Source organism: Alkalilacustris brevis (genome assembly GCF_003350345.1).
Taxonomy (GTDB): domain Bacteria; phylum Pseudomonadota; class Alphaproteobacteria; order Rhodobacterales; family Rhodobacteraceae; genus Alkalilacustris; species Alkalilacustris brevis.
Genome location: NZ_QNVJ01000029.1, coordinates 1 through 50199 on the forward strand (window position 1 = coordinate 1; position 50199 = coordinate 50199).

Here is a 50199-nt window from a genome sequence, read left to right on the forward strand (position 1 = left end):
TTTTCGGCGCGGCTGCGCCGCACCGAAGCCTCCGGCGGGGATATTTTGCCACAGTGAATTTGCGGGCGCGCCATTGCCCTTCACTGTGAAAAAAATATCCTCGCCGAAGGCATCCGTCACCGGCAAAAGGGCGCGCGGCGGATATTGTGGCGGTGGGGGATGTGCGGGGCCGGACGGGGGGCACCTGATATCCCGCCGGCTTTTGAGAGAAATCCGTTTCAATCCTCCAGTGCCAGCAGATAGGCGGCGATGGCGTCAAGTTCGCTGCGCGGCAGTTGTGCGAGGCTTTCCACGACCGGCGCCATGGCGCCGCCGGCCACGTCGAAATCGGGGGTGAAGCCGCTGGCCAGATAGCCGGCGATATCCTGTTGCGTCCAGCCCAGTTCACCGGGGGTGATCGGCGGGATGCGCCCTTCGCCCGACGGGTTCGGCGCCCCTTGCATCCAGCGGTCCGTGTCCAGGCCGCCCAGGCGGTCGCGCGGGGTGTGGCATTCGGCGCAATGGCCCAGCGCCTCGACCAGGTAGCGCCCGCGCTGTACCTCGTCGCTCAGCGCGCCTTCGAGCACCCAGCCGTCATCAAGGTAAAGGGCCTTCCACAGTCCGAGGTTGCGGCGGATCGAGAAGGGAAATGGAAGCTCGTGCGGGGCATCCGGTGTGTTGCTGGCGGGCAGCGTTTGCAGGAAGGCCCAGAGGTCGGCCACATCCTGCGGGTCGGCGCAAATATAGGCGGTGTAGGGAAAGGCGGGGTAGTAATGCCGCCCATCGGGCGAGACGCCGCGCAGCATCGCGTTGCCGAATTCCGCCAGCGTCCAGCCGCCGATGCCGTGTTCCGGATCGGGCGAGATATTGGGGGCGACGAAGGTGCCGAAGGGGCTTTCGAAGCGCTGCCCGCCCGCCAGCAGGAGGCGCGCGTCGCCGCTGGCGTCATCCGTGGCGTGGCACGAGGCGCAGCCCGCCGCCCAGAAGATGGCCTCGCCGGCCCGGGCCTCGCCGGCAAGCCCGGCGAAGGCCTGGTCGGGCAGCGGGGCGGGGCGGGTCAACCACCAGTATCCCGCGCCGCCCAGCGCGATCAGCGTGACCAGAGCAATTGCAGATTTTCTCATCGCAAGCATGGTGCCCGGCCCGGAACGGAGGCGTTTGTCGGCGCGGGCGCGGCCTCAGTCGGCGCGATTGACATCATGGCAGGCGCGGCAGGCCTGTGCCACCGGGCCAAGCGCGCCGCGCAGCGCATCGAGGTCGTCGCCCGCGGCGGCTTCCATTGCGCGGGTCGCGCTGCGCAGGGCGTCAAGCTTTTCGGCAAAGCCGTCAGGGTCGTCCCAGACATTGGGCAGGGCGCGGGTGCCGTCATGGGCGACATTGTCCGAGCCTTCGGGCCAGAGGCCACGCTGATCAAGGCTGGCCACGCGGGCCATGTTCGCGGCCGCGGCGGCCGCGGTCTCGGCGTCATAGGGGATGTCGCCGCGCGTCATCCCGACCAGCGGGCCGAGATTGAAGGCGAGCAGCCTGAACTGCCCCTGCCGGGCTTCGATCGGGGTTTCGTGCGGCCCCTCTGCCTGCGCGGCGCCGAGGCCGAGAATGAGTGCAAGGCCGGTTGCGGCGAATAGTTTTACGGTTTTCATGACTGTTCCTGAACCTGTTGAACGAATGCAGCGCGATGCTAACAACAGGCTTCGCCACAGGGCAAACGCGCGGGCCATGTGCGCCTGTCACATCAGCGTGACCGGCACAATCGGGCAGGGGCGCCTCAGGGCGCGCGCAGGCGCATCCCGCGGCCATCGACGGTGAGCGCCTCGGGCCAGCCGAAGAAATGCTCGACCGCGGCAAGCCCCAGCGCCACGGCGATGATGCCCGCGATCAGCATCATCATGCGCTTGGAGGGCGGATGCTGCGCCCAGCGACGCAGCCGCACAAGCCAGAACAGGTTCATTCCACGAACCGCACCTTGCCGATATGCGGCAGGTTGCGGTTGCGCTGCGCATAGTCGATGCCATAGCCCACGACGAATTCATCGGGGATCTCGAAACCCGTCCAGGTGGCGCGGATATCGACCTCGCGCCGCGAGGGCTTGTCGAGCAGCGCGCAGACCTCGAGCCGTTTTGGCGCGCGGCTGAGCAGCAGGTTGCGCACATGATGCAGGGTGAAGCCGGTATCGACGATATCCTCGACCACCAGCACGTCGCGCCCGGCGATCTCGCCGCGCAGGTCCTTGAGGATGCGCACCTCACGCGAGGATTTTGTCGAATTGCCGTAGCTCGACGCCTCCATGAAATCCACCTCGACAGGCAGGTCGATCTCGCGCACCAGGTCGGCGATGAACACGAACGAGCCGCGCAGGAGGCCGACCACGATCAGCTTGTCGGTATCATGAAAATGGCGGGTGATTTCGCGCGCCAGCGCCTCGACCCGCGCGGCGATGGATTTGGCCGAGATCATCTCGTCGATCACGTAGTTTTGCTGCGACATGGGCGCCCCTTGATTTTGTCGGCGCATTCTAGGACATGTCGCGCCACTGTCACCCGATAATGAACGAAGGCCAGATGCCCCGACATCAGGAGAAACGTCAACTGCCCTATACCGCCCGCCAGATGTACGATCTGGTGGCCGATGTTGCGGCCTATCCGAAATTCCTGCCCTGGACGGCGGCCGCGCGCATCCGCTCGCGCACGCCCTTCGACGAGGGCGAGGTGATGGAGGCCGACCTGGTGATCTCGTTCAAGGTGTTTCGCGAACGTTTCGGCAGCCGGGTGACGCTCTGGCCGGAAAAACTGTGCATCGACACCGAGTATATCGACGGCCCCTTCAAGCACATGCGGGCGCATTGGCAGTTCCGCGATCTGGACACGGGCGGCTGCGAGGTCGATTTCCAGGTCGATTTCGAGTTTCGCAACGCCATCCTGCGGCGGCTGATCGGGGTGGTGTTCAACGAGGCGATGCAGCGCATCGTCGGCGCGTTCGAGCGTCGCGCGGCCGAGTTGCACGGGCCGGGCGCGGCGCGGTCGGGCGGGTAGGCGGCCCCCCCCCCACACAGACCGGCCATGCAAACGCTTGGGAGTGGAGCCGCGCCATCGGCAGGCCGCGGGCTGCCGGACCGGCGGCGAAACGGGGCACTTTATGGCAGCCAAACTCGTATGACCTTCGGGCGATGCGCCTGTAATCGACAAATCGGCAGGCCGAGGGGGCGGCCTGCCGATGGCGCGGCGGGCTCACGCCCATGATGCCGCGCCAGCCCGCGGCCTGCCGCTGCCGCGCCGCGCGCGCGGCGCCCTAGCCGGGCTGCTCCAGCGCGCCCAGCATCATCGCCAGCGCATGATCGACCGTGGCGCTGCGCACCTTCGCCCGCCCCAGCGCCCCGAAATCGCGCGTTTCGGTATGTGTTGGCCGCCCGCGCCGGGCCAGGCCGAAGCACACGCGCCCCTCTGGCTTGTGCTCCGACCCGCCCGGCCCGGCAATGCCGGTGACGGAAATCGCCATGTCGGCGGGGCTGTGGGCCAGCGCGCCTTTGGCCATCTCGCGCGCGACCTCTTCCGACACGGCGCCAAAGTGTTCCAGCGTGTCGGGGCGCACGCCCAGCATCTCGGCCTTGGCGGCGTTGGAATAGGTCACAAACCCGCGCTCGAACACATCCGACGACCCGGCGATATCGGTCAGCGCGGCGGCGATCATCCCGCCGGTGCAGCTTTCGGCGCAGGCGATGCGCTGCCCGGCCGCGCGGGCGGCGTGCAGCAGCTGTTCGCCTGCCGCCCGGCTCATACGCCCAGAATCCCGTGCGAGATGCCGGCGGCAAAGACCACCGCCACCGCGGCGAACACCCCGGCGATCACATCGTCAAGCATCACGCCCAGCGGGTCATGGCGCCGGTCGGCCCAGCCGATGGGGCCGGGCTTCCAGATGTCGAACAGGCGGAAGGCCAGGAACGCCACCACCCAGCCCGGCCAGAGCGCCAGCATGCCGACGCCCTGCATGGTGGCCCCCAGTGAAACCGGCCACAGCGCGATCCACATGCCGGCCACCTCGTCGATGACGATCTCGGAAGGGTCCGGGTCATCGGTGTCGGCGGTCTCGACCATCGTCACCCACCAGCCCAGCAGGAACACCGCGATGCTGGCCACCGCGAGCGCGGGAAACCCGCCCAGAACATGAATGACCCAGGCAGCGGGCAGCGCGGCGAGCGAGCCCCAGGTGCCGGGGCCGGGGCGCATCAGCCCCGCGCCGAAGAAGGTTGCGATCAGTCGGCTTGTTGTCATGGGGATACCAGTGTTGCTGTGGCGAGCGCGGCAATCCCTTCGCGCCGGCCGGTGAAACCCAGCTGCTCGCTGGTGGTGGCCTTGACGCTGACGCGGCCGGGATCGACGGTCATGATTGCGGCCAGCGCGGCGCGCATGGCCTCGGCATGGGGGCCTATCTTCGGCGCCTCGCAGATCAGGGTGACATCTGCGCTGGAGATGCGAAAGCCCCGCGCGGCCACGCGGGCGGCGGCATGTTCCAGAAAGATCCGGCTGTCGGCGCCTTTCCATTGCGGGTCGGAGGGCGGGAAATGCCGGCCGATATCGCCCTCGGCCAGCGCGCCATAGATCGCGTCGGTCAGGGCGTGCATCCCGACATCGGCGTCGGAATGCCCCTCGAGCCGCTGCGCGAACGGCAGCGTGACGCCGCACAGCGTGACCGCATCGCCCGGCGCGAAGCGATGCACGTCGAATCCGGTGCCGGTGCGTATATCCATCGGCAATTCTCCGAGAAGGCGCTCGGCGCGGGCGATATCGCCGGGCCAGGTAATCTTGATGTTGGTCTCATCCCCTTCCACGATCTCCACGTCAAGCCCGGCGGCGCGGGCGATTTCGACATCATCGGCGGCGCTCTCGCTGCCATGGGTCCGGTGGGCGGCGTGGATGGCGACATAGTCGAAGGCCTGCGGGGTCTGCGCACGGAACAGCTCCGCGCGCGGCACGGCTTCAATCACGCGGCCCGCCGCGCCGCGCCAGAGCGCATCGCTGACCGGCAGGGCCGGCGCGGCGGCCACGCCGCGATCCAGCGCCGCAAGCAGCCGCGCGATCAGCCTGGGGCTGACAAGCGGGCGCGCGCCGTCATGGATCAGCACGCGGCGCATCCCGCGCCCCTCGAGCGCGTCCAGCGCGTTGCGCACAGACGCGGCGCGCGTGCTGCCGCCTGAAACCACCTCGGTTCCGTCCTCCATAAGCTGGCGGGCGCGGATCATGTCATCGGGGTGAACGACCAGCAGAATCAGCCCGACCCCGGCACGCCGGAAGGCATCGCACGCATGTGCCACCACCGGACGCCCGGCAAGAAGCTGCCATTGCTTTGGCAGATCGCCCCCCAGCCGGGTGCCTCGCCCGGCGGCAACGATGATGGCGGCTGTGGTCATGAATTCTCCGGCCTGAATTCGACTGGTCTATGGGATGACCCGGCAACTGACAATGCTTTGGCAGATCGCGCCAGAAATGCACAAAAAATAGGCAAATGGCCACGGCGTCAGCAATTTCGGCAGCATTCAATTGCAAGCAGAGGGGCGGGCGATTAGCTAGGCAGGGCAAACCGCACAAGGAATAGGCATTTGTCCATCTCGCTGGCAGGCATACCGATCGATCCGCCCGTGGCGCTGGCGCCGCTGGCCGGAATCACCGATCTGCCCTTTCGCCGGCTGGTGGCGGGGTTCGGTGCGGGCTGGGTGGTCTCCGAGATGGTCGCCAGCCAGGAGGTGGTGCAGGGTCGCCCGCTGGCCCGTGCACGGGCCGAACTGGGGCTGGGCGAGGGACGCACCGCCGTCCAGCTTGCCGGGCGCGATGCCCGCTGGATGGCCGAGGCCGCTCGCTGGGCCGAGGCAAACGGCACACGGATCATCGACATCAACATGGGCTGCCCCGCGCGCAAGGTGACGGGGGGCATGTCCGGCTCGGCGCTTATGCGCGACCTCGACCATGCCTTGCGGCTGATCGAGGCGGTGGTGGGCGCGGTGCGTGTGCCGGTCACGCTCAAGACGCGGCTGGGCTGGGATGACGATTGCCTGAACGCGCCCGATCTGGCCCGGCGGGCCGAGGCCGCCGGGGTGGCGATGGTCACGATCCACGGGCGCACGCGCTGCCAGTTCTACAAGGGCCGCGCCGACTGGGCGGCGATTGCGCGCATCAAGCAGGCAGTGTCGATCCCGGTTATCGCCAATGGCGACATCACCGACGGCGAAAGCGCGCGCGCGGCGCGCGCGGCCTCGGGCGCCGATGGCGTGATGGTGGGGCGCGGCGCGCAGGGGCGGCCCTGGCTGCTGGCGCAGATCGCCGCGGCGTTGGCCTGCAAGCCGGTGCCAGAAGCACCTGCGCAAAACGAGTTTTCTGACATTGTATCAGGGCATTACGAGGCAATGCTCAGCTTTTACGGTAACGATCTTGGCCTGCGTGTGGCGCGCAAACATCTGGGTTGGTACATGGATGTCGCGGGCACGTTGCCGGCCTTGCGCAAGGCCGTGCTGACAGCAGACCAACCCGCCGAGGTGCTGCGCCTGATCCCGCGCGCGCTGGAGCGGGCTAATGTGCGGGCCGATACGCGGAGGGCCGCGGCATGAACCCGCCCGAAGCCACGCGGCTCTGGACGTCGCTGCCCATTCCGGCCTTTATCATCGGCGATGACGATACGATCATCGAGGTGAACCCGGCGGGCGAGGCGTTCGTGAACGTCTCGGCGCGCGTGCTGCGGGCGGCGCCGGCCTTCGACCGGCTGGTGATAGACGCCGACATGCCTGATGCCTGCACGCGGGTGCGGCGCAACCAGGCGCCGCTGTTTCTCAACGACGCCCAGGTCGGCACGGGCGAGCGTGCGCCGGTGATGTGCAATATCCAGGTCGCGCCGCTGGCCGATGATCCGGGGCGGCTGCTGATGCTGATCACCCCGCGCGAGATTGCCGGGCGGCTGGGGCAGGCCAACAGCGTGGCCTCGGCGGCCAAGGCGGCCATCGGCATGTCGGCGATGCTGGCGCATGAGATCAAGAATCCGCTGGCGGGGATCACCGGCGCGGCGCAACTGCTTTCCATGAGCCTGGACAAGGACGGCCGCGAGCTGACCGATCTGATCGTCGAGGAATCGCGGCGCGTGGTGAAGCTGCTTGAGCAGGTCGAACAGTTCGGCAACCTGCGCCCGCCCGACCTGAAGCCGGTGAATATCCACGATGTGCTTGATCGCGCGCGGCGTTCGGCCGTGGTGGGCTTTGCCGCGCACATGACCATCCTCGAGGATTACGACCCCTCGCTGCCGCCCGCGCTGGTCGATCGCGACCAGCTGTTGCAGGTGGTGCAGAACCTGCTGAAGAACGCGTCCGAGGCGGCAGGCGATGCGGGCGGCACCATTCGCCTGCGCAGCTTTTACGACCTTTCGCTGCGGATGCGCGGGCGGGCGCTGCCGCTTCAGATCGAGATCATCGACGACGGGCCGGGCCTGCCGTCGGCCATCGCCGGCGACGTGTTCGAACCTTTCGTTTCGGGGCGCGAGAACGGCACCGGCCTGGGTCTGGCGCTCGTGTCCAAGATCATATCGGAGCATGACGGCTGGGTTGCCGTCGATTCCGTGCCGGGCCGGACGGCATTCCGCATTTCGCTGCCGGTTGCGACGACGCTCAAGGAGGCACCCTGATGGACGGCACGATACTGGTGGCCGATGACGACCGCACGATCCGCACGGTGCTTACCCAGGCGCTGACGCGGGCGGGCTGCAAGGTTCATGCGACATCGTCGCTTACCACGCTGATGCGCTGGGTCGACGAGGGCAAGGGCGACCTTGTCGTCACCGATGTGATGATGCCCGATGGCAACGGGCTCGAGATGATCCCGAGGATTGCCGAGTTGCGCCCTGGCCTTCCGGTGATCGTGATCTCGGCGCAGAACACTATCATGACGGCGATCCAGGCCGCCGAGGCCGAGGCCTTCGATTACCTGCCCAAGCCCTTCGACTTGCCCGACCTGATGAAACGCGCGGGCCGCGCGCTGGAAACCCGCCGCCATGCCCGGCGCGCGCCCGAAGCGCCGCCAAGACCGGCCGAGATTGCTGGCGAGGATCTGCCGCTGGTGGGGCGCACCGGCGCGATGCAGGCGCTTTACCGGCTGGTCGCACGAGTGATGAACAGCGATGTGCCGGTTCTTGTCACCGGCGAATCCGGCACCGGCAAATCGCTGATCGCGCGGGCGATTCATGATTTCTCGGATCGCCGCGGCCTGCCTTTCGTAGTGGCCCGACCCAGTGATCTGGAAAGCCTCGATGGCCCCGAGACGCTGCTGTCGCGAGCGCGGGGCGGCACGCTGGTATTCGACGAGATCGCCGATTACGACGACGCCGCGCAGGCGCGCATCGTGCGGATGCTCGACAATCTCGCCGATAACGCGCCGCGCATCATTGCCACCAGCCAGCAGGACCTTTCCGGGCAGATGGAGGCCGGCACCTTCCGGCAGGATCTGTTCTATCGTATCAATGGGGTCACGATCGCGGTGCCCAGCCTGCGCGAGCGGGTCGATGACATCGCGCTCCTGGCCGAGCATTTCCTGGCGCGTGCCGCGCGTGATGGCGGCCCCGTGCGACAGCTCGGCGATGACGCACTCGAGGTGATCCGCGCCTACACATGGCCGGGCAATGTGCGGCAACTGGAAAATACCCTGCGCCGGCTGATCATGACCGGTATCGAGCCGGAGATCAGCCGCGCCGAGGTCGAGCAGGTGCTGGGCAACCAGCCCGCGACCGAACCGCTGCGCAGCGTGAACTCGGGCGACAAGCTGTCGGAATCGGTAGCGCGGCACCTGCGGCGCTATTTCGATCTGCATGGCAACAGCCTGCCGCCGCCGGGGCTCTACACCCGCATCCTGCGCGAGGTGGAGCTGCCGTTGCTCGAGATCGCTCTCGATGCCACGGGGGGCAATCAGGCGAAATGCGCCGAGCTACTCGGGATCAACCGGAACACCCTGCGCAAGAAGATCACCGATCTTGATATTCGCGTGACACGCCGCCGCAAATTGATGTAAATTGGTCACATAAGCGTGGCCCGGAGGCGTCAGTGCAGCGCCACTCCTGAACGAGGCTGCAAACGGCGGCAGGCCGCCCGGGCGCGGCCAAATGGGCGGGGGGACCCGGTTGCAACGGGTATCGACAAGCGCGACCTGGAACAAGCTGGTGCGGCTGCGCCGCCGGCGCAGGGTGCAGAACTTTGCCACCCTGGGGCTGGTGCTGCTGGGGCCTGCGCTCGTGCTGGCGACGTTTCTTGCGGTCGGGCCGCTTAACCAGGAACTGGATTCGACGACTCTGCGGCTGATCCTGCTGGCCGACATGGTTTATGTGCTGGTGGTCGCGGCGCTGATCATCGCGCGCGTGGCCCGGATGGTGGCGGCGCGGCGCGAAAAATCGGCCGGCTCGCAGTTGCACCTGCGGTTGACCGGGGTTTTCGGCCTTGTCGCGCTGGTGCCGACCGTATCGGTGGCGGTTTTCGCGGGCATGACGATCAATATCGGGCTTGAGGGCTGGTTTTCCGACAGGGTGCGGCAGGTGGTGGGCAATTCGCTGGCCGCCGCGCAGGCCTACGAGGCCGAGCACGAGCGCGACCTGATCGAGGATGCCGAGGTGCTGGCCGAGTATATCAACGTGGCCCAGCAGGCGGTTTTCTTTCTGTCGGATGGCGAGTTGCGGCAGATCCTGACCCAGGGCCAGACGCAGATCCAGCGCGGGCTGCGCGAGGCCTTCGTCATCGATGGCAGCGGCGAGATCCGCGCCCGCGGCGAACGCTCCTATCTCTTCGATTTCGAACGCCCCGGCGAAGAGGACCTGGCGCGCGCCCTGGCCGGCGAAACGGTGGTCATCAAGGACTGGACGAATGATGAATTCCGCGCGCTCGTGCCGCTCGAGGCCTTTGCCGACCGGCTGCTTTACGTGTCGCGCAATGTCGATGGGGCGATTCTGAACCTGCTGGACGAAACCCGCGAGACAATCGTTCTGTATCAGCAGCTTGAACGCGAGCGCGGGCGCATCCTGTTCGAGTTCAGCCTGCTTTACCTTGGGTTTGCGCTGATTCTCATCCTGGCGGCGATCTGGCTGGGGTTGTGGTTTGCCGAACGGCTGTCGCGCCCGGTGGGGCGGCTGGCCGGCGCGGCCGAGCGCGTGGGCCAGGGCGATCTCGACGTGCAGGTGTTGGAAGACCGCGGCAATGACGAATTCGCGACTCTCGGGCGGGTGTTCAACCAGATGACCCGGCAGCTTAAACGGCAGCGCGAAACCCTGCTCGAGAACAACCGCCAGATCGAGGCGCGGCGGCGGCTGTTCGATTCGGTTCTTTCCTCGGTCTCGCCGGGGGTGATCGGGCTGGACGATACGGGCCGGGTCGATTTCGTGAACCGTTCGGCCGAGACGCTGTTGCAGATCGACCCGGCCAGGGCGATCGGCCACCCGCTGGGCGAGGCAGTGCCCGAGTTCGCCGCGCCTTTCGATGCGCTGCGCGACAGCGGGCGCAGCCATGCACAGGAAGAGCTGCGCATCAGCCGGGGCGGGCGGCTTGAGACCTTGCTGGTGCGGCTGGCCACCCGGCGCAGCGATGGCGGCGCGCTCGAAGGGTATGTGGTTGCCTTCGACGATGTGACCGACCTGGTCAGCGCCCAGCGGCTGGCGGCCTGGGGCGATGTGGCCCGCCGCATCGCGCATGAGATCAAGAACCCGCTCACCCCGATCCAGCTTGCGGCCGAACGCATCAAGCGCAAGTTCCGCCCGCTGGTTGGTGACGAAGCCGAGGCGCTGGACTCTCATGCCGATGTAATCATACGGCAAACCAATGACTTGCGGCGCATAGTTGATGAGTTTTCGCGCTTTGCCCGGATGCCCGAGCCCGATCGCCGCAGCCAGGACATCGTGCGGCTGGTGCGCGATGCGGTTCTGCTGCAGGAGGCGGGGCTGCCGGACGTGAAGATCACCGCCGACCTGCCCGATGAATCGCTGGTGCTGGAAATCGACGCCACGATGCTTTCGCAGGCTTTCACGAACCTTATCAAGAACAGCGGAGAAGCAATTGAAAGCCTTGTAAAAAGTGGCATCCCCGAGGGTTATTCTCCGGAAATCCGCGTTGCGCTGGAACACGACGAGGCATCGGTGCGCATCACCATCTGCGACAACGGCATCGGCCTGCCGGAAGACAGCGCGCGCCTGTTCGAGCCCTACGTCACCACCCGCGACGAGGGCACCGGGCTGGGCCTTCCAATTGTCAAGAAGATCATCGAAGAACATGGCGGCACGCTGCGCCTGGGCGATGCGCCGGTATTCGGCGGCGCCGCACGGCCCGGAGCACAGGCCGAGATCCGCCTGCCGCTGCTGACCGAGGCGGCATCCAACCTTAAGCGAGTGCGATAAGAAATTGCAGGAGTTATAAAATTGGGCGACATCCTGATAGTTGACGATGAACGCGATATTCGCGAACTGATTGCGGATATCCTGCGCGATGAGGGCTACGGGATCAGGCTGGCCCCGGATTCCGACACCGCCATGGCCGAGATCAACGCCGACCCGCCGGCGCTGATAATCCTCGACATCTGGCTCAAGGGCAGCGCGATGGACGGGATCGACATTCTGATGACCGTCAAGCGCTCGAATCCCGACATTCCGGTGGTGATCATCTCGGGCCACGGCAATATCGAGATCGCCGTCGCCGCGATCAAGCAAGGCGCCTATGACTTCATCGAAAAGCCGTTCAACATCGACCAGCTTCTCGTGGTGATCGGCCGCGCGATGGAGGCCTCGCGGCTGCGGCGCGAGAACGTGGAACTGCGGCGCCGCGATGTCGTCGAGACCGACATGATCGGCAACTCGCCCGCCTTCCGCACGCTGAAGAGCCAGCTTGAGAAAGTCACCAAATCCAATGGCCGGGTGATGCTCTGGGGGCCTTCGGGCGCGGGCAAGGAGATGGCCGCGCGCTTCATCCATGCCAATTCCGGCCGCGCCGAAGGGCCGTTCGTGACCGTCAGCGCCGCCTCGATCGAACCTGCGCGCATGGAAGAGGTGCTGTTCGGCCGCGAATCCGCCGGCCGCGGAATCGAGCAGGGGCTGCTCGAACAGGCGCATGGCGGGGTGATCTACCTGGATGAGGTGGCCGACATGCCGCCCGGCACGCAATCGAAGATCCTGCGCGTTCTGGTCGAGCAGCAATTCATGCGCGTGGGCGGCTCCGACAAGGTGCGGGTGGATCTGCGGGTGATTTCCTCAACCACGCGCGACCTGAAGGCCGAGATTGCCGCCGGAAACTTCCGGCAGGAACTCTACGACAGGCTGAACGTGGTGCCCATCACCGTGCCTTCGCTGGAAGAGCGGCGCGAGGACATCCCCGAACTGGCGCGGCACTTTATCGTCCAACTCAACCGCAGCCAGGGCCTGCCCGCGCGCGAGCTCTCGGAGGAGGCCAAGGCGCTCTTGCAGACGACGGCCTGGCCCGGCAACGTCCTGCAATTGCGCAACGTGATCGAACGTGTGCTGATCCTGGGCGACAGCAACGGCGCGATCCGCGCGCAGGAATTGCAGGGCGAGGGCGGCAACAGCGACGAGCCGGGGCGGATCGTCATGTCGGGGGGGCTGGCCACGCTGCCGCTGCGCGAGGCGCGCGAGCTGTTCGAACGCGAATACCTACTGACCCAGATCAACCGCTTCGGCGGCAATATCAGCCGCACCGCCAATTTCGTCGGCATGGAACGCTCGGCGCTGCACCGCAAGCTCAAGTCGCTGGGGGTCGTGACAGGCAACGCGAATGGCCCCAACCGCAAGCCGGATGCCGCCGAGGAAAGCGAGGCCTGACAGCCCGCGGGGCCGGCGCGATTGACGCCCTGTTGGCGCTCTGTCATGCAAGGCTGCGAGCAGGGCTACGGGCCGCGAGAAGGAAGCGACGATGAAGATCATCATCTGCGGGGCCGGGCAGGTTGGCTGGCAGATCGCGCGGCGGCTGTCGAACGACACCAACGATGTCACGCTGGTCGATAACAATCCCGCACTGGTGCGCCGGGCAACCGAGGTGCTTGATGTGCAGGGGGTGACGGGGTTTGCCTGCCATCCCGAGGTGCTCGATGCCGCGGGCGCGCGCGACGCCGACATGATCATCGCCGCCACCTATTCCGACGAGGTCAACATGGTGACCTGTCAGGTGGCGCATTCGGTGTTCAACGTCACCCGCAAGATCGCGCGGCTGCGGGCGCAGAGCTATCTCGACCCGCGCTATTCCGATCTCTACCGCCGCGAACATCTGCCCATCGACGTCATCATCAGCCCCGAGCGCGAGGTTGCCGGCGCCGCCTTGCGCCGCCTTCGCGCGCCCGCGGCCTTTGACATTGCCGAGTTTCTCGACGGGCAGGGGCAGCTCATGGGAATCGCGCTGGACGAGGACTGCCCGGTGCTCAACACTCCGCTGCAGCAGTTGACCGATCTCTTTTCGACCCTGCGCGCGATGGTCGTCGGCGTGCGGCGCGACAAGACGCTCTTTGCCCCCGAACCCGAGGACCAGCTTTTCGCGGGCGACCAGATCTATCTGTTCACCCATTCCGATGACGTGGACCGCTCGCTCGAGGTCTTCGGCAAACCCGTGCTGCGGCAGGAACGCGCACTGATCATCGGCGGCGGCAATGTCGGGCTGACCGTGGCGCGCGCGCTGGAGGCCGGGCCGCGCCGGATGCGTGTGCGGGTGATCGAGGCGGACCGCGCCCGCGCCGAGAAGGCCGCCGACGCGCTTGAGCGCACGATCGTGCTGCATGGCGATGGGCTGGACCCCGAGCTGCTGCAGGAAGCCGGCGTTGCGACCGCCGATGCCGTGCTGACCGTCAGCAATGACGACAAGACCAACATGCTGGCTGCGGTGCGGGCCAAGACGATGGGCTGCTCGCTCTCGATCGCGCTGATCAACGACCCCTCGCTTGCGCCGCTGATGGAGCCGCTGAACATCGACGCCCATATCGTGCCGCGCGCGACCACGGTTTCGTCGATCCTGCGGCATGTGCGCCTGGGGCGGGTGCGGCAGATCTATTCGGTCGGTGATAACGAGGCCGAGGTGATCGAGGCGCAGGTGCTGGCCGCCTCGCCGATGGCCGGGCAGCGCATCCGTGACATCGATTTCCCCGAGGGGGTGCTGGTGGGCGCCGTCCAGAAGGGGGGCGCGTTGCAGCGCCCGCGCGGCAGCACCGTTCTGGAAGATGGCGATGTGGTCGTCATCTTCGCGCTGGCGGCGGATGTGCCGGCGGTGGAGCGGCTCGTGCAGGTCTCCGTGGACTATTTCTGATCCGATGCGCCGGCTGGTCGATCTGCCGCTTCTTGTGCTGCTTCTCGGGGCAGCGGGGCTGGCGATGCTGGTGCCTGCCGGTTATGCGCTGATCGAGGGCGAAAGCGCGGCGGCCGAGAACTTTGCCCTGAGCGCGCTCATCGTGCTGGTGTTCGGCGCGCTGCTGGGGGTCGCGACGCAGCGCTACGATCCGCGCGATCAGGTGCGCAGCCAGATGATTTCGCTTGTCGGGGCCTATCTGCTGCTGCCGCCGGTGCTGGCCCTGCCGATGGCAGGGGCGGTGCCGGGGCTGGGCTTTGCCGGGGCCTGGTTCGAGATGGTTTCGGCCTTCACCACCACCGGCGCGACGGTGATCGAGGCGCCCGAGACAGTCGCGCGCGCGGTGCATCTGTGGCGTTCGCTGGTGGGCTGGCTGGGCGGCTTTTTCGTGCTTCTGGTCGCCATTGCGCTTCTCGCGCCGCTCAATCTGGGCGGGCTTGAGGTGGAAACCGGCCGCGCCGTGGGTCGCGCCGAGCCGGGGCTGCTGGGGCCGCGCATGGACGGGTCGGCGCGGCTGCTGATCTATCTGCGGCTGCTGGCGCCGCTCTATGGTGGGCTGACGCTGGCGCTCTGGCTGGGGCTGGTGGTGGCGGGGGACGAGGTTTTCACCGCGCTCTGCCATGCGATGGCGATCCTTTCGACCTCAGGCATAACCCCGCTGGCCGAGCCGGCCGCCTCCGGGTCGGGGCGGCTGGGCGAGGCGCTGATGTTGGGCTTTCTGATCTTTGCGATCACCCGGCGCAGCCTGCCGGGCCGGGTTCAGCCCGACCAGCGGCGCCGGCTGCGGCGCGATCCCGAACTGCACCTTGCGGCACTGGTAGTGGGGGTGCTGTCGCTGGCGATGTTCCTGCGGCACTGGCTGGGCGCCGCGCCGGGCGAGGATGACAGCCTTGCCGGCGCGCTGCGTGCGATCTGGGGAAGCCTGTTCACGCTCACCTCGTTCCTGACTACCACGGGTTTCATTTCGGGCGACTGGGAGCACAGCCGTGCCTGGGCCGGGCTGACCGCGCCGGGGCTGTTGCTGGCGGGCGTGGCGCTGATCGGCGGCGGTGTGGCCACCACCAGCGGCGGGATCAAGCTCTTGCGTCTTTACGCGCTGTACCGGCAAGGCTGGCACGAGATGGAGAAACTCGTGCATCCGAACGTGGTGGCCGGCGGCGGCGGGCGGGCGCGCAAGCTGCGGCGCGAGGGGGCCTATGCCGCCTGGATCGCCTTCATGCTGTTTCTGCTCACGCTGGCGCTCACGGTGGCCGCGCTTTCGATTTCGGGGGCCGGGTTTGAGGTGGCGCTGATCTATTCGGTGGCCTCGGTCACCACGACCGGGCCGCTTGTCGCGATCATGGGCGAGGCCGGGCCGGGCTTTGCCGGGCTGAATGACGGGCAGCGCGCGCTCCTGGCGCTGGCCATGACATTGGGGCGGCTCGAGATGCTGGCGATCGTGGCGCTTCTGGTGCCCGAGTCGTGGCGCCGCTGAGCGCGCCGCAGGCGGACTTTGCGGTTTTGGGGTGGAAACTCCGCCTTTCCCGCACCATACTTCCTGCAAATGGCCGAAGCTGCGAAGGGGCGCCCCTTCGCGACAAAACAAAAGGGTGGAACCCAATGGCTTCAGATAAACAACAGAATTTGCAGGACGCCTTTCTCAACCATGTTCGCAAGAACAAGACGCCCGTCACCGTATTTCTCATAAACGGGGTCAAGCTGCAGGGAGTGATAACCTGGTTCGACAATTTCTGCGTGCTGCTGCGCCGCGACGGGCAATCGCAACTTGTCTACAAACACGCGATCTCGACGATCATGCCGGGGCAGCCGATCAGCCTTTATGAAGGTGAAGAGTAAGCCGGCCGTGCCATCGGCCCGGTCAGGGGCCGTGCACCACCCGCGGCCCGGGCGCGCCGGGGTGCCTGCCGCGTGGTGATCGAGGTGAGCCAGCTCGGCGGGCAGGGCGGCGCACGCAAGACGCGGGCGCTGGTGCTGCACCCCGATATCCGCAGTCAGGAGCGGCGGCGCAGTGCCGAATCGGCGCTGGAAGAGGCCGTGGCGCTGGCCCTCGCCCTGCCTGGGATCGAGATTGTCGGCGCGGCCATCGTCACGCTGCCCAAGGCGCAGCCGGGACGGTTGTTCGGCAAGGGCAAGCTGCAGGAACTCAAGGCGCGGATCGAGGAAGACGAGGTCGAGCTTGTGCTGGTCGATGGCCCGGTCACGCCGGTGCAGCAGCGCAATCTCGAACGCGACTGGAACGTCAAGCTGCTGGACCGCACCGGGCTGATCCTGGAGATTTTTGCGGACCGTGCGCGCACGCGCGAGGGGGTGCTGCAGGTCGAGCTGGCCGCACTGTCCTATCAGCGCACGCGGCTGGTGCGCGCCTGGACCCACCTCGAGCGTCAGCGCGGCGGCCTCGGCTTTGTCGGCGGCCCCGGCGAGACCCAGATCGAGGCTGACCGCCGCGCCATCGACGAGCAGATGACGCGCCTGCGCCGCCAGCTTGAGAAAGTGACCCGCACGCGCGAATTGCATCGTGCCGCAAGGCGGCGGGTGCCGTTCCCGATCGTGGCGCTGGTGGGCTACACCAACGCCGGGAAATCCACGCTGTTCAACCGCCTGACCGGTGCCGAGGTGATGGCCAAGGACATGCTTTTTGCCACGCTCGACCCGACGATGCGGGCGGTTCGGCTCTCGACCGGGGCGCAGGTGATCCTGTCGGATACGGTGGGCTTCATCTCGGACCTGCCGACGCAGCTTGTCGCGGCCTTTCGCGCCACGCTGGAAGAGGTGCTCGAGGCCGATCTGATCTGCCATGTGCGCGACATCTCGCACCCCGAGACCGAGGAACAGGCCGAGGATGTCGAGGCGATCCTCACCAGCCTGGGCGTGGCCGAGGAGACCCCGTTGATCGAGGTCTGGAACAAGTTCGACAGGCTCGATCCGGAGGCGCGCGCGACCCTTCAGGCCCAGGCAGAGCGGCGCGAGAATGTGCTGGCGCTTTCGGCCCTGACGGGCGAGGGGATGGAAGGGCTGGTCGCGCGGATCGGCGCGGTGCTCGATGCCGACCGCCAGCGTCGCGAGATCGTTCTGGGCTTTGATGAAGGCCGCCGCCGCGCCTGGCTCTATGAGCAGGGCGTGGTCGAATCCGAGCGCGAGGCCGAGAACGGCTATCGCCTTGCCGTGAACTGGACCCCTCGCCAGGCCCAGCTTTTTCGCGACATCTGACCGTCTGCCCCGCTGCCCCACGCCGAAAGCGGCTTAGCCACAGACTGCCCGCGACATGTGCGCCCGGCGCGCCGTTCGGCGGAATGTTGCGCACTAGCCCGGTGGAAGCCCGTGCAAGCGGTCTTGTGATTTGACCTGAATCATGGAGTGCGGCTGTGGTTGACGTTAGGGCAGGGCTTCGGCGCCCGAAACATCTCTCAGGAGGACACGCCATGAACGCACCGATCCGTAAAACCCATATCCTGCCCCAGCCCGAGATGCCCGGGGTGGAGGCATGGCAGGCCATGGCTGCGCCCCTGGCAGCGATGCCCTGTATCGGCCCGGTGATCGCGCGCGGCGCCGAGGCTCAGTATGCCATCCTGGGCGAGGTGAGCGCATTCTGGGCGCATTGGCTTGAGCGCCGCCAGCAGGCGCTGGATACGGCTACCAAGGCCGCACAGGAGGTCATGCACGCAGGCGAGACGGGCGCGGGCATCTCTGCCCCGCCGCAGGCGATCGCGGCGTGGTGCGGCGGCTCGGTCGAGCGCATTGCCGAAGACGGGCGCGAGGCACAGCAGGTCGCCGCGCGCTGCATGACGCATCTTGCCGATGCGAATCTCGCCATGCTGCAGGTCTGCATGGCTTTCGCGCCCGGCCGGAAACCGGAGAAAGAACACGCAACCCCGCTTTGATCCGTCAGGGTATTGGGGCAGCCACCGGGGTGCTTGCGGCAGGCGCCCGGCATACACATCTGTAGCCGAGAGAGAATTTTGGGGGCAGGGGCGATGTGGCCCCGCTTGCCCCGTTTGAACACGCCCCGGAAAGAAGGGAGCAATGCCAGATCATGGCCAAGCGATCCGACACGACCACCCCGTCCCGCCGCCAGTCAGCCAGTGGCCGCCGTGCCCGTCCGGCCGCGCGCAAGAGTGTGAAGAAGGCCGCTGTCGCGTCGGCCAGCCCGCCGAAGCCGCAGGCCAAGGCAACCCCGCCAAAACAGGGCCGGACTGCCCGCAGCGCAAAGGCCGAGGCCGCCGGCGCGGGCCGCGCTACCCGGCAGACAGTGCTGGCCGCAGAGGCGCCCGTGCCCCCTAACGGCACGGCCGAGGCCGAGCGCCGGCGCGGGCTGAGTGCCGACCCGCCCGAATTCTGCGCCATGCCGGGCGATGAAATGCCCGATGCCTACGGCACCCGCAGCATGGACAGGGCGTATCAGGCGCATCTGGCCCGCTTCACCGCGGGGATCACGCCCTTCGGGCTGGGGGCGACCTTTGCGGCATGGTGGATCCACCTGATGGGCGCGCCGGGCAAGCAGCTTCAGCTTGTCGAGAAGGCCGGGCGCAAAACGGCGCGGCTGAGCGCCTTTGCCGGTCAGGCCTGGCGCAACGAGGCCTGCACACCCTGCATCGCGCCGCTGTCGCATGACCGGCGTTTTGATGACAAGGGCTGGCGGCAATGGCCTTATAACCTGATCTACCAGAATTTCCTGATGACCCAGCAATGGTGGTACAATGCCACGAACGACGTGCCGGGCCTGACCCCGGCGCAGGAGAAGACGGTTTCCTTCGTCTCGCGGCAGATGCTCGACATGGTGTCGCCGGCGAATTTCATCGCCACCAATCCCGAGGTTCTGCGCACCACGATCGAGCAGGGCGGCGCCAATCTCATGCGCGGCGCGATGAACATGATCGAGGATTGGGACCGCGCGATTTCGCGCAAGCCGCCGCTGGGCGCAGAAGATTACCTGCCCGGCCGCGATGTCGCTGTGACCGAGGGGCAGGTGGTGTATCGCAGCCATCTGTTCGAACTGATCCAGTATGCCCCGAAAACCGGCAAGGTCCGGCCCGAGCCGGTGTTGATCGTGCCCGCCTGGATCATGAAATACTATATCCTCGATCTGTCGCCACAGAATTCGCTGATCGGCTATCTGGTCGAGCAGGGCTATACCGTCTTTGCCATGTCCTGGCGCAACCCCACAGCCGAGGACCGCGAGCTGGGCATGGCGGATTACCTGGGCGGCCTTGGCAAGGCGATGGATGCGGCCTGCGCGATCACTGGCGCCGGGAAACTTCATGCGATGGGCTACTGCCTGGGCGGCACATTGCTGGCGGCGCAGGCGGCCGCCATGGGACGCGATGGTGATGACCGCCTGGCCAGCCTGACATTGCTGGCCACGCAGACCGATTTCAGCGATCCGGGCGAGTTGCAGCTTTTTGTCAGCGAAAGCGAAGTCACGTTCCTGGAAAACATGATGTGGGATCAGGGCTATCTGGACACGCGGCAGATGGCCGGGGCGTTCCAGTTGCTGCGCTCGAACGATCTGATCTGGTCACGCTATGTGCATGAATACCTGATGGGCCGCCGGCAGGAGATGTTCGACCTCATGGCCTGGAACGCCGACGCCACGCGGATGCCCTACCGGATGCACAGCGAGTATCTGCGCCGCTTCTACCTCGATAACGAACTGGCGCGCGGCAAGTACGAGCTGGGCGCCGCGCCTGTGGCGCTGTCGGATATTCAGGCGCCGATCTTCTGCGTCTCGACGCTGTCGGACCATGTGGCGCCCTGGCAATCGGTCTACAAGCTGCACCTGCTGACCGACGCCGACCTGACCTTCGTGCTGACCAAGGGCGGGCACAATGCCGGCATCATCAGCGAGCCGGGGCGCAAGGGGCGCGACTATCGCATCCATTCGCGCGGGCGCGACGATCGCTATCTTTCGCCCGAGGCGTGGCTCGATACGGCGGCACGGCATGATGGCTCGTGGTGGCCGGCCCTTGTGGAGTGGCTGGACGAACGCTCTGGCGCCCCCGTCGCCCCTCCTGCGATGGGGCAGGAAAGCGGCCCCTTTCACGCGCGCGAACCCGCGCCGGGGCATTACGTGATGCAGCGCTGACGGGACGGGACGTGAAGCATTACTTCTCTTCGCTGGTCACGGTCGAATGAAAGCGCGATTTTGAGCGCTCCACATGGCGGAAAAAAGCCTCATGCGCGCGCTCGCGCTGGCCCGAGGCCACGGCATCGACCATTTCGCGATGCTCGCGGTTCGACACCAGCAGCCCGCCCGCCTGCACCAGCCCGCGGGTGCGGCACAGATGCAGCTTGTGCACGAAACTGTGGTATTCGCGCTCAAGCGTCTTGTTGCCGGTCGATTTGATGAGAAAATCGTGAAACGCCAGATTGATCGGGTAATACTGATCGAAATCGCGCGCCTCGACAGCCGCGTCCATGCGGGTGATGAAGCCTTCGAGCTGGTCGAGCAGCGCATCGGTGGCAAGGTCGCTCAAGAGCCGCCCGGCCAGCCCGAAAAGCGCCGCGCGAAGGTCGTAGATTTCCAGCGCTTCCTCGATCGAGATTTCCGCGACGAACACGCCGCGGTTGCGGATGAAGAACACCAATCCCTTGGCCTGAAGGCTGCGCATCGCCTCGCGCAACGGGCCGCGGCTGGTGCCGAAACGGTTGGAAAGCTGGATCTCGTTCAGCCGCTCGCCCGGCTTGAGCTTGCCCGAGAGGATCATCTGCTCAAGCTCGCGCTCGACCACGCCGGTCAGCGAGGTTGTGCGCAACAGGTTCAGGGCCTTGACGGGTTCATCTGGCTCGAGCATGGCTGTTCTTGCGTTTTCGTTTCAGCGGGCGCAGGCCGGCCGGGCAGGCCTGCGCGGGGTGTGTCATGCCTCCAACTGGGCCAGAACGGCCTCGGTCACGGCGGCAGTGTTGGCCTGTCCACCCATGTCGGGGGTGAAGGGGCCGGCGGCGGTCACGCCCTCAATGGCGCGCATCAGCCGCGCGGCGGCCTCGGGCTGGCCCAGGTGATCAAGCATCAGGCTGCCTGTCCAGAAAGCACCGATCGGGTTTGCCACGCCCTTCCCCGTTATGTCAAATGCCGATCCGTGAATCGGCTCGAACATTGACGGCGCGTTGCCTGAAGGGTCGATATTTCCGGTCGCACCATTGCCCAGGCTGCCGGTCAGCGCCGAGGCCAGGTCAGACAGAATGTCGGCGTGCAGATTGGTGGCGAGGATCGTGTCGAAATCGCCCGGCCGCGTGACCATCAGTGCCGCCATGGCATCGACAAGCTTCCAGTCCACCTCGAGCGCGGGATACTCGGCAATGACTTCGCGGCAGACCTGATCCCAAAGCACCAGCCCATGCCGCTGCGCGTTCGACTTGGTGACGATGGTGAGCCGCTTGCGCGGGCGCTGCATGGCGGCCTCGCAGGCGAAACGCGCGATGCGTTCGATTCCGGCGCGGGTGAAGATGGCCACGTCCATGCCCAGCTCGATCGGCAGGCCCGCATGGGCGCGCCCGCCGACGCCGGCATATTCGCCCTCGGAATTTTCGCGCACGATCAGCCAGTCGATGGCCTCGCCCAGTTCGGGGCGCAGCGGGCCTTTCATGCCGGGCATCAGCCGGGTAGGGCGGACATTGGCATATTGATCCAGCCCCTGGCAGATCGCCAGCCGCAACTCCCACAGGGTGATGTGGTCGGGGATGACCGGGTCGCCCACCGCGCCGAAATAGATGGCGTCAAAGCCGCGCAGGGTCTCGACCCCGTCCTCGGGCATCATCTGTCCGGTGCGGCGGTAGCGGTCCGAGCCCCAGTCGAACCGCGTGGCCTCGACGCGAAAGCCGCCATCGGTTGCGGCCAGGCGCTCCAGCACCGAAACCCCCGCTTCGATCACCTCGGGGCCGACGCCATCTCCGCCGATCACTGCAAGCCGATATGTCTTCATGCCTTCATGCCCTCGAGAATGCCGTTCACCATGTCGCTCTGGCTGCCGGTGCCGTTGATGTCGGGCGTGCGGGTGGCGGGGTTGGCCAGCGCCGCGTCGATCCCCTTGCGCATCAGCGCGGCCATCTTGCTGGCGGCCTCCAGCTTGTGCTGCTGGCCCAGCCAGTCGAACAGCATCCGGGTGGATTCGATCATCGCGTAGGGATTGGCCAGGTTCTTCCCGGCAATGTCGGGGGCCGAGCCATGCGTGGCCTGCGCCATCGCCACCGAACCGCGCCCGATGCAAAGCCCCGGCGCCATGCCCAGCCCGCCGACAAGCCCTGCGGCCTCGTCGGTCAGGATGTCGCCGAACATGTTGGTGGTGACAATGGTGTCGAAGCTTTGCGGATCGCGCACCAGCCGCATCGCCATGGTGTCGACGATCACCTCGTCGACCGTCACATCCGGGTAGTCCTTGGCGACCTCGTAGCAGCTGTCGACGAACATGCCGCAGCCCAGCTTGTAGACGGTGTTCTTGTGCACCAGCGTCAGCCGCTTGCGCCGCCCGCGCGCGATCTCGAAGGCGGCGCGCGCGACCTTCTTCGACCCTTCGACCGAGATCACCCGCACCGAGATGGTCACGTCATGGTTGGGGCGGAACTCACCGCAGCCGGCGACCACGTTGCGATCGGGCTGGAAGCCCTCGTTGTTCTCGCGCACGATCACCAGGTCGATATCGTCATGCAGGCAGCCGATATCGGGAAAAGAGCGTGTGGGCCGCACATTGCCGAACAGGTCGAAATGCTTGCGCAGGATCGGGTGTGGGTTCACTGCCTCGGGCACCTTGGGGTAGTCGCGGTGCCCGATGGGGCCGAGGATCCAGCCATCCAGCGTGCCCAGGGTCTCAAGCGTTCCCTCGGGCATGGTGTGGCCATGGGTCTTCAGCGCGCGCTGGCCGATCGGCACATCGACCCAGTCGATGGCCTGGCCGGTCATTTCCGCCGCCGCGCGCGCGATCTGCACCGAGGCGGGCACGATCTCGTGCCCGATCTCGTCGCCCTCCAGGATGCCGATGCGCAAACTCTTGCTGTCTTTACTCATACCCCTACCTTTCAGGCCGGAACCGAAGCGCGCGCCACGTCACCGGCGTCGGCCAGCGACTCGAGCGCCCAGGATTTTTCCAGAAGCTGGCCGGTGATGGCTGCGCCCACGACAAGCTCCGATTGTTTGGTGAACTTGGTGTTGATCTGTTCGTCGGTCAGCGGCACCTCGGCCGAGCCGATGGCGCGCTCCACATGCAGGCGGCTGGTGGAGCCGTCGGTCAGCGTGACCTCGATTTCCACTTCGGCCTCGTGGCAGTTCGGGTTGCTCTCGGCCTCGATCTTGCTGCGCAGGGCGACGACTTGCGCATCATTGACGATCTCGTCGGTAAAGGCCGTGGGCGCCCCGTCACCATGCAGCAGCGCGACCGAGGCGCAGTGATAGACGCTGAACTTGCCTTCCAGCTCGGTCCTGGGCGATTTGCGGCCCGTCAGTTCCAGCACCAGCGGATGCGTGCGCAGCTTCACGGCGGCGATCTGGCCCACCTTGTCACCCAGTTGCTCGCGCAGCTGGATGCAGCCGTCGATGGTGGGGTGGATGACAATGCCGCAGGCAAAGGGCTTGTAGCTGTTGGTCGCCGATTCCCAACGCGTGCCCAGCCCTTCGATGATCTCGTCCCAGTCCTGCTTGTCCGACATCACCTGGGCAAAGCCGCGCGGGGCCTCGATGGCACGTTCCGAGCTGTCATAGCCCGACTCTGCCAGGAGCGCCGACATCATGCCGTTGCGCGCGGCAATGCCGGGGTGGAAGCTTTTGGTCATGGTGCCGAACTGCTCGCGCAGCCCCGAGGCCTGCGAGGCCGCAATCCCGAAAGCCCAGCGCATCTGCTGTGCATTGAGCCCGATCATCTTGCCCACGGCGGCCGCGCCGCCAAAGACGCCGGCAGTGCCGGTGATGTGCCAGCCGCGGTCATAGTGGTGCGGGTAGACGCAATTGGCGATGCGGCTTTCGGCCTCCACCCCGGCGATCAGCGCGGTCAGGAAGTCACGCCCCGAGATCGGCCGCATCTCGGCCAGCGCCAGGATCGCCGAAACCACCGGCCCCGCCGGATGCAGGATGGTTTTCAGATGCGTGTCGTCATAATCGAGCACATGGCTGGTGATGCCATTGACCAGCGCCGCATGCGCCGGGTCCAGCTTGTCCTTGCGGCCCAGCACGCTGGAGGTTTTCGGCCCCGAGAACGGCGTGAAGGCGCGCAGCGCGGCCTCGGTGGTTTCATGGTCGGCCCCGCCGACGGCGCAGCCCACCCAGTTGACGAAAGTGCGCAGCCCCTCGCGGCGCACCGGGTCGGGTATATCGCTGTCTTTCAGCCCGACAACCCAGTCGGCCAGAATCTCTGTAACCTTGGGGATGCCCAGGTCGGCTTCCTGATGATGTGCGTTCATATCTGTTCTCCTTAAAGCAGACCGCGGGCGATGCCGCCGTCAACGTTGATGGCCTGGCCGGTGACATAGCTGGCCTTGGGGCTTGCCAGCCAGACGACCATGGCGGCGATCTCCTCGGGCTGGCCGAAGCGGCCAAGCGGGATGTCCTTTGAAAACTCGGCAAGGATTTCCTCGCGCGGGCGGCCCTCGTCGGCCGACATCTTGTCGGCGCGGTTGGTCCAGAGCGGGGTGAGCGTGCGCCCCGGCGCGACCAGATTGACGCGGATACCGCTGGCTGCGAATTCGGCCGCAAGCGTCTTGTTCAGCCCCAGCAGCCCGGCCTTGTGCACGTTCGACGCGATCTGGTGCTGATAGGGCATCTTGGAGGCCGCCGCGCCCAGCGTGACGATGGCCGGCGCGCTCCCCTTTGCCAGCGCAGGCTCCAGCGCGCGGATGGCGCGCACGGTCGAGAGCACGTTGAAGGTATAGTTATTGATCCAGTCCTCATCGCTGAGATCGGCAAAGGCCGAGCGGATCGAGCCGCCCACCGCCGTGACCAGCACATCGAGCGCACCACCCCAGCGGCGGGCAACCTCATCGGCCAGCACCTCGCCGGCGTCGGGCTGCGTCACATCGCAGACCAGATGCGCGGGGGGCTTGCCGCTGGTGGCGGTTGCGATCTCGGTGGCGGCTTCCTCCAGGTTCTGCGCCGAGCGCGAGGCGATGACCACATCGGCGCCCTCGGCCACGAATATCTGCGCCGCGGCCTTGCCGATCCCGTAACTGCCGCCCACGATCAGAACGCGGCGGCCTGCAAATTCAAGGTTCAAGGCGAACTCCTCTCAGTTTTCCGTAAAGTCTGAACACCAGCAGCACCGTCGAGGCGACGATGGCGATGCGCAGAACGTGAAAGGCGGTGACGATCTCGGCTTCCAGGTCCATGAACTTGGCCACCAGCACCATCTCGGTCACGGCCGCCGGGGCAAAGCCGAGAAACGCCGTGGTAAAGGCCACGCCGGTGGCAGCGGAAAAGACCCAGGCGCCAAGTGCCGCGCCAACCACAAGGTATAGCGAAATGGCCAGCCCGGCAGCCGTGACGCGGGGCAGGGCGCCCAGTTGCTCGCGCCGGAACTGCGCGCCCAGCCAGGTGCCCAGCGCGATCTGCGCCACCACGATCACTACGCCCGGCACATGCACATGAAAGACACCCGAGATGCCCAGCGCCATGCCCACAAAGATCGGGCCGACCAGCCAGGGGTTGGGAATCGGGGTGGGCTTGAGCGCGCGCGCGCCCAGATACCCCAGCAGCAGCGCCACGGGCACCAGCCAGACGGTGCCGGTGACCTCGTCCGCGATCAGGGGCGGGGTGCCGCGCTCGCCCAGAAAGACCACGATGAAGGGCACCAGCCCCACCACGCAGGCCACCCGCAGCGCATGAACCACCGCGACCGATTGCGTCACACCGCCGAATTTCTGCGCCACGCGGGCCATGTCGGCCACCCCGCCGGCGGCAGTGGCGAAAAACGCCGTCACATGATCAACCCGCGCCAGCCAGCCGAACAGCACCGCCGCCGACATGGTCAGCAAGATCACATAGATCGTGCCGAGAAACATCGCGGGCAAAAGGCTCATGGTGGCCAGCAGCAACGGCAGCGTGAAGCGCATTCCCACTACCACGCCGATGGCGACCTGACCCAGCTCGCGCCCCATGGGCATCAGCGTGGGCCGCAACCCCATGAGCGACATCGCCGCCCAGGCGAAGAACGGCCCCAGCATCCAGGGCAGGGGAATACCCGCCCAGACCGCGATCGCCCCGGCAATGACCGACAGCGCATAGGTGCGGCCAAGCTGCCGCCAGAGCGTCACATCGCGCAGCAGCGGTGGAAGGCGGCGGCCGCCACCCCCCTTGCCATTCTCTGGTTGCGCGCGCCCGCTCATGCTCAGCCCTTGCGCAGAAGCGCCATAAGTCCGCGCACATCCGAAAGCTTGTCGAACTCGGCCACGCGGGCCACGACCTCATCGGCCTTGGCCTTGTCCCAGCCGGCGAACTCGGCGCATTCGTGGAACTTCTCGGCGACTTCGTCATAGCTCATCGGGATTGCGGGGCTGCCGCGGCCGAAATCGGCCTTGCCCGAGATCACCTTGCCGTCGTTGAGCGTGATGTCGATATAGGTGGTCATCAGGTGATAGCCTGCGGACTCGGCACGCTCGTCGATGACGAAATCGACCTTCTTGATGAACTCCTGCACATCGGGGCGCATCACCACCTCGTCGGTGAATTCGTTGAGGCCCGCGCGCCCTTCGATCAGCAGGATGGCCATGCAGAACTCCATCGAGAACTTGGCCTGCAGCTCGTTGGTGGGGCGGTGGTGAATCAGTGCGTTGGGCATGTTGGAGTTGGTGCCCACGCGCACATGCTTCACATCCGCCGCCTTGATGTCGTTCTCGCGGATCAGGCGCAGCATCTCGGTCATGCCCGGATGTGTGAGCGAGCCCGACGGGTGCGGCTTGATCGACACGCCGGGGCTGTCGAAGGTCCAGGGGTTGCCCAGCTTGCCGTGGATGGAGTCGTGGTCATACCCGCCGCCCGCGGCCGAGAAGAAGCCGCGCGGCGCCTCGAGGATCGTGGGGGCCGCCGTCCAGCCATAGGAGGCAAACTGCGCCGCGACGATCCCGCTTTCGGATGAGCGCCCAGCATGGAAGGGCTTGGTCATGGTGCCGAAGTTCTCGCGCAGGCCGGCCGACTGGCTGCCGGCGATGGAGAGTGCGCGCAGCATCGCATCCTCGTCCAGCCCCATGAGCCGCCCGGCGGCCGAGGCCGACGCATAGGTGCCGCAGGTCGCGGTGGCGTGGAAACCGGTCTGGTAATGGCGGGGGTTGATCGCCTCGGCGATCTTGCACTCGACCTCGACGCCCAGGTGATAGGCCAGCATCACATCCGCGCCCGAGCTTCCCAGCACCTCGCCCATCGCCAGCGCCGAGGGTAGCGCGGGGGCCGTGGGGTGCGTGAGCAGGCCATAGACGCGGTCCTTGCCGACCGCCAGCTGGGTGTCGTCGTAATCGTCGGCATGGATGCCCACGCCATTGGCAAAGGCGGCAAAACGCGCCGGCACGATCTTGTCCGAGCCGATCACCGTGGCGCCATTGCCGTTGCCCGCGCCGATATCGGCAAGGTGCTGGCGCACGTATTCGCCCGATTGCGCAACCGAGCCCGACAGCGCCAGCCCGAGGCCGTCGAGGATCGATTTCTTGCCGTTTTCCACGACAACCGCCGGCAGATCCGACAGATTCGTTGTCCGGACAAACGCGCCAACCTCGCGGGTGAGGCCCGAATCATGGTTTGCCTGGGCTGCGGTCTTGCTCATGTTTTGACTCCTTAGATAAACCTGTGATTGTCTGAACCCTTACAGGGTATTTGGGGGGCCGTGTCGCAAGGTCGCGTGGCCGCTGCTGCCCCGTAGAAAGCTTGCCAGTCGAGAATTGTCAACATTTCTGGCGGGCAATTCCGGTGCAGGGGAAGGTGGCCGAATCCGCCGGGTGTGCCTGCTGTGCCCTGAAATAAACATATAAAACAATGATTTGATTAGGGTTTCCCCGCGGCGAAGACCTCTTGCCGGTCTAGGGGTTTTGCGTCTGATTGTTTGAAGTTCTACGCTAACATATTGGTATCAAATGTTTTATGTGGAGGTGCATCAAAATTGTTGACAGTATGTGCAAATCTCATAGGTTCGGGGTGTGGGCATGCTGGGCGCCCGGCGGCCGGCCAGAGCAGGTACGGCCGTTAAAAAGTTCCCATGACAGTTGGAGGAGCAAATGAACAACAACTTCACTCGCCGCGACATGCTGCGGATCGCCTCGGTAGGGGCTGCGGCCGCGACGGTGGCTTCGCCGGCCATTCTGCGGGCGCAGAGCGGCTATCCCGACCGGCCGATCAACGTGGTCATTCCGTTTGATACCGGCGGCTACAACGACCGTCTGGCGCGGGCTTCGGCGCCCTTCCTTCAGGAAGCGCTGGGTCAGCCGCTGAACATGATCAACCGCGGTGGCGCAGGCGCGCTGCTGGGTCACACGTTCTTCATGCAGCAGCCCGATGACGGCTACACGATCTCGTGCAGCTCGTTCGGGCCGTATGTGCCGCTCAACATCCTGACCCAGGATGCGCCGTTCACTGTGGATGACTTCCACATGATCAACCTGCCCTCGCAGGACTACACGCTGATGGCGACGGCGGCCGACTCGGACATCCAGGACGCCGCCGACGTGATCGCGCGCCTGCAGGAGAATCCGGGCAGCTTGTCGATCGGGATTCAGCCGGCCTCGGCCGACCTGGTGAACCTGATGCTGCTGCTCGATGCCCATGGGATCGAGCGCGACGCGGTGCGCCTCGTTACCTATGACGGTGGCGGGCCGGCCCGGAACGCTGCTGCCGGTGGCGTGGTCGATATCGCGCTGGTGGGCGGCCAGGGCTTCCTGCCGCTGCGCGAGCAGATCCGCCCGGTGCTGGTGTTCGACGAGGTCGACAACGACGACTGGGGCGGCGACCTGATCACCGACGTGTCGGGCGCGGATGCCGAGTTCGTCTACGGCTCGCAGCGCGGCTGGGGTGTGCACAGCTCCTTCGTGGAGAAGCACCCCGATCGCTACGAGATCCTGCTCAACGCGATCGAGACGGCCTCGAAGAGCCCGGAAATGATCGAATCGCTGACCAACCAGCAGCTCGCCACCGACTGGCGCGGGCCTGAGGTCTCGAACCGTGCGCTGCGCAACACCGCAGCTGTCATGGAGCAGCACATCGATCTGCTTGCGGGCACCTGATCACAAAGTGTGACGGTTGCGGGCCGTCCCGTTCAGCGGGGCGGCCCGCGCCTGTTCGGAGGAAATTGGATGGAAGAAAAATCAGGCCGCATCGTCGTGATGTGGGGGCATTTGCTGCTTCTGGCGTTCATCGCCGGCTCGATACTCTACTACTGGCTGGACGCGCGCGCGGTCTCGCTGCGGCCCAACAACCTCATCCTGGTCCAGCCGACCGCGATCCTGGCTCTGCTGCTTGTGCTGGCCGTCGTGCCACAGTGTTTTCCCAGACTGTCCGAAGAAGAAATCGAAAGAGGCACGGAGCCGCTGTCGCATTTCGCGCGGATCGGCGCGCTGATCGCTTCGTTCACCGCGTTTGCCCTGTCGCTTGAAACTATCGGGTTCGACGTGGCGACGTGGCTTTTCATGATCGTCGGCCTGTATATCTGCGGCGAGAGGCGCTGGTGGCTCAACCTGATCTTCAGCACGGTGTTCACGGTGCTTCTGATCTATGGCTACGGCGCGATCATCCCGTTCCCCTTCCCTCTGAGCATCCTGTGAGTGCCCAAGCATGATTGAATTCAATGATGTCAACGCGGCGCTGACGCTGCTCACGTCGTCGCTCGATGCCTGGATCTGGCTGATACCGGGGCTGGCCATCGGGCTGTTCTTCGGTGCCATGCCGGGGATCTCCATCACCATGGCGATGGCGATCTTCCTGCCGATGACGATGTACATGGATTTTCTGCCGTCGATCATCTTTCTGACGGCAATCTACACCGCGGCAGGGTTTGGCGGCTCGGTTCCGGCGGTGCTGATGAATATTCCGGGCACGTCCTCGGCGGTGGCCACCACCTTCGACGGCTACCCGATGTCGCGCGCCGGGCGCCACAACGAGGCGCTTGGCGTGGCGCTTGCGGCCTCGGTGATCGGCACGCTCTTCGCCTATATCCTGCTGATGTTCCTGATCGCGCCGGTGTCGCGCGTGGTGCTCAAGCTTGGCCCGCTGGAGTTGTTCGCCGTCGCCGTCTGGGGGATGCTGCTGCTTGGCTCGCTTACCGGGCGGTCGATGTCGCGGGGCCTGCTGGCGGGGGCCTTTGGCGTACTGGTCGGCACCATGGGCATGAACACTGCCGGGCATCTGCGCAATCCGCTCGAATTGCCCTGGCTGTTCGACGGGGTGCCTGTCATTCCGGCAATGATGGGCCTGCTGGCGGCCAGCCAGCTTATCGGCCTGATCACCACCGATTACCTGATCGAGGACGAAGCCTCCCGCAAGATCAGCCTGAAGAAGATCATCGGCGGGATGCGGCTTGCGCTGACCCATCCGACGATCATTCTGCGTGGCTCGGTCATCGGTGTGCTGGTGGGCACGATCCCGGGGGTCGGCTCGTCGATCTCGAACCTGCTGTCCTATTCGGAAACCAAGCGCAACGCGCATGACGCCGACACTTTCGGCACCGGCAACCCCAAGGGGGTGATCGCGGCGGAAAGCGCGAACTCCTCCTCGGAAGGCGGCGCGATGGCCACGATGCTGGCGCTCGGCATTCCCGGCGGCGGGGCGACGGCGATCCTTCTGGCGGCCTTCGCCATGCAGAACATCGTGGGCGGCCCCAGCTTCATCGCCAACAACAAGGATATCGTCTACGCGATCATCTTTGCCAATTTCGCCCAGGCGGTGCTGCTGCTGGGGATCGGGCTGGGCTTTGTCTATATCGCCGGATACGTGGTGCGGGTTCCGCTGCGCTACCTGATCCCGAGTGTTCTGGTGGTTTCCACATTTGGTGCCTACGCGATCGAGGGCAACGCGGCGGGGCCGATCACGCTGGTGGTGTTCTCGGTGATCGGCTGGGCCATGGTGCGCTATGGCTATCCGGTCGCGGCAGCGGTGGTGGGGCTGCTTCTGGGCAGCCTGCTGGAGCAGAACCTGATCCGCACCAACCAGATCAGCGGCGGCGATTTCATCGGCTACGCGATGGAACGGCCGATAGCATTGGTGATCTTCGCGCTGATGGCCATTTCGATGGCGCTTTCGGCGCTGGCCAAGCATCGCCGCAAGAGCCGCCTGGCCAACCTGCCCGATCAGAGCATGTGACAGTTCTCAACGCTTGCCACCACTCAAGCAGGAAGGGGCGCAGTATCCGCGCCCCTTTTGCATTTCAGATGATCCTGTTCGCAGGGGGTCAGCCGGTGGCACTGTCCTTCGGCCCGATCAGCAGAAACTCAGCGCGTTCCTGCGCGTCGAGTTGGGAGAGCAGGCCGGTCTCCCATTCCAGATAGCGGCGCGCGGCCTCCAGGTTGCCGTCATGGCGATCATGGACAAAGCGCAGGAAGTCGATGGCCTCGTCCGGGGCGGGTTCGCGCGGGTTCGGCTCAACGGCGGCGCCGGCGCGCTCAAGCGCGGGCTGGCCGCCCTCCACCAGGGCGATACGCTTGACGCCGGCTTCGCGCAGGTCGCGGGAGGCCAGACGGGCGATTTCGGGCGTGTCGGCGATCAGCAGCGCCTCGCGCCCGCCGATCCGCTGCGCCAGCGCGGCCAGCCGCGGTCGGATTGCCCAGATTGCGCCGGCCAGATGCCCCGCGCGGTAGCGTTGCGAGGGGCGCAGGTCGATCAGCCGCGCGCCTTCGCGCAGGCGCTTGAGTGCCCGCGCCGCCGGGATGATTTCGGGCGTGTCGGGCAGGTGCGGCTGCGGCAGATCGGGCGCGGGCAGGGCGCGCAAGGCATCGTCAACGGGCGCGATCACCGGCTCATAGCCAAGTTGCCTGAGCCAGAAGGCGGCGATCGCGCTGCGCAGCCCGGTATCGCAACACAGAACCACCCGGCTGCGGCGCACCGCGATCCACTGGTCGGTGGCCTGCACAAGCTGCACGCCGGGCGCAGGGGTGGCAGCCGCGATCGGATCATCGGCCACCTCGGCCTCGGAGCGCAGGTCGAGCACATAGGTCGTGCGCCCGGCCTCGCCGCGCATCCGCGCCACCTCGGCCGCGTCGGCCGTGGGAAACCCGTAGCGCGCGATCAGGTCCTTGGCCCGCGCGCGCGAGGCGGAAAGTGCGGTGTCATCCAGCGCGGGCAGGGGGGCGGGGGTGTTGTCGCGCTCAAGGTCGAAGCCCGCCAGCGCCCAGCCCTGGGTGCCGTTCTCGAGCGCCCGCACCCGGTCGCCGGCACCGACCAATGCCATGCCGATGGCGCCGACGATGCCGCGGGTGCGGCCCGCGCAGGTGACAACAATGGGCTTGCCTTCAGGCAGCGCGGCCAGCCGGTGGGGCAATTCGCCATTGGGCAGGCATTGGGCGCCGGGCACGCGCATCTTGGCGTATTCCTGCGGCGGGCGGGTGTCGAAAAAGGCGAAATCCTTACCCGAGCGGGCCAGTTCGTGCAACTCCCCGGCCCGGATCATCTGTGGATGCCAGAGTGTTTCGGCGAGTTCGCCCAGCGTCTTGGAGGGCACGTTGACCCCCTTGAACAGCCCCAGCCCGGCCGCCTGCCAGCCCTGCACGCCACCCGCGATCACGCTGACATCGGAATATCCCGCCTCTTCCAGCCGTCCGGCGGCCCGTTCCGCCACACCGTCGCCCGCGTCGATCACCAGCACCGGCGCATCGCGTCGTGGCACCAGTTGCCCGATGATCAGCTCGAGCCGGCTATAGGGGGCGGGAATGGCGAAGAGCGGATGTTCCTCGCCGAACTGGCCGGCCTCACGCACGTCCAGAAGCGCGATTTCGCCGCCTGCGTGAATCGCAGCCTTTGCGTCTTGTGGGGTGACTGTCTTCATTGCGCGGCCTCTTCGTCTGCGGGGGCTTGCGGCTCCTGACCTGAAAAGAAGGCGCGGTAGGCGTCAAGGATCAGGTCGGGGCGCTGTTCGGCCGGGTAATGGCCAGTGGGCACCGCAAAGCCGCGCAGATCCTCGCACCATTCCGACCAGGCTTCAATCGGCTTGAAATGCCGCCCGCAATGGCTGTTCGATCCCCAGATCACCAGTGTCGGGCAGGTGATCTTGCGCTTGCCGTATTGCGATTTGTCCAGCTCGAAATCGACGCTGACGGTGGCGCGATAATCCTCGCAGACGGCGTGGATCTGCTCGGGCGTGGTGCAGCGGATATACTCGGCCATTGCCTCGGGGGCGAAGATGCTCAGCCCCACGCCTTTCTTGTTCAGCTTGTACTGAATGTAATAGTCCAGATCGGCGCAGAGCAGTTTCTCAGGGAAGGGGGCCTTCTGCGCCATGAAGAACCAGTGATAGGATTCCAGCCCCCAGCCCATCGACACATTGCTCAGCACATGATGCGTCGGCACGATGTCGAGCGCGGAAAAGCGCGTCACCCGCTCCGGCCCGTCCAGCGCCATGCGAAAGCCCACGCGCCCGCCCCGATCATGGCCGCCGATCATGAACTTGTCGAAGCCGAAATGATCCATCACGTCGAAATTGTCCTCGCCCATGGCGCGGAAGCTGTAGCCGGAATGGTCCGGCCCGCCATCGGGTTTGGAACTGTCGCCATAGCCGCGCAGATCGGGGACCACGACGGTGAAATCGCGGGCAAGATCGGGTGCCGTGCGGTGCCACATGAAATGGGTCAGCGGGTTGCCGTGCAGCAGCAGAAGCGGCGGCCCCTCGCCCGCGATGGCCACGTTGATATCGGCGCCGCGGGTCTTGACCCGTTCGTAGCGAAAGCCGGGCATCGCGGCAGGGGCGGAAATCTCGCTGGCACTCATTGACATCCTCGTGGGTTTGGGGTTGGAAGTTGTCAATTGTCTACAATATGGCGTGCCCGGGCGCAAATCCGAAATGCCCGGCGTGGTTAGGGGGATCAAGCGTGCTTATCAAGGATATCCGGGCCAGCCTGCATGGCTTTTCCATCGAGATTCCGCTGCTGGAAGGCCGCGTGCAGGGCTACGGCCGCGCCGAGCAGACGCATTTCGTCTTTTGCGAGGTCGAAACCGACGAGGGCATCACCGGCTACGGGCTGACCGGGCATTTCCTGGCCCGCTCGGTCATCGTCGCGCTTGAACAGCACGTTCTGCCGGTGGTGCGCGACATGGATGTGCGCGACATCGAGGCAATCCATCAGCGCGTCTGGCAAAAGCTCAACCCGCGCGCCATGACCGGCACGATCTCCATGGCGCTGTCGTGCCTGGACATCGCGCTGTGGGATATCATGGGCAAGGCGCAGGGCCGGTCGGTGGCGCAACTGCTGGGCAATGCGCGCAGCCGGGTGCCGGCCTACTGCACCTTCGGCTTTCCGCAATACGATATCGACCAGCTGTGCGAGGCGGCGAAACTGCATATCGACAACGGCTTTCGCGCGCTCAAGTCGGTGGTCGCGGTCGACAAGGGCGGCTGGCGCGAAGATGCACGCAGGATCAAGGCGTTGCGCGACGCAGTTGGCCCCGATATCGACCTGATGATCGACGCCAACTACCTGTTCAACCCGGTCGAGGCGGGGTATCTCTGCCGCGAGGTCGAAGACTGCAACCTCACCTGGTTCGAAGAGCCGCTGCACCAGAATGACGCCCGCGCGCTGGCCGATCTGCGGCGCAACACGCGCATACCGCTGGCGGCCGGGCAGATGGAGGGGCACCGCTGGCGGCTGCGCGAATTTGTCGAGCACAAGGCCATCGACATTCTGCAGCCCAACGTCACCTATTGCGGCGGTTTCACCGAGGCGCGCAAGGTCGCGCATCTGGCGCAGACCTATAACATGCCGATTGCCAATGGCGGCGGCTGGCCGCTGTTCAACATGCACCTGCTGGCGGGCATGATGAATGGCTGGATCGTTGAGTGGCACCTCGGAATGGTCGCCGTGGGCGAGACGATGTTCACCGATGCGCCCAAGCCCAAGGATGGCTGGATCGATATTCCCGACCGCCCCGGCCTTGGCCTGACGCTGGATCGCGACGCCTGGCGCGAAACGCGGGTCGCGCTGGACGGCTGAGTCTGATTGTTGACAATTATCGCGCCAGCATGAAATGCCGGCGCCCCGGACAAGGAAAACGCCATGAAAATCGTCGAAATCCGGGATGCGGTGGTGCCGATCTCCTCGCCCCTCCGCAACGCCTATATCGATTTCTCCAAGATGACGGCGAGCGTCGTGGCCGTGATAACCGATCAAATGCGCGACGGTCGCCCGGTGGTGGGTTACGGCTTCAACTCGAATGGCCGTTACGCCGCGTCGGGGCTGCTGAACGAGCGTTTCATGCCCCGCCTGCGCGAGGCCGACGCTGACAGCCTGCTCAACGATGCCGGCGACAATCTCGATCCGCACCGGATCTGGGATGTGCTGATGTCGAACGAAAAGCCCGGCGGGCATGGCGAGCGCTCGGTCGCCGTCGGTGTGATCGACATGGCCGTGTGGGACGCGGTGGCCAAGATCGCCGGTGTGCCGCTGTGGAAGTATCTGGCCGACACCTATCGCGGCGGCGTGGCCGACAAGGATGTCTTCGTCTATGCGGCGGGCGGCTATTACTATCCGGGCAAGGACGACACCCAACTCAAGGACGAGATGCGGCGCTATCGAGACATGGGTTATGAAGTCGTCAAGATGAAGATCGGCGGCGCCCCGCTGGATGAAGACATCCGCCGCATCGAGGCCGTGCTGGACGTGGTGGGCGAGGGTAAATTCCTTGCCGTCGATGCCAATGGCCGCTTCGATCTCGAGACCGCGCTGGCCTATGCCGAGGGGCTGAAACCCTACAACCTGTTCTGGTATGAAGAAGCGGGCGATCCGCTGGATTACGCACTTCAGGCCGAGCTTTCCAAAGTCTATCCCGGAGCTATGGCCACGGGCGAGAACCTGTTTTCACATCAGGATGCACGCAACCTTGCACGCTATGGCGGGATGCGCCCCGATCGCGACTGGATGCAGTTCGACTGCGCCCTCAGCTACGGGCTGGTCGAATACATGCGCACGCTCAAGGCCATCGGCGAAGAGGGGTTCAGCCCGCGCAACTGCATCCCCCATGGCGGGCACCAGCTATCGCTGAATATTGCCGCCGGGCTGGGGCTGGGGGGCAACGAATCCTATCCGGAGGTCTTTGCCCCCTTTGGCGGTTTCGCCGATGGCATCGCGGTCGAGGGTGGGCGCGTCGGGCTGCACCAGTCGCCCGGCATCGGGTTCGAGCAGAAATCGGCCCTGATCGACACCATGCGCAAGGCCACCGATACCTGATCGGGCAGGGCACTTGCGCCCGGCGGTTTCCAGCCTAGGCTGCGCGGCGATGACAGACAGAATCTGAGGAGGCAAGACGCATGACCACAGCCGTGGCCGACCCCGAGGAAATCACCGAGATTCGCCGCGCCGTGGCGGGGCTTTGCGCGCGTTTCGGCAATGAATACTGGCGCCGCGTGGATCGTGAGCGCGCCTATCCCACCGAGTTCGTGGAGGCGATGACCGAGGGCGGATTTCTCGGCGTCCTGATCCCCGAGGAATACGGCGGCAGCGGGCAGGGGCTGACGGTGGCGGCCAATATCCTTGAAGAGGTCCACGCGGGCGGGGCCAATGCCGCCGCGCTGCATGCCCAGATGTATACCATGGGCACGCTTCTGCGCCACGGATCGGAAGCGCAGAAATCGCACTGGCTGCCCAAGATCGCCACCGGCGAGGTGCGGCTTCAGGCCTTCGGGGTGACCGAGCCGGGCGCGGGCACCGACACAACATCGATCACCACCACGGCCGAGCGCAAGGGTGATACATACATCATCAACGGCCAGAAAGTCTGGACCTCGCGCGCCGAACATTCCGACCTGATGATCCTGCTGGCGCGCACCACCGCCAAGGCCGACGTCGCGCGCAAGGGCGAGGGGCTGTCGGTCTTTCTGGTCGACATGAAGGCGGCGCAGGGCAACGGTATGCGCATCTCGCCCATCCGCACCATGCTCAACCATGCCACGACCGAGGTTTTCTTCGACAACCTCGAAATCCCCGCCGAGAACCTGATCGGCGAGGAGGGCAAGGGCTTTCGCTATATCCTCGACGGGATGAATGCCGAACGCATCCTGATCGCCGCCGAATGCATCGGCGACGCCACCTGGTTCACCCGCACTGCCACGAAATACGCCAATGAGCGCGTGGTGTTCGGCAAGCCCATCGGGTCGAACCAGGGGGTGCAGTTCCCCATCGCCCGCGCCCATGCCGAGGCCGAGGCCGCAAGGCTTATGGTCTATCGCGCCGCCGGGCTTTTCGATGCGGGCGAGAAATGCGGCCCCGAGGCCAACATGGCCAAGCTGCTGGCCGCCGATGCCTCGTGGAAGGCCGCCGACACCTGCCTGCAAACCCATGGCGGCTTCGGATTTGCCGAGGAATACGATGTGGAGCGCAAGTTCCGCGAAACCCGGCTTTACCAGGTGGCGCCGATCTCGACCAACCTGATCCTCGCCTATCTGGGCCAGCATGTCCTCGGCATGCCGCGCTCGTATTGAGGTGGACATGGCGGAAAAAGGTGTTCTCGACGGTTTGATTGTCGTTTCGCTGGAACAGGCAGTGGCGGCGCCCTATACCTCGGCCCGGCTGGCTGATGCCGGGGCGCGGGTGATCAAGGTCGAACGCCCCGAGGGCGATTTCGCGCGCAATTACGACCGGCTGGCCGGCGGCGAGGCCAGCTATTTCGTCTGGCTCAACCGGGGCAAGGAATCGATCGCGCTGGATCTGCGCGACGCAAACGACATGGCCGTGATGCGCCACATGCTGGCGCAGGCCGATGTCTTTATCCAGAACCTCGCGCAGGGTGCGATCGACCGGCTGGGGTTGGATGACGCGACGCTGGCCGGGCTGAACCCGCGCATGATCCGCTGCAATATCTCGGGCTACGGGCCCGACGGGCCATACCGCGAGCGCAAGGCCTATGACATGCTTGTGCAGGCTGAAAGCGGGCTGGCGTCAGTGACCGGCACGGCGGACACGCCCGCGCGGGTGGGCATCTCGGTCTGCGACATCGCCACCGGCCACGTGGCCTATACCGGGATTCTTGAGGCGCTGATCGCGCGCGGCATCACCGGGCAGGGACGGCGGCTGGACGTGGCCATGTTCGACGTGATGGCCGACTGGATGGCGGTGCCGCTGTTGCAGGCCGAAGGTAGCGGTCGCGATCCGGCGCGCTTCGGGCTGTACCATGCCTCGATTGCGCCCTATGGCGTCTATCCCTGCGGCGACGGGCGCGAGATCGTCATTGCGGTGCAGAACCCGCGCGAATGGCGGGTGTTTTGCGACAAGGTGCTGGGCGATGCCGCGCTGGCCGATGATCCGCGTTTCAACGATCCCTCAGGCCGGGTGGCCAACCGCGCGCAGCTTGACCCGCTGATCGCGCGCGCGCTGGGCGCGCAGCCGCGCGACGCCGTTGCCGCGCAGCTTGACGGCGCGCGCATCGCCTATGCGCTGCTCAACACCGCAGGTGATCTGGGCCAGCATCCGCAATTGCGCCGGGTAGGGGTGCAGACCCCGTCAGGCACCGTATCGCTGCCCTCGCCGCCGGTGCGTGCCGGTGCCCCCGAGGAGACCCGCACCCCCGCGCCGCTTGGGCCGGTGCCCGCGCTTGATGAACACGGCCCTGCGCTGCGCAAGGAATTCGGCTGAGCCCAGCCACCGCAACCACGAGGAGTAGCCACCATGACCGATGCAAAGGACCCCCACGCCCATCTGAGCGGGCTGACCAGGGCCGCCGCCGAGTTCACCGCGCGGCATCGTTTCGACGATCTGGATGGCGAAACCCTGCGCCTGGCGCGGCGCTGTGTGCTCGATGGGCTGGCAGTCGCGCTGGCGGGCAGCGAACAGCCCGGCATGGCGCCGCTGCGGCGCTATATCGACAGCATCGGCGGCACCGGGCAGGCGCGGCTGATCGGCGATGCGGGCGCGCGGTTGCCGGCGCATCTGGCCGCGCTCTGGGGCGGCACGGCGGGCCACGCGATGGATTGGGACGACACCCAGCTGGCCGAGGGGCCGGGGCGGCCCTATGGCCTGCTGATGCACCCGACCATGCCGCCGCTGGTCGCGGCACTCACGTTGTCGGACCTGGTCGCGGCTGAAACCGGCAAGCCGGTGGATGGCAAGCGCTTTCTCGCGGCCTTCACAGCCGGGTTCGAGGTGGGCTGCAAGGTGGCCGAGGCGATCGACCCCGACCATTACATGCGCGGTTTTCACACCTCGGGCAGCATTGGCACCTTTGCCGCCACTTCGGCGGCCGCCAACCTGCTGGGGCTAGACAGTGAAACAACCGCCCGCGCGCTGGGGCTTGCGGCTTCGATGGCGGCGGGGGTGCGCGCCAATTTCGGCACCATGACCAAGCCGTTCCATGTCGGCCGCGCCGCCGAGAACGGCGTGAACGCAGCACTCCTGGCGCGCGAGGGGTTTTCGTCGAACCCGGAGGCGCTGGACGGGCGCTGGGGCTATCTGGCGATTGCAGGGCCGGGCGGCGAGCCCGCGCTGGTACGCGAGCGGTTCGGCGCACCGCACACGATGAAATCGCCCGGTGTCTCGATCAAGCCCTATCCCTCGGGCGTGCTGACCCATCCCAGCATGGATGCCATGCTGTTTCTGATGCGCGACGAGGGGCTGAAGCCCGAGAATGTCGAGCGCGTGACGCTTTTCGCGGGCTCCAACGTGCTGGGGCCGATCCGTTTCGAGGTGGCGAAGACCGAGCTTGAAGGCAAGTTTTCCTTCGGCTTCCTGCTGGCGGCGATCATACTTGCAGGGCGTGCAGGCAAGGCCGAGTTTACAGATGAATTTGTCTCCTCCGAAGCCTGCCAGGCCATGCAGCGGCGTATCAGCACGCAGTTCGACCAGAGCATCGAGGATATGGGCTGGGACCGCATCCGCTCGCGGATCGAGGTGGTGACTAAAGACGGCCGCAAACTGGAACGCTGGGCCGACGAGAACTATCGCGGCAGCCCGCACAACCCGCTCAGCGATACCGAGCTGGAGGGCAAGTTCGCCGATTGCGCGCAGGGGCTGCTCGATGCGGCGGGCCAGGCGCAGGTGTTCAAGACGGTCTGGGCACTGGAAGAGACGGCCGATGTCGGCGTGCTGTTCGAGTTGCTCGATTGGCAGAACTGACCGCGCGGCCCGGCAGCCCGGCGTTGCGCGCCCTGCCGGCGGCGGATGCCTCCGGCAGGGATATTTTTTCACAGTGAAGAATGGGCGCGAGAGAGGGGCGGCGCGGCGATTCGGAGGGGGCTGGCGCCACGTTGGCGCTAACAGTGAAGGTTTTGCGCTAACATGCTGAGGTATATCCGGTTTTCCCTTCCTTCTGGCGGGCAGGGCGCGTATATGCGCGACAAGTTTTCCGCGTGCGCGCAGGCGGCACGCCCAAGACGGAGATCAGGACATGACCATCACCATCGGCATCAACGGGTTCGGACGGATCGGGCGCTGCACGCTGGCGCATATCGCCGAGAGCGCGCGAAATGATGTCGAGGTGGTCAAGATCAACGCCACCGGCCCGATCGAGACCAATGCGCATCTGCTGAAATATGACAGCGTGCATGGCCGTTTCGCGGGGGATATCCGCGTCAAGGGAGACACGATGGACCTGGGGCGCGGGCCGATCAAGGTTTTCTCGACTTACGACCCGCGAGAGCTGGACTGGGATGGTGTCGACGTGGTGCTGGAATGCACCGGCAAGTTCAACGACCGCGCCAAGGCCGCGGTGCATCTGGAGCGTGGTGCGCGGCGGGTGCTGATCTCGGCCCCGGCGAAGAATGCCGATGCAACCATCGTCTATGGTGTGAACCACCGGCTGCTGACGCCGGAGCATCACGTCGTGTCGAACGGGTCCTGCACCACCAACTGTCTTGCGCCGCTGGCCAAGGTGCTCAATGACGCCATCGGCATCGAGCGCGGCATCATGACGACGATTCATTCCTACACGGGTGACCAGCCCACGCTCGACCGCCGACACGACGATCTTTATCGCGCCCGCGCGGCGGCGATGGCGATGATTCCCACCTCGACGGGCGCGGCCCGGGCGCTGGGCGAGGTGCTGCCGGAACTGGCCGGGCGCCTCGACGGTACCGCCATGCGGGTGCCGACGCCGAATGTCAGCGCCGTTGACCTGACCTTCGAGGCCAGCCGCGACGTGAGCGTGGCGGAGGTGAACGAAGTGATGCGCGAGGCCGCCGCCGGGCATATGGGGGCCGTGCTGGCCTACGACCCGGAGCCGAAGGTTTCGATCGATTTCAACCACACGACCTATTCGTCGATCTTCGCCCCCGATCAGACCAAGGTGGTGGGCGGGCGCACCGTGCGCGTGTTGGCCTGGTACGATAACGAATGGGGCTTTTCCTGCCGCATGGCCGATGTGGCCAATGCGATGGGGCGGCTCTTGCACTGATCGCGGGGCGACGGGAGAGGTCGCGCATGAACAATCCGATCGCAATCGGGATCGTTCTGGCGATTGCGGGCCTTTTTGCTGCTGACCTGCTGGTTTTCGGCGGAGATATTCACATCTTTCTTGGCCGCCGTTTTGTCGATCTGATCGAGTTTCTGGCGTTCTGGCGCTGAGGTCCGCGCGGGGCGCAGGGCCGGTTGTGCGAAACGGGGGGCGCTGGCCGGAGATGGCGATTGCGGCCTTCCAACCCCGGCGGGCTTGCAATATGAGGGGGGCGAAACAGACCGGCAGGCCCCGCATGACCCAAGACCCGCAGATCACCGAGGAACTGATCGAGGCCCACGGCCTCAAGCCCGACGAGTATCAGCGCATTCTCGACCTCATAGGCCGCGCGCCCACATTCACCGAACTGGGCATCTTCTCGGCCATGTGGAACGAACATTGTTCCTACAAATCTTCGAAGAAATGGCTGCGCACCTTGCCCACCAACGGCCCGCAGGTGATCTGCGGCCCGGGCGAGAACGCGGGCGTGGTCGATATCGGTGACGGCCCCGATGGAAAGAAGATGGCGGTGATCTTCAAGATGGAGAGCCACAACCACCCGAGTTACATTGAGCCCCATCAGGGCGCGGCCACCGGCGTGGGCGGCATCCTGCGCGACGTGTTCACCATGGGCGCGCGTCCCATCGCGGCGATGAATGCGCTCAGCTTCGGCGAGGTCGCGCACCCCAAGACGGCGCATCTGGTGCGCGGGGTGGTCGAGGGGATCGGCGGTTATGGCAATTCCTTCGGGGTGCCCAATGTGGGCGGCGAGGTGCGCTTTCACGCGGCCTATAACGGCAACTGCCTGGTCAATGCCTTTGCCGCCGGGCTGGCCGATGCCGACAAGATCTTCTACTCCGCCGCCTCGGGCGTGGGGATGCCGGTGGTTTACCTCGGGGCCAAGACCGGGCGCGATGGCGTCGGCGGGGCGACCATGGCCAGCGCCGAGTTCGACGACACGATCGAGGAAAAGCGCCCCACCGTGCAGGTGGGCGACCCGTTCACCGAAAAGCGCCTGCTGGAGGCCTGTCTGGAGCTGATGGCGTCGGGCGCGGTGATCTCGATTCAGGACATGGGCGCGGCCGGGCTGACCTGCTCGGCAGTGGAGATGGGCGACAAGGGGGGGCTGGGCATCCGGCTGGAGCTTGACCGCGTGCCCTGCCGCGAAATCGGCATGAGCGCCTATGAGATGATGCTGTCGGAATCCCAGGAGCGGATGCTCATGGTGCTGCGCCCCGAGCGCGAGGCCGAAGCCAAGGCGATCTTCGAAAAATGGGATCTGGATTTCGCCCTGGTGGGTGAAACCATCGCCGAGGACCGCTTTCTGGTGCTGCACGGCAACACGGTCAAGGCCGACCTGCCGTTGTCAAAACTGTCTTCCGAGGCGCCCGAATACGACCGCCCCTGGGTCGAGAGTCCGACCCCCGCGCCGCTGGCCGATGTGCCGCAGATCGACCCGCTCGACGGGCTGAAGGCGCTGATTGGGAGCCCCAATTACGCGCACAAGGGCTGGGTCTGGGAGCAGTATGACCACACCGTGCTGGCCGATACGGTGCGTGCGCCGGGGCAGGGCGCGGGGATAGTGCGGGTGCATGGCACCGGCAAGGCGCTGGCCTTCACATCGGACGTGACGCCGCGCTATGTGCGCGCCAACCCGGTCGAGGGAGGCAAGCAGGCGGTGGCGGAGGCGTTCCGCAACCTTTCGGCGGTGGGGGCGCGGCCCCTGGCGGCCACCGACAACCTCAATTTCGGCAACCCGGAAAAGCCCGAGATCATGGGCCAGCTTGTCGGCGCGATCCAGGGGATCGGCGCGGCTTGCGAGGCGCTCGACATGCCGATCGTGTCGGGCAATGTGAGCCTTTACAACGAAACCGACGGCCAGGCGATCCTGCCCACGCCCACCATCGGCGCGGTGGGGCTGCTGGACGACCTTGAACAGATGATCCCCGCCGCGCCCGAGGCGGGGCATCTGGCGCTGGTCATCGGCGAGACGCGCGGGCATCTGGGTCAGTCGGCCTTGCTGGCCGAGGTCTTCAACCGCGAGGAAGGCGACGCGCCGCCCGTCGATCTGGGGGCCGAGCGCCGGCATGGCGAGTTCCTTCGCGCCAATCGCGCGCTGATCGCCGCGGCGACCGATCTGTCGGATGGCGGGCTGATCCTTGCGGCCTTCGAGATGGCCGCGGCGGGTGAGACCGGCGTGAGCCTCGATGACGGCGATACCGGCCACCTGTTCGGCGAGGACCAGGCGCGCTATCTGGTCGCCTGCCGTTTCGACCAGGCCGAGGCGCTGATGATCGCGGCCGGACGCGCCGGCGTGCCTGTCGCCACTGTCGGCCGGTTTGGCGGCGACACACTGCGCGCCGGAGGCAGCGAGGCGCGGATGGCCGACCTGGTCGCGTTGTGGAAAGGCAGCTTCGCGCGGCTTTTCGGCTGATCTTGCTAAGGCCGCAACGCGGCACTACCTTGCAGGGCAGACCTGCATGAGACCACCATCGGGAGGCAACGGCGCGACATGGCGATAGCGGCACAGGAAATCGAGGATCTGCTGCGCGAGGCCTTTCCAGAGGCCAGGATCACCATCACCGACCTCGCTGGCGACGGTAATCACTATGCCGCCGAAGTGATCGACGAAAGCTTTCGCGGAATGAACCGCGTTCAGCAACAACGCGCTGTCTATGCGGCCCTCAAGGGCAAGATGGATGGCAGCCAAGGCGAGCTGCACGCGCTCGCCCTCACCACCAAGGCACCGGAGTAACACAGCCCATGTCCGACGATGTTCAGGAACAGATCAGGCAGACCGTAAGCAGCAGCGATGTCGTGCTGTTCATGAAAGGCACCAAGTCGATGCCGCAATGCGGCTTTTCCAGCCGCGTGGCGGGGGTGCTGAATTTCATGGGCGTGGACTACGCCGATGTGAATGTTCTGGCCGATGAGGCGGTGCGCCAGGGAATCAAGGATTTCTCTGACTGGCCAACCATCCCGCAGCTTTACGTCAAGGGCGAGTTCGTGGGTGGCTGCGACATCATTACCGAGATGACGCTTTCAGGCGAGCTGGACACGCTGTTCGAGCAGAAGGGCGTGAGTTTCGACAAGGCCGCCGCCGACAAGATCCGCGAAGCCAACGCCTGATTGCCGCGCGTTGCGCATGTGACGAATTGAAAAGGCCCGAAATCTGCGCGGCAGATTTCGGGCCTTTTGTTCAGAGCGTGTTGCGCGTGATGGCATCCGGCGGCATTTGCGAAAACCGCGCGCGACAATCCTGCGGACGCTGAAAACATGCGCAGCAGGCTGTGCATGTGCAGAAATTTTCCGCACCGCGGCATGGGCGCCAAAAAAAAGGCCGAGCAAAGCTCGGCCCAAGTCCAACAGGGAGGTAAAAGACAGCAACCTTGGCCGCCGCCTTCGACACCTGATTTAGGTGCCGGGGCGCTTTTGCGCAAGCTATTTGGGGCTTCGCTGGCGTCAAAGCCGCCATGCGTTGCACACATACCTCAGGTTGTGTCGGCCAGGTGGCGGAAATGTGGCATTTCTCAGCCGGGCATCCGCTCCTGCCGGCGATTGCGGCGATATGCCATGATTTCCTCGAGCACGAAGTCGCGAAAAACCGAAATCCGCTTCGAGTGCCGCAATTCTTCGGGATAGGCCAGGAACACCGGCACTTCGTTGCTTTCCACATCGGGCAGCACCCGCACGAGATCGGGGAAATCCTCGGTCAGGTAATCGGGCAGCACCCCGATCCCGAGATTGCTCAGCACCGCCTGCAACACCCCGAAATAGTTGTTCACCGTCAGGGTCGAGCGCACGTCGCGCGCCAGCAGAAGCTGCACGAGCACCGCGCCCGCGCTGACCTGCGCGGCATTGACGTTCTGGCAGATCAGCCGGTGACCGCCCAGATCGTCCAGCGTTTCGGGCACACCGATGTTCTTGAGATAGTCTTCAGTGGCGTAAAGCCGCATGCGCACGCTCATCAGCCGCTTGCGGATCAGGTCGGCCTGGCTGGGCTCCTTCATGCGGATGGCGACATCGGCCTCGCGCATGGGCAGGTCGAGCACGCGCTCTTCCAGCATCAGGTCGATCTTGAGGTCGGGATACTGCGCATAGAGATGCGAAAGTCGCGGCGCCAGCCAGAGCGTGCCGAAACCGGTGGTCGTGGTCACGCGCAACTCGCCGAAAACCTCGTCTTCGCTGTCGCGGATGCGGGCGGCGGCGGCTTCCAGCCGCTTGTTCATCGCGCGGGTCGCGTCGAACAGCAATTCACCCTGTTCGGTCAGGATCAGCCCGCGTGCGTGACGGTGGAAGAGATTTGTGTTGAGCGACTCCTCCAGTGCCCGGATCTGCCGGCTGACGGCCGATTGCGACAGGTTCAGCGTATCGCCTGCATGGGTCAGGCTGCCCGCGTCGGCCACGGCGTGAAAGATTCTCAGCTTGTCCCAATCCATGGTGTCGGTCTCATCCTGTTGCGGGCAATTGCAGGTGGCGATTTGCCGGCCTGTCTAATGCCTGCAATGCGTTGGAGAAAGGAAATTAGCGCGGTCTGCGTGGATTTGGCGCGGGCGCGTGGCGTGCCTGCGGCAGTTCCCGGCACCAGGCGTGATGTATGCCGCGCGATCGGGCAGGCTGCGAAGCCGCAGCAAGGCATGGATTTCCCTGCAAGGGCGGCGTATCACGGGGCGACAATGGGCAACGGCCCGTGGCTGAGGATGGCGGCAATGGCGGTGGGAATTTTCGATTCTGGCCTTGGGGGGTTGACTGTTCTGGGTGCGGTGGCGGGCCGCCTTCCGGATGTGCCCTTCGTCTATCTGGGCGACAACGCCCATGCGCCTTATGGCGTGCGCGACCCCGATGACATCTTCCGCCTCACCTGTGCCGGTGTCGAACGGCTGTGGGAGGAGGGCTGCGACCTGGTGGTCCTGGCGTGCAACACGGCCTCGGCGGCCGCGCTCAGGCGGATGCAGGAAACCTGGGTGCCCGAGGGCAAGCGGGTGCTGGGCGTCTTCGTGCCGCTGATCGAGGCACTGACCGAACGGCAATGGGGCGACAACTCGCCCCCGCGCGAGGTCGCGGTCAAGCATGTGGCGCTGTTTGCCACGCCCACCACGGTGTCCAGCCGGGCCTTCCAGCGCGAGCTGGCGTTTCGCGCGATCGGTGTCGATGTCGAGGCGCAGCCCTGCGGCGGTCTGGTCGATGCGATCGAACAGGGCGACATGATCCTGGCCGAGGCGCTGGTGCAAAGCCATGTCGAGGCGCTCAAGCGCCGGATGCCGCGCCCCGAGGCGGCAGTGCTGGGCTGCACCCATTACCCGCTGATGGAAGAGGCCTTCCGCGTCGCCCTCGGCCCCGATGTGGCGGTCTATTCGCAGCCCAGCCTCGTGGCGGCCAGCCTGGCCGATTACCTGGGCCGCCATCCCGACATGCTGGGGCCGGGGGTGGCCTCGGGGTTCCTGACCACGGGTGATCCGCAGGCGGTATCGGCCCGCGCCACGCAGTTCATGCGCCGGGGCATCCGGTTCAGGGCCGCGTGAGCCGGGCTGCACGCGCTACACCTTCGCGTGTGCAGCAGGGCCAGGGCGTTGCCGGGGCTTCCCTTTTGCCGTCATAATGTGGCCCAACTGCGGGTCTAGGACCATGCCGGTCACGAGGGCCCCGCCAGCAGGGCACAGTTGGCAGGGTGCAGTCATCAGAGGCAGGCAGCAAGGCGATGCTCGAATTCAGGAACGTCAGCAAGTCCTTCTGGACGGGCAAGCAGCGCAAGGTCATCCTTGACCGCGCGTCGTTTCGGGTGGAGCTGGGCAATTCGCTGGGGATACTCGCGCCCAACGGCACCGGCAAGACCACCGTGATCAACATGATGGCAGGTCTGGAAAAACCTGACGAGGGCGAAATCGTGCGCGGCTGCCGCATCTCGTTCCCGCTGGGCTTCATGGGCGGGGTCATCAACAAGCACACCGGCACCGAGAATGCGCGCTACATCGCGCAGATCTACCGGCTCGACCCCGATTACGTGGAGGCCTTCTGCCGCTGGCTGTGCGACATCGGTGAATATTTCGACATGCCGGTGGGCACCTACAGCCAGGGAATGCGCGCGCGGTTTTCATTTGCGCTGATGCTGGCGCTGGAATTCGATATATACCTGATCGACGAGGGGATGCCCGCCACCACCGATGTGGCGTTCAACCGCAAGGCCGGGACGATCCTGCGCGAGAGGCTGGCGCGCGCCACGGTGGTTGTGGTGTCGCATCAGGCCTCCACGCTTGAGAAGTTCTGCCGCAGCGCGGCGGTGATGCGCGACGGAAGGCTCCACGTGTTCGACAGTCTTGAGGAAGCAAAACGACTTTATGACTACGAAACCCAGAATTAAGCGTTTCCGCATCCGCCCCGGCGGCCAGGCCGCGGCACCGGTTGCAGGGGCCGCCAACGCCGCGGGCGCGGCAACGGGCGCCGCGCCACCCGCGCAGGAAGACGGATTCGGCGACGCTCCCTTTCCCACGGCAGCGGCCAGTGCCGGACAGCAGGGCGCGGACAAGGGCAGCACCACCGCCACGGCGGATGAAATCTCGGCGGTGCGCGCCGAAGGGCTGACCGGGCGGCAGCTGCGCATGGCGCGCCGCATTGCCGAAAAGAACGGCATCGCCGCCAGTTCCGACACGGATGCGGTGGTGCAGTTGCGCCGCCGCGGGATTGACCCCTTCAAGCGCGCGACCATCCTCGATCTGGTCCGCTCCGAGAACAAGGCCCGCAGCGCGGGACAGGGGGCCGCGCAGGGCACCGGTCAAGGTGGGCGCCGCGAGGATGGCTCGGGTGCCGGCAACGGGCAGGGCGGGGGCGCGCTGCCGGCAAGGCGCGGCGCCACGCCAAATCTGCCGCAAACCTATCAGGAGCCTCCGACCCCGGCCGCAGCGGCGGGGGTGTCACTGCCCGAAACCGGCGGCGCAACCGAAGTGCAGCGCATCCAGCGCGACATCGTGCGGCGGCGCCGGCGGCGGCTGATGCTGCTGGCCGCGCGGCTTTGTGTTTTCGTGGTGCTGCCCACGCTGCTGGCGGCCTATTACTACGCGGTGATGGCGACCCCACTTTACACTACGCAATCGGAATTCGTGATCCAGCAGGCCGACAGCCCGAACCCGGCAGCCGGGGGGCTTGCGGGCATGTTCTCGGGCACGGCGCTGGCCACCTCGCAGGATTCGGTGACAGTGCAATCCTATCTGCAATCGCGCGATGCGATGCGCCGGCTCGACTCTGACCTGGGTTTTCGCGCGCATTTCAGCCAGCCCGAGCTCGACCCGCTGCTGCGGCTTGCGCCGGACGCGACGCTCGAGGCCGCCTATCGCCTGTATCAGAAGATGGTGCGCATCGGCTATGACCCCAGCGAGGGCATCATCCGCATGGAGGTCCGCGCCACCGACCCCGAAACCAGCACCGCCTTTTCGCGCGCGCTCCTGTCCTATGCCGAGGAACAGGTGGACCGGTTGACCCAGCGGCTGCGCGCCGACCAGATGAGCGGGGCGCGCGAGAGCTATGAAGAGGCCGAGGCGCGGATGCAGGCCGCGCAGGAGCGCGTGGTCGAGTTGCAGGAGCGCTACAGCGTGCTGTCGAGCGATGTGGAGGTCAGCCTGCTGACCACCCAGATCACCAACCTGGAAACCGAACTCACCCGCGAGCGGCTGAACCTGCAGGAGATGATGGCCAATCCCAGCCCGAATCGCGCCCGGGTGGAGCCGCTGGAGCGCCGCATCGCCAATATGGAGGCGCAGATCGACAACCTGCGTGCCCGCCTGACCCAGACCAACGGCGAGGGGCTGTCGCTGGCGCGCATCTCGAGCGAGCTGATCAGCGCCGAGGCCGATGTGCAGACCCGGCAGATGATGCTGGCGCAGGCGCTGCAGCAGCTCGAGGCCGCGCGGATCGAGGCCAACCGCCAGGTGCGCTACCTGTCGCTGGGGGTGGCCCCGGTGACCCCCGACGAGGCAAGCCACCCGCGCGCCTTCGAGAACACCGCGCTGGCCTTTCTGATCTTTGCGGGCGTGTACCTGATGCTGGCGATGACGGCCTCTATCCTGCGCGAACAGGTCTCGGCCTGAGCCCCGCAAGCCCCGCCCCGCACCCCGCCGCCAGCCGCCCGCGCGCTGGCGGAATCTTCGGATTTTTGGGTTGCGGCCCCCCGGCGGCTTGAGTAAACACCACCGCAGTTGGGGTGTAGCCAAGTGGTAAGGCAGCGGTTTTTGGTACCGTGTACCGTAGGTTCGAATCCTACCACCCCAGCCAACGATTTCCGGGCCAGGAATGGAACGGCGAGCGGGCAGCCGGTAGACCGGAAGTGCCCCGCGAAGTGCCCCACCCGGGTGGACCGGGTAGAGCGACGTTGCGTCGGGGCGGGACAAGCTCACAG

General features: G+C 66.0%; 45 protein-coding genes and 1 tRNA gene. 29 read left to right on the forward strand and 17 right to left on the reverse strand.

Annotated features, from left to right (window positions below; all coding sequences use genetic code 11):
- Positions 1-218 precede the first annotated feature (218 nt).
- The 4 genes from DQ229_RS04215 to hpt form a co-directional block, all read right to left on the reverse strand.
- Positions 219-1103 (reverse strand): cytochrome c, encoded by an 885-nt coding sequence (locus DQ229_RS04215; RefSeq protein ID WP_114965032.1) that lies wholly within the window; start codon positions 1101-1103, stop codon positions 219-221.
- Positions 1104-1157: 54 nt separating this feature from the next.
- Positions 1158-1619 carry a c-type cytochrome gene (locus tag DQ229_RS04220; RefSeq protein ID WP_114965033.1) on the reverse strand — a complete coding sequence of 154 codons (462 nt, stop codon included), beginning with the start codon at positions 1617-1619 and terminating at the stop codon, positions 1158-1160.
- Positions 1620-1744: 125 nt separating this feature from the next.
- On the reverse strand, positions 1745-1927 hold the full coding sequence (locus tag DQ229_RS04225; RefSeq protein ID WP_114965034.1) for a hypothetical protein: 183 nt from the start codon (positions 1925-1927) through the stop codon (positions 1745-1747).
- Positions 1924-2463: a hypoxanthine phosphoribosyltransferase gene (gene hpt, locus DQ229_RS04230; protein WP_114965035.1), complete on the reverse strand. Its 540-nt coding sequence runs from the start codon at positions 2461-2463 to the stop codon at positions 1924-1926. Before hpt ends, DQ229_RS04225 begins: the two co-directional genes overlap by 4 nt.
- A gap of 74 nt (positions 2464-2537) precedes the next feature.
- Here hpt and DQ229_RS04235 point away from each other — a divergent pair, with 74 nt between their 5' ends.
- Positions 2538-3008, forward strand: coding sequence for a type II toxin-antitoxin system RatA family toxin (locus DQ229_RS04235; protein ID WP_114965072.1), 471 nt, complete (start codon positions 2538-2540; stop codon positions 3006-3008).
- Positions 3009-3264: 256 nt separating this feature from the next.
- Here DQ229_RS04235 and DQ229_RS04240 read toward each other — a convergent pair whose 3' ends face one another.
- Genes DQ229_RS04240 through DQ229_RS04250 form a run of 3 tightly spaced genes read right to left on the reverse strand, consistent with a single transcriptional unit; the run spans position 3265 to position 5380 of the window.
- On the reverse strand, positions 3265-3750 hold the full coding sequence (locus DQ229_RS04240; protein ID WP_114965036.1) for a CinA family protein: 486 nt from the start codon (positions 3748-3750) through the stop codon (positions 3265-3267).
- Positions 3747-4244 carry a phosphatidylglycerophosphatase A family protein gene (locus DQ229_RS04245; RefSeq protein WP_114965037.1) on the reverse strand — a complete coding sequence of 166 codons (498 nt, stop codon included), beginning with the start codon at positions 4242-4244 and terminating at the stop codon, positions 3747-3749. The genes DQ229_RS04240 and DQ229_RS04245 overlap by 4 nt, the downstream gene beginning before the upstream one ends.
- Positions 4241-5380 (reverse strand): bifunctional 2-C-methyl-D-erythritol 4-phosphate cytidylyltransferase/2-C-methyl-D-erythritol 2,4-cyclodiphosphate synthase, encoded by a 1140-nt coding sequence (locus DQ229_RS04250; protein WP_114965038.1) that lies wholly within the window; start codon positions 5378-5380, stop codon positions 4241-4243. The genes DQ229_RS04245 and DQ229_RS04250 overlap by 4 nt, the downstream gene beginning before the upstream one ends.
- Positions 5381-5569: 189 nt before the next feature.
- On the opposite strand from DQ229_RS04250, the gene dusB reads away from it, so the two are divergent.
- The 11 genes from dusB to DQ229_RS04305 all read left to right on the forward strand — a co-directional run bounded on the left by dusB (position 5570) and on the right by DQ229_RS04305 (position 20387).
- Positions 5570-6571: a tRNA dihydrouridine synthase DusB gene (dusB, locus tag DQ229_RS04255; protein WP_114965039.1), complete on the forward strand. Its 1002-nt coding sequence runs from the start codon at positions 5570-5572 to the stop codon at positions 6569-6571.
- Complete coding sequence (locus DQ229_RS04260) at positions 6568-7632, forward strand: two-component system sensor histidine kinase NtrB (RefSeq protein WP_114965040.1); 1065 nt, start codon at positions 6568-6570, stop codon at positions 7630-7632. The genes dusB and DQ229_RS04260 overlap by 4 nt, the downstream gene beginning before the upstream one ends.
- Positions 7632-9008, forward strand: a complete 1377-nt coding sequence (locus DQ229_RS04265) for a response regulator (protein ID WP_114965041.1) — start codon at positions 7632-7634, stop codon at positions 9006-9008. The genes DQ229_RS04260 and DQ229_RS04265 overlap by 1 nt, the downstream gene beginning before the upstream one ends.
- A gap of 91 nt (positions 9009-9099) precedes the next feature.
- Complete coding sequence (locus tag DQ229_RS04270; RefSeq protein WP_114965042.1) at positions 9100-11370, forward strand: sensor histidine kinase NtrY-like; 2271 nt, start codon at positions 9100-9102, stop codon at positions 11368-11370.
- 21 nt (positions 11371-11391) lie between these two features.
- Positions 11392-12801 carry a nitrogen assimilation response regulator NtrX gene (gene ntrX / locus DQ229_RS04275; RefSeq protein ID WP_114965043.1) on the forward strand — a complete coding sequence of 470 codons (1410 nt, stop codon included), beginning with the start codon at positions 11392-11394 and terminating at the stop codon, positions 12799-12801.
- 91 nt (positions 12802-12892) lie between these two features.
- Positions 12893-14269 (forward strand): Trk system potassium transporter TrkA, encoded by a 1377-nt coding sequence (gene trkA / locus DQ229_RS04280; RefSeq protein ID WP_114965044.1) that lies wholly within the window; start codon positions 12893-12895, stop codon positions 14267-14269.
- A gap of 4 nt (positions 14270-14273) precedes the next feature.
- On the forward strand, positions 14274-15782 hold the full coding sequence (locus tag DQ229_RS04285; RefSeq protein WP_114965045.1) for a TrkH family potassium uptake protein: 1509 nt from the start codon (positions 14274-14276) through the stop codon (positions 15780-15782).
- A 125-nt stretch (positions 15783-15907) separates the two neighbouring features.
- Complete coding sequence (gene hfq, locus DQ229_RS04290; protein WP_114965046.1) at positions 15908-16144, forward strand: RNA chaperone Hfq; 237 nt, start codon at positions 15908-15910, stop codon at positions 16142-16144.
- A gap of 72 nt (positions 16145-16216) precedes the next feature.
- Positions 16217-17515: a GTPase HflX gene (gene hflX, locus DQ229_RS04295; RefSeq protein WP_162300739.1), complete on the forward strand. Its 1299-nt coding sequence runs from the start codon at positions 16217-16219 to the stop codon at positions 17513-17515.
- A 212-nt stretch (positions 17516-17727) separates the two neighbouring features.
- Positions 17728-18186 (forward strand): hypothetical protein, encoded by a 459-nt coding sequence (locus tag DQ229_RS04300; protein WP_114965047.1) that lies wholly within the window; start codon positions 17728-17730, stop codon positions 18184-18186.
- A gap of 152 nt (positions 18187-18338) precedes the next feature.
- The gene (locus tag DQ229_RS04305) at positions 18339-20387 is read left to right on the forward strand and encodes a PHA/PHB synthase family protein (RefSeq protein ID WP_114965048.1); all 2049 of its coding nucleotides are present in this window, start codon (positions 18339-18341) and stop codon (positions 20385-20387) included.
- A gap of 19 nt (positions 20388-20406) precedes the next feature.
- On the opposite strand, the gene DQ229_RS04310 is transcribed toward DQ229_RS04305, so the two are convergent.
- The 7 genes from DQ229_RS04310 to DQ229_RS04340 all read right to left on the reverse strand — a co-directional run bounded on the left by DQ229_RS04310 (position 20407) and on the right by DQ229_RS04340 (position 28032).
- Positions 20407-21096 carry an FCD domain-containing protein gene (locus tag DQ229_RS04310; RefSeq protein ID WP_114965049.1) on the reverse strand — a complete coding sequence of 230 codons (690 nt, stop codon included), beginning with the start codon at positions 21094-21096 and terminating at the stop codon, positions 20407-20409.
- A 63-nt stretch (positions 21097-21159) separates the two neighbouring features.
- Entirely contained in the window at positions 21160-22224 is a 1065-nt protein-coding gene (locus tag DQ229_RS04315; protein WP_114965050.1) for a tartrate dehydrogenase, read from the reverse strand.
- Positions 22221-23303 (reverse strand): isocitrate/isopropylmalate dehydrogenase family protein, encoded by a 1083-nt coding sequence (locus DQ229_RS04320; protein ID WP_114965051.1) that lies wholly within the window; start codon positions 23301-23303, stop codon positions 22221-22223. The genes DQ229_RS04315 and DQ229_RS04320 overlap by 4 nt, the downstream gene beginning before the upstream one ends.
- An 11-nt stretch (positions 23304-23314) precedes the next feature.
- Positions 23315-24688 (reverse strand): MmgE/PrpD family protein, encoded by a 1374-nt coding sequence (locus tag DQ229_RS04325; RefSeq protein WP_114965052.1) that lies wholly within the window; start codon positions 24686-24688, stop codon positions 23315-23317.
- Positions 24689-24699: 11 nt separating this feature from the next.
- Entirely contained in the window at positions 24700-25497 is a 798-nt protein-coding gene (locus DQ229_RS04330; RefSeq protein ID WP_114965053.1) for an SDR family NAD(P)-dependent oxidoreductase, read from the reverse strand.
- Entirely contained in the window at positions 25487-26605 is a 1119-nt protein-coding gene (locus DQ229_RS04335) for an AbrB family transcriptional regulator (RefSeq protein WP_114965054.1), read from the reverse strand. Before DQ229_RS04335 ends, DQ229_RS04330 begins: the two co-directional genes overlap by 11 nt.
- Positions 26606-26607: 2 nt before the next feature.
- A complete protein-coding gene (locus DQ229_RS04340; RefSeq protein WP_114965055.1) occupies positions 26608-28032 on the reverse strand; it encodes an MmgE/PrpD family protein in 1425 nt (474 codons plus the stop codon).
- A gap of 448 nt (positions 28033-28480) precedes the next feature.
- Between DQ229_RS04340 and DQ229_RS04345 the strand changes: the two genes are divergently transcribed.
- From DQ229_RS04345 to DQ229_RS04355, 3 genes are all read left to right on the forward strand, one after another.
- On the forward strand, positions 28481-29482 hold the full coding sequence (locus tag DQ229_RS04345) for a Bug family tripartite tricarboxylate transporter substrate binding protein (RefSeq protein WP_114965056.1): 1002 nt from the start codon (positions 28481-28483) through the stop codon (positions 29480-29482).
- 69 nt (positions 29483-29551) lie between these two features.
- Complete coding sequence (locus tag DQ229_RS04350) at positions 29552-30019, forward strand: tripartite tricarboxylate transporter TctB family protein (RefSeq protein ID WP_114965057.1); 468 nt, start codon at positions 29552-29554, stop codon at positions 30017-30019.
- Between the two features lie 10 nt (positions 30020-30029).
- Entirely contained in the window at positions 30030-31553 is a 1524-nt protein-coding gene (locus DQ229_RS04355) for a tripartite tricarboxylate transporter permease (RefSeq protein WP_114965058.1), read from the forward strand.
- An 88-nt stretch (positions 31554-31641) separates the two neighbouring features.
- Here the strand turns inward: DQ229_RS04355 and DQ229_RS04360 are convergent, their stop codons facing one another.
- Together DQ229_RS04360 and DQ229_RS04365 are read right to left on the reverse strand one after the other, a co-directional pair.
- Positions 31642-33231 carry a rhodanese-like domain-containing protein gene (locus DQ229_RS04360; protein ID WP_114965059.1) on the reverse strand — a complete coding sequence of 530 codons (1590 nt, stop codon included), beginning with the start codon at positions 33229-33231 and terminating at the stop codon, positions 31642-31644.
- Complete coding sequence (locus DQ229_RS04365; protein WP_202909503.1) at positions 33228-34169, reverse strand: alpha/beta fold hydrolase; 942 nt, start codon at positions 34167-34169, stop codon at positions 33228-33230. The genes DQ229_RS04360 and DQ229_RS04365 overlap by 4 nt, the downstream gene beginning before the upstream one ends.
- 101 nt (positions 34170-34270) lie before the next feature.
- Here DQ229_RS04365 and DQ229_RS04370 point away from each other — a divergent pair, with 101 nt between their 5' ends.
- The 10 genes from DQ229_RS04370 (at position 34271) to grxD (ending at position 44942) form a co-directional block, all read left to right on the forward strand.
- Positions 34271-35389, forward strand: a complete 1119-nt coding sequence (locus DQ229_RS04370; RefSeq protein WP_114965061.1) for a mandelate racemase/muconate lactonizing enzyme family protein — start codon at positions 34271-34273, stop codon at positions 35387-35389.
- A gap of 63 nt (positions 35390-35452) precedes the next feature.
- Complete coding sequence (locus DQ229_RS04375; RefSeq protein WP_114965062.1) at positions 35453-36622, forward strand: mandelate racemase/muconate lactonizing enzyme family protein; 1170 nt, start codon at positions 35453-35455, stop codon at positions 36620-36622.
- An 80-nt stretch (positions 36623-36702) separates the two neighbouring features.
- The gene (locus tag DQ229_RS04380) at positions 36703-37872 is read left to right on the forward strand and encodes an acyl-CoA dehydrogenase family protein (protein ID WP_114965063.1); all 1170 of its coding nucleotides are present in this window, start codon (positions 36703-36705) and stop codon (positions 37870-37872) included.
- Positions 37873-37879: 7 nt separating this feature from the next.
- Entirely contained in the window at positions 37880-39022 is a 1143-nt protein-coding gene (locus DQ229_RS04385; RefSeq protein ID WP_114965074.1) for a CaiB/BaiF CoA transferase family protein, read from the forward strand.
- 33 nt (positions 39023-39055) lie between these two features.
- A complete protein-coding gene (locus DQ229_RS04390) occupies positions 39056-40498 on the forward strand; it encodes an MmgE/PrpD family protein (RefSeq protein WP_114965064.1) in 1443 nt (480 codons plus the stop codon).
- Between the two features lie 271 nt (positions 40499-40769).
- Positions 40770-41774, forward strand: coding sequence for a type I glyceraldehyde-3-phosphate dehydrogenase (gap, locus tag DQ229_RS04395; RefSeq protein ID WP_114965065.1), 1005 nt, complete (start codon positions 40770-40772; stop codon positions 41772-41774).
- 26 nt (positions 41775-41800) lie between these two features.
- A complete protein-coding gene (locus DQ229_RS16230) occupies positions 41801-41944 on the forward strand; it encodes a hypothetical protein (protein ID WP_155326440.1) in 144 nt (47 codons plus the stop codon).
- Between the two features lie 125 nt (positions 41945-42069).
- A complete protein-coding gene (gene purL / locus DQ229_RS04400) occupies positions 42070-44247 on the forward strand; it encodes a phosphoribosylformylglycinamidine synthase subunit PurL (RefSeq protein ID WP_114965066.1) in 2178 nt (725 codons plus the stop codon).
- Between the two features lie 78 nt (positions 44248-44325).
- Positions 44326-44568, forward strand: coding sequence for a BolA/IbaG family iron-sulfur metabolism protein (locus DQ229_RS04405; RefSeq protein WP_114965067.1), 243 nt, complete (start codon positions 44326-44328; stop codon positions 44566-44568).
- A gap of 8 nt (positions 44569-44576) precedes the next feature.
- Positions 44577-44942, forward strand: a complete 366-nt coding sequence (gene grxD, locus DQ229_RS04410; RefSeq protein WP_114965068.1) for a Grx4 family monothiol glutaredoxin — start codon at positions 44577-44579, stop codon at positions 44940-44942.
- A gap of 401 nt (positions 44943-45343) precedes the next feature.
- Here grxD and DQ229_RS04415 read toward each other — a convergent pair whose 3' ends face one another.
- The gene (locus tag DQ229_RS04415; protein ID WP_114965069.1) at positions 45344-46252 is read right to left on the reverse strand and encodes a LysR family transcriptional regulator; all 909 of its coding nucleotides are present in this window, start codon (positions 46250-46252) and stop codon (positions 45344-45346) included.
- 270 nt (positions 46253-46522) lie between these two features.
- On the opposite strand from DQ229_RS04415, the gene DQ229_RS04420 reads away from it, so the two are divergent.
- The 4 genes from DQ229_RS04420 (at position 46523) to DQ229_RS04435 (ending at position 50075) form a co-directional block, all read left to right on the forward strand.
- A complete protein-coding gene (locus tag DQ229_RS04420; protein WP_114965075.1) occupies positions 46523-47335 on the forward strand; it encodes a glutamate racemase in 813 nt (270 codons plus the stop codon).
- Positions 47336-47511: 176 nt separating this feature from the next.
- Positions 47512-48171 (forward strand): ABC transporter ATP-binding protein, encoded by a 660-nt coding sequence (locus tag DQ229_RS04425; RefSeq protein WP_114965070.1) that lies wholly within the window; start codon positions 47512-47514, stop codon positions 48169-48171.
- Positions 48149-49891, forward strand: a complete 1743-nt coding sequence (locus DQ229_RS04430; RefSeq protein ID WP_114965071.1) for a KpsE/RkpR family capsule polysaccharide export protein — start codon at positions 48149-48151, stop codon at positions 49889-49891. The genes DQ229_RS04425 and DQ229_RS04430 overlap by 23 nt, the downstream gene beginning before the upstream one ends.
- 109 nt (positions 49892-50000) lie before the next feature.
- A tRNA-Gln gene (locus tag DQ229_RS04435) sits at positions 50001-50075 on the forward strand.
- Positions 50076-50199: the final 124 nt, after the last annotated feature.

What these genes read in the sequence shown, in the direction of transcription:
- DQ229_RS04220 (WP_114965033.1), bottom strand. Translation starts at nt 1,619, where the DNA reads ATGAAAACCGTAAAACTATTCGCCGCAACCGGCCTTGCACTCATTCTC.
- DQ229_RS04325 (WP_114965052.1), bottom strand. Translation starts at nt 24,688, where the DNA reads ATGAACGCACATCATCAGGAAGCCGACCTGGGCATCCCCAAGGTTACA.
- DQ229_RS04215 (WP_114965032.1), bottom strand. Translation starts at nt 1,103, where the DNA reads ATGAGAAAATCTGCAATTGCTCTGGTCACGCTGATCGCGCTGGGCGGC.
- purL (WP_114965066.1), top strand. Translation starts at nt 42,070, where the DNA reads ATGACCCAAGACCCGCAGATCACCGAGGAACTGATCGAGGCCCACGGC.
- DQ229_RS04350 (WP_114965057.1), top strand. Translation starts at nt 29,552, where the DNA reads ATGGAAGAAAAATCAGGCCGCATCGTCGTGATGTGGGGGCATTTGCTG.
- DQ229_RS04375 (WP_114965062.1), top strand. Translation starts at nt 35,453, where the DNA reads ATGAAAATCGTCGAAATCCGGGATGCGGTGGTGCCGATCTCCTCGCCC.
- DQ229_RS04260 (WP_114965040.1), top strand. Translation starts at nt 6,568, where the DNA reads ATGAACCCGCCCGAAGCCACGCGGCTCTGGACGTCGCTGCCCATTCCG.
- DQ229_RS04430 (WP_114965071.1), top strand. Translation starts at nt 48,149, where the DNA reads ATGACTACGAAACCCAGAATTAAGCGTTTCCGCATCCGCCCCGGCGGC.
- DQ229_RS04390 (WP_114965064.1), top strand. Translation starts at nt 39,056, where the DNA reads ATGACCGATGCAAAGGACCCCCACGCCCATCTGAGCGGGCTGACCAGG.
- hpt (WP_114965035.1), bottom strand. Translation starts at nt 2,463, where the DNA reads ATGTCGCAGCAAAACTACGTGATCGACGAGATGATCTCGGCCAAATCC.
- DQ229_RS04340 (WP_114965055.1), bottom strand. Translation starts at nt 28,032, where the DNA reads ATGAGCAAGACCGCAGCCCAGGCAAACCATGATTCGGGCCTCACCCGC.
- DQ229_RS04315 (WP_114965050.1), bottom strand. Translation starts at nt 22,224, where the DNA reads ATGAAGACATATCGGCTTGCAGTGATCGGCGGAGATGGCGTCGGCCCC.
- DQ229_RS04265 (WP_114965041.1), top strand. Translation starts at nt 7,632, where the DNA reads ATGGACGGCACGATACTGGTGGCCGATGACGACCGCACGATCCGCACG.
- DQ229_RS04225 (WP_114965034.1), bottom strand. Translation starts at nt 1,927, where the DNA reads ATGAACCTGTTCTGGCTTGTGCGGCTGCGTCGCTGGGCGCAGCATCCG.
- DQ229_RS04355 (WP_114965058.1), top strand. Translation starts at nt 30,030, where the DNA reads ATGATTGAATTCAATGATGTCAACGCGGCGCTGACGCTGCTCACGTCG.
- DQ229_RS04285 (WP_114965045.1), top strand. Translation starts at nt 14,274, where the DNA reads ATGCGCCGGCTGGTCGATCTGCCGCTTCTTGTGCTGCTTCTCGGGGCA.
- gap (WP_114965065.1), top strand. Translation starts at nt 40,770, where the DNA reads ATGACCATCACCATCGGCATCAACGGGTTCGGACGGATCGGGCGCTGC.
- DQ229_RS04250 (WP_114965038.1), bottom strand. Translation starts at nt 5,380, where the DNA reads ATGACCACAGCCGCCATCATCGTTGCCGCCGGGCGAGGCACCCGGCTG.
- DQ229_RS04420 (WP_114965075.1), top strand. Translation starts at nt 46,523, where the DNA reads ATGGCGGTGGGAATTTTCGATTCTGGCCTTGGGGGGTTGACTGTTCTG.
- trkA (WP_114965044.1), top strand. Translation starts at nt 12,893, where the DNA reads ATGAAGATCATCATCTGCGGGGCCGGGCAGGTTGGCTGGCAGATCGCG.
- DQ229_RS04360 (WP_114965059.1), bottom strand. Translation starts at nt 33,231, where the DNA reads ATGAAGACAGTCACCCCACAAGACGCAAAGGCTGCGATTCACGCAGGC.
- DQ229_RS04270 (WP_114965042.1), top strand. Translation starts at nt 9,100, where the DNA reads ATGGGCGGGGGGACCCGGTTGCAACGGGTATCGACAAGCGCGACCTGG.
- DQ229_RS04380 (WP_114965063.1), top strand. Translation starts at nt 36,703, where the DNA reads ATGACCACAGCCGTGGCCGACCCCGAGGAAATCACCGAGATTCGCCGC.
- DQ229_RS04240 (WP_114965036.1), bottom strand. Translation starts at nt 3,750, where the DNA reads ATGAGCCGGGCGGCAGGCGAACAGCTGCTGCACGCCGCCCGCGCGGCC.
- DQ229_RS04335 (WP_114965054.1), bottom strand. Translation starts at nt 26,605, where the DNA reads ATGAGCGGGCGCGCGCAACCAGAGAATGGCAAGGGGGGTGGCGGCCGC.
- DQ229_RS04235 (WP_114965072.1), top strand. Translation starts at nt 2,538, where the DNA reads ATGCCCCGACATCAGGAGAAACGTCAACTGCCCTATACCGCCCGCCAG.
- DQ229_RS04320 (WP_114965051.1), bottom strand. Translation starts at nt 23,303, where the DNA reads ATGAGTAAAGACAGCAAGAGTTTGCGCATCGGCATCCTGGAGGGCGAC.
- DQ229_RS04415 (WP_114965069.1), bottom strand. Translation starts at nt 46,252, where the DNA reads ATGGATTGGGACAAGCTGAGAATCTTTCACGCCGTGGCCGACGCGGGC.
- DQ229_RS04365 (WP_202909503.1), bottom strand. Translation starts at nt 34,169, where the DNA reads ATGAGTGCCAGCGAGATTTCCGCCCCTGCCGCGATGCCCGGCTTTCGC.
- grxD (WP_114965068.1), top strand. Translation starts at nt 44,577, where the DNA reads ATGTCCGACGATGTTCAGGAACAGATCAGGCAGACCGTAAGCAGCAGC.
- hfq (WP_114965046.1), top strand. Translation starts at nt 15,908, where the DNA reads ATGGCTTCAGATAAACAACAGAATTTGCAGGACGCCTTTCTCAACCAT.
- DQ229_RS04310 (WP_114965049.1), bottom strand. Translation starts at nt 21,096, where the DNA reads ATGCTCGAGCCAGATGAACCCGTCAAGGCCCTGAACCTGTTGCGCACA.
- DQ229_RS04345 (WP_114965056.1), top strand. Translation starts at nt 28,481, where the DNA reads ATGAACAACAACTTCACTCGCCGCGACATGCTGCGGATCGCCTCGGTA.
- DQ229_RS04305 (WP_114965048.1), top strand. Translation starts at nt 18,339, where the DNA reads ATGGCCAAGCGATCCGACACGACCACCCCGTCCCGCCGCCAGTCAGCC.
- DQ229_RS04385 (WP_114965074.1), top strand. Translation starts at nt 37,880, where the DNA reads ATGGCGGAAAAAGGTGTTCTCGACGGTTTGATTGTCGTTTCGCTGGAA.
- DQ229_RS04245 (WP_114965037.1), bottom strand. Translation starts at nt 4,244, where the DNA reads ATGACAACAAGCCGACTGATCGCAACCTTCTTCGGCGCGGGGCTGATG.
- DQ229_RS04405 (WP_114965067.1), top strand. Translation starts at nt 44,326, where the DNA reads ATGGCGATAGCGGCACAGGAAATCGAGGATCTGCTGCGCGAGGCCTTT.
- DQ229_RS04425 (WP_114965070.1), top strand. Translation starts at nt 47,512, where the DNA reads ATGCTCGAATTCAGGAACGTCAGCAAGTCCTTCTGGACGGGCAAGCAG.
- DQ229_RS16230 (WP_155326440.1), top strand. Translation starts at nt 41,801, where the DNA reads ATGAACAATCCGATCGCAATCGGGATCGTTCTGGCGATTGCGGGCCTT.
- DQ229_RS04300 (WP_114965047.1), top strand. Translation starts at nt 17,728, where the DNA reads ATGAACGCACCGATCCGTAAAACCCATATCCTGCCCCAGCCCGAGATG.